We start from the raw sequence: 48,192 nt of genomic DNA on the forward strand, positions 1-48,192 counted from the left end.
TTCTCCTCAAGCTCCGAAAAAGAATGAAGTGAAGATATTAAAATCCGTTTTTGTAGAACGAATTTATGAATTGGAAAAGATCGTACAGAAGTCAGCGAAAATACTTTCGGAACTGACGAATTATACGGCGATTGTACTGGGGCCAAAAGTGAATGAGCATAAGCTGAAAAAAATCCAGATCATTCCTTTAAGTCCTGAAACGGCAATAGCCATCATCATTACAGATACAGGTCATGTGGAAAATCGAATGATTTCCTTACCGCCTTCTTTTGATATAAACGAAATCGAGAAGATGGTGAACATATTGAATTCCCGTTTGGTCGATGTTCCGCTAGTTGATCTAAAGGATAAGATCTATAAGGAAGTGGCAGTTCTATTGAGCCGCCACATTCATAACTATGGATCGATGGTCTCGACCCTTGCGGAGACCCTGACGGACACAAAGCCCGAAAAAATATTTTTTGGCGGGAAAACGAATATGCTGAGGCAGCCGGAGTTCCATGATATTGCTAAAGTAAGTACGCTTTTATCGATGATTGAGCAGGAACAGGGATTTTATGAACTAATTACTCAAAATCCATCGGGCATCCACGTCAAGATCGGCCGTGAAAATCAAAACACAGTGCTCGATGACTGCAGTTTGATTACGGCGACCTACTCAATCGGGCAGGAGCAAGTTGGCACATTGGCCATATTGGGTCCAACGAGAATGGAATATTCGAGAGTGATCAGTTTGCTTTCGTTCTTCTCGAAAGATTTAACGGCCCTGATGACAAAACTGTATCAAAAATAGTAGCAAAGGTAATATTGTTAAGGTGGCGGAGAAGCATATTCCGCGGCCTGGCATATTACTTTAGCATAAATTGTATAACCCTTTTAGGGAGGTGAGATTGTGACAGAAAATAAAAACGAAGAACAAACATTGGAAAATGAAACAATCGAGGAAAGTTCTGCAGAAGCAGTTTTCGCTGAAGAAGAAATTCCAGCGGAAGAAAACCAAGGTCCGGTTGAAAAAGATGAACTTCAATTGGCTCATGAAAAGATTGCTGAACTTGAGGCGAAAATCGAGGAAATGGATAACCGTTATCTTCGTCTGCAGGCCGATTTTGATAATTCAAGACGCCGTGCCAAGCTTGATATGGAGGCGGCTCAAAAATATAGAGTTCAAAGCATTGCTAGTGATTTAGTGGAGGCTCTTGATAATTTTGAAAGAGCTACAAAAATCGAAGCGGAAAATGAACAGACGAAATCCTTGCTATCAGGCATGGAAATGGTCTATAAAGCGATTACTGATGCATTGTCTAAAGAAGGCATCGAACCGATCAGTTCGGTTGGCGAAGAGTTCGATCCGCGTTTGCATCAAGCGGTCATGCAAGTTCAGGATGAAAACTTCGGTTCGAACATCGTCGTCGAGGAATTCCAAAAAGGATACCTTCTTAAAGACCGTGTGATTCGACCTGCAATGGTGAAAGTGAACGAATAGATTTTTACATATAAATAATTGGGAGGTAGTGAAACTATGAGCAAGATTATTGGTATTGACTTAGGTACAACAAACTCTTGTGTATCTGTACTTGAAGGCGGGGAACCAAAAGTAATCCCGAATCCAGAAGGAAACCGTACAACTCCATCCGTAGTGGCATTCAAAAATGGAGAAAGGCAAGTAGGGGAAGTGGCAAAACGCCAAGCGATTACAAACCCTAATACGATCATCTCCATTAAACGCCATATGGGTACTGACCATAAAGAAGTAATTGAAGGAAAAGAATACTCACCTCAAGAAGTTTCTGCAATCATCCTTCAATACTTGAAATCATACGCTGAAGAGTATCTTGGCGAAAAAGTGACTAAAGCGGTTATCACTGTACCTGCTTACTTCAATGATGCAGAACGCCAAGCAACTAAGGATGCTGGGCAAATTGCAGGCCTTGAAGTGGAACGTATCATCAACGAACCGACAGCTGCAGCACTTGCATACGGTTTGGATAAAACGGAAGAAGATCAAACGATCCTTGTATTCGACCTTGGCGGCGGTACATTTGACGTGTCGATCATGGAACTTGGAGATGGCGTTTTCGAAGTTAAGTCCACAGCTGGTGACAACCGTCTAGGTGGGGATGATTTCGACCAAGTCATCATTGATTACCTGGTTGAAGCATTCAAGAAAGAAAACGGAATCGACCTTTCAAAAGATAAAATGGCGGTTCAACGTTTGAAAGATGCAGCTGAAAAAGCGAAAAAAGATCTTTCCGGCGTAACGTCAACTCAAATTTCTTTACCATTCATCACTGCTGGAGAAGCAGGCCCGCTTCACTTGGACGTAACAATGACTAGAGCTAAATTCGATGAGCTTTCTACAGGTCTTGTGGAACGCACTATGGGACCAACTCGTCAAGCATTGAAAGATGCTGGTCTTTCAGCATCTGAAATCGACAAAGTAATCCTTGTTGGTGGATCTACACGTATTCCTGCGGTTGTTGAAGCAATCAAAAAGGAAATCGGTCAAGAACCAAGCAAAGGTGTAAACCCTGATGAAGTGGTGGCAATGGGTGCAGCAATTCAAGGTGGCGTATTAACAGGGGATGTTAAAGACGTTGTCCTTCTTGATGTAACTCCACTTTCACTTGGAATTGAAACGATGGGCGGAGTATTCACGAAACTGATTGACCGTAATACTACGATTCCGACAAGTAAATCACAAGTGTTCTCGACAGCGGCTGATAATCAAACGGCAGTTGATATCCATGTCCTTCAAGGTGAGCGTCCAATGTCTGCGGATAACAAAACTCTTGGCCGTTTCCAATTGAGTGACATTCCACCGGCACCGCGTGGAGTTCCGCAAGTTGAAGTGACATTCGATATTGATAAAAACGGTATCGTGAACGTTCGTGCGAAAGATCTTGGCACGAACAAAGAACAAGCGATCACTATCAAATCGTCTTCAGGACTTTCTGATGAAGAGATCGAACGCATGGTACGTGAAGCAGAAGAAAATGCCGATAGCGATAAACAACGTAAAGAAGAAGTTGAACTTCGTAACGAAGCTGATCAATTAGTTTTCCAAACGGAAAAAACGCTGAAAGATCTAGAAGGTAAAGTGGACGAAGCGGAAGTAACAAAAGCGAATGAAGCGAAGGATGAACTGAAAGCTGCAATCGAGAAAAATGAGCTTGAAGAAATCCGCGTGAAAAAAGATGCGCTTAACGAAATCGTTCAAGCTTTGACAATGAAGCTTTATGAAGAAGCGGCAAAAGCTCAGCAAGCTGGAGAAGCCGGTGCTGGCGAATCAGCTCAAGACGATAATGTGGTTGATGCTGAATACACTGAAGTTAACGAAGAAGAGAAAAAATAAAAAGTGGCCCAATCGGGGCACTGAAATATTGGGCAGTTAGTTTCTGCCTGCCATTGTAAAAAAGTCAAAGTCAGGTTATCTTGACTTTGGCTTTTTTTACAATGAATGGAATCATTGTCAGGAAGTGTTTCAATCGCTGGTGGGGAATCATGGGATTTTAGAGAAAAAGATGTGCAAATCGGGGCTGGCAGTACCAATTACAAAAATGTGTCAACGCCGTTTGTACTTTTCTAGTTGATTATTATCTTCGTTCAGTGATAATATTACCTTTATGTGAATCGAATCGGGAGTGGATTTTAGATATGAGTAAACGCGATTATTATGAGGTGTTAGGCCTTTCGAAAAGTGCTTCGAAGGATGAAATCAAAAAAGCGTATCGAAAGCTCTCCAAACAATATCACCCTGATATTAATAAAGCGGACGATGCTGCGGATAAATTCAAGGAAATCAAGGAAGCTTACGAAGTATTGAGTGACGAACAGAAAAAGGCCCATTATGACCAATTCGGACATACAGATCCCAATCAAGGCTTTGGCGGTCAGGACTTTGGCGGTTTCGGCGGTTTTGAAGATATTTTCAGTAGCTTCTTTGGCGGCGGCGGTCGCAGGAGAGATCCTAATGCACCGCGTCAAGGGGCGGATTTACAGTATACGATGACGCTTTCTTTTGAAGAGGCTGCATTCGGAAAAGAAACTGAGATTGAAATTCCGCGTGAAGAGAATTGTGATACATGTAAAGGATCCGGTGCCAAACCTGGTACAAAAGTGGAAAACTGTTCACATTGTCATGGAACCGGTCAATTGAATGTTGAACAAAACACAGCGTTCGGAAGGATTGTGAACCGGAGAGCATGTCACCATTGTCAAGGTACAGGAAAAATCATTCCTAATAAATGTTCAACATGCGGCGGCGACGGAAAAGTCCAAAAACGTAAAAAGATCCAAGTCAAGGTGCCAGCAGGAATTGATGATGGCCAGCAGTTGCGTGTAACCGGCCAAGGAGAGCCAGGAATAAATGGCGGTCCGGCGGGAGACCTGTATGTAGTCTTCCATGTACGCAGCCATGAATTCTTTGAGCGGGATGGCGATGATATTTATTGTGAAATGCCGGTTACGTTTGCCCAGGCAGCATTGGGTGATGAAATAGAAGTTCCGACGCTGCATGGAAAAGTGAAGCTGAAGATTCCAGCAGGTACACAAACAAGCACTCGTTTCCGTTTAAAAGGCAAAGGTGTTCCGAATGTAAGAGGGTATGGCCAAGGAGATCAGCATGTGGTCGTATTAGTGGTCACCCCTAAGAAATTAACGGAAAAACAAAAGGACTTGCTTCGTGAGTTCAGTGATATCAGCGGACAAGGCGTAGATGAACAAGATGATGGCTTTTTCTCAAAAGTAAAGCGTGCTTTTAAAGATAGGTGAATAAAAGTAAAAGAACAAATTGGGAGTTGGTAGATTATGAAGTGGTCTGAATTTGCAATCCAAACAACGAATGAAGCGGTTGAACCTGTTTCGAATATTCTTCATGAGGCAGGTGCGAGCGGTGTTGTCATTGAGGATCCTCTAGAATTAGTCAAGGAACGTGAAAATGTTTTTGGCGAAATCTACCACTTAAACCCAGATGATTATCCGGATGAAGGTGTAGTCATTAAGGCTTATCTGCCCGTTAACAGCTTTCTTAACGATACCGTTGATGCTATTAAGGAATCAATAAATAATCTCCTTCTTTTTGATATAGACCTTGGGAAAAATGTTGTTTCAATTAGTGAAGTGAATGAGGAAGAGTGGGCGACGGCTTGGAAAAAATATTATAACCCCGTCAAGATATCCGAACGTTTTACCATCGTGCCAACATGGGAAGACTACACTCCAGTTAGCAGTGACGAATTGATCATTGAACTTGATCCAGGCATGGCTTTCGGAACGGGTACACACCCGACGACGGTCATGTGCATCCAAGCGCTGGAGCGTACAGTACAGCCTGGGGATTTAGTCGTTGATGTAGGAACGGGTTCTGGTGTTCTAAGCATTGCAGCTGCATTATTGGACGCAAAACTGATCCAGTCCCTTGATTTGGATGAAGTGGCAGTACAGTCAGCCATACAAAACGTGGAAATAAATAACGTGCAGGATAAAGTGTCCGTTTCACAAGGCAATTTGCTGGACGGTGTGAATGAACAAGCGGATATCGTCGTGGCTAATATTCTTGCCGAGGTGATCATGCGTTTTACGGATGATGTAGCGAAAGTCGTTAAACCTGGCGGACATTTCATCGCTTCCGGAATCATTCAAACTAAGAAACAAGATGTGAAGGATGCGATTATTGCATCTGGTTTCACCATTGAGGAAACGATCTTGATGGAAGATTGGGTGGCAATAATCGCGAAAAGAAATGATTAATTGAAAAAGTTACTCTGATTATCGGGTATTTTGATAGTCAGAGTACCTTTTTTTAGCTTGAATTTTTGCATGGCTTGCATTCTGGATTCCTGACTGTTGGCCTGTGAGTTTTTTAGACTAGACGAAGTGGGTGGCAGTGTGCAACGGTATTTTCTTAACGATGTAGACATCAATGGAAACACGGTGACGATATCAGGCGATGATTTTCACCATATCGCCAGGGTGATGAGGATGGGACCAGGGGAGCGGATCATTACGGTAAAAAGTAATGGTATGACAGCTGTCGCGGAAATTTCGGAAATTACTGATGATGCTGTTATAGGGACCGTATCCGAATGGAAGAATGAAGAAAAGGAACTTCCTGTAAGGGTTGTGATAGCGAGCGGTCTGCCTAAAGGGGATAAGTTGGAATATATCGTTCAAAAGGGTACTGAACTGGGTGCCGTTGAATTTATCCCTTTTATTGCTGCTCGTTCGGTGGTAAAATGGGACCACAAAAAGGTAGGTAAGAAATTGGAGAGGCTCCAGAAGATTTCAAAAGAGGCGGCTGAGCAATCTCACCGCACGGTTATCCCTGCCATCAAGGAACCGATGACGGCAGATCAGCTAGCTGGTTATGCTTCAGGTTTCGATCATAAATTAATCGCTTTTGAAGAAGTGGCAAAACAGGGGGAAACTTCTGTACTCGCTTCTGTCTTGAAAGATATCACCGCTGGGCAATCCATCTTATTCGTTTTTGGGCCTGAAGGTGGTTTAGCAGATAAGGAAATTGAAAAACTGACTGATGCCGGTTTTATGGCTTGCGGTCTTGGACCAAGAATATTAAGAACTGAAACAGCACCTTTATATGCACTTTCCGCTGTTTCTTATCATGTAGAACTTTTGAGGTGATGAAAAATGGCAACGGTCGCTTTCCATACATTAGGCTGTAAAGTGAATCATTATGAAACAGAGGCCATATGGCAATTATTCAAAACTGGAGGATATGATCGTGTTGAGTTTGAAAATACATCCGATGTATATGTCATCAACACATGCACGGTGACAAACACTGGCGATAAGAAGAGCCGTCAGGTCATCCGTCGTGCCATTCGTAAAAATCCGAATGCCGTCATAGCGGTAACGGGATGTTACGCACAGACTTCACCGGCAGAAATCATGGCCATACCAGGTGTGGATATTGTTGTAGGAACACAGGACAGGGTTAAACTTCTTGATTACATCGAGCAATTCAAGGTTGAGCGTGAGCCAATCAATGCCGTAGGGAATATCATGAAAAACCGTGTCTACGAAGAATTGGATGTACCTGCTTTTACAGACCGTACACGAGCTTCACTTAAGATTCAGGAAGGTTGCAATAATTTCTGCACTTTCTGCATCATCCCTTGGGCCCGTGGCTTGATGCGTTCCCGCGATCCAAAGGAAGTCGTTAACCAAGCTGAACAGCTTGTCGAGGCAGGCTATAAAGAGCTAGTCCTCACCGGAATTCATACTGGCGGCTACGGAGACGATTTGAAAGACTATAATTTGGCGATGCTGCTGCGTGACTTGGAAAAAGTCGATGGATTGAAGCGTATCCGTATTTCATCCATCGAAGCCAGCCAGATTACAGATGAGATCATTGAAGTGCTGACGAATTCGAAAAAAGTTGTACGTCATTTGCATATACCAATCCAATCGGGTTCCGATACAGTTCTAAAACGGATGAGACGTAAATATACGATGGATTTCTTCGGGGATCGGATCGAGAAGTTGAAAATTGCGCTTCCGGGTCTTGCTGTTACCTCTGATGTCATCGTAGGTTTCCCAGGTGAAACAGAAGAAGAATTCATGGAGACATATAACTTTATAGAAAAATATAAATTCTCCGAACTTCATGTTTTCCCTTATTCAAAAAGGACAGGGACTCCGGCTGCCCGTATGGAAGATCAAGTCGATGAAGATGTCAAGAATGAGCGCGTACATCGCCTTATCACGTTGTCGGATCAGCTGGCAAAAGAGTATGCCTCCCGATTCGAGGGGGAAGTTCTTGAAGTCATTCCTGAAACGAAGTTGGAAAATGGCCTTTATGAGGGCTATTCCGATAATTACATGAAAGTCGTCTTCCCGGCTTCGGAAGAAATGGTCGGTGAAATCGTCAAAGTGAAGATTACAAAGTCTGGCTATCCATTTAGTGAAGGTCAGTTCGTGACGGTCGTGAAGGATTTTCCGTTGCAACAAGTATCCAATATTTAATCTAAGACAGCGGTAAATCGCTGTCTTTTTTTTATCCTCTTTTAGATGTGTTATCTTGGCACTTTCGGGTAAAGACTATATATATCGTCAAAGTGGATAAACTATGGTATTATGAGAGGTACGTACAACTAGGTATAAATTGTTTTTGAGGAGGATTTATTAATGTCACAAAATGTAGCAGGTTTAATTGACCACACGTTATTAAAAGCAGATGCAACCAAAGAGCAAATAAAGGTATTATGCGAAGAAGCTAGAGAGTATAACTTTGCTTCCGTATGCGTGAACCCAACTTGGGTGAAATATGCAAGCGAACTTTTGGAAGGTTCAGAAGTGAAAGTTTGTACCGTTATCGGCTTCCCTCTAGGTGCAACCACACCGGAAACCAAAGCTTTTGAAACGAAAGACGCCATCTCCAATGGCGCTCACGAAGTCGATATGGTGATCAATATCGGCGCATTGAAGGACAAGGATGATGAGTTGGTAGAGCGGGATATTCGTGCTGTTGTAGCGGCATCCACTGGTAAGGCTCTGTCAAAAGTGATCATTGAAACTTCTTTATTGACTGATGAAGAAAAAGTCCGTGCATGTGAATTGGCCGTAAAAGCCGGATCGGATTTTGTGAAAACATCAACTGGTTTCTCGACCGGCGGAGCGACTGTTGAAGATATCACGCTTATGAGAAAAACAGTTGGCCCGGATATCGGTGTCAAAGCTTCAGGCGGAGTCCGCAACACGAGCGATGCCCAGAAAGTGATTGAAGCTGGTGCAACAAGAATTGGTGCGAGTGCAGGTGTTTCCATCGTAAAGGGCTTAACGGCTGATTCCGATTATTGATTTTGTAAGGGACCGTATAATAAGTCCTTAAAATAAAACAGGCGGAGAAAAAATGAATTATTTTTCTCCGCCTGTTTTTTATTACTTCCATAAAACGGATTATAAATCGAGTGCCCATGCCTTTGTGCAGTGCATTGCATTGCGCTTATTTCCTTGAAAAAGTAGAAACGTTTCAATTTTGGACTTTTACTTGTCATTTTTGGAACCTATAAATTCAGGAAAAAGTTTATTGTGGATTCAATGGATATTAGGGGTATCAATCAGGGAGTAAACAGACTTATATTAAATGCATGAACAGGGGGGGGGAAATGAAAAAACGGGATTTACTTTCTTTTATATATAATGGCAGTAACGTTTTTCATCTACCTAATATAGGTTTGTGGATTTAGATATTAGCTGCTGTTATATTGAGTGGTTTGAGCTTAATAAACCATAAAGTTAATTATAAAAAGATTAGCTAAAAACCTCCCGGTAATCATTTATCATTTTATATCTGTTACAGCTACACATTATGTCCATCTTCCCCTGAAGCTGCCCATAAGAAAGTCTCTAATGAGTTTTGGACAGCTCCTTATTTCTTTAAGTGTTGCCGATGCACCAAAAGAATGAGGTTGGAGAATTGCCGTGAGCATGGCAAGACGGCCAAAGAAGTCAAGATATTGAAAATCACACTGGCATGGGCGAGCTGTGTCCCCTTGTTTTCGGTGAAAAAGGCAGCGGCGCTTTCCAGAATGTCCACAAAAGGCAGGAATGCGGCAACCCCGATGACGTTTAGCCAAATATGTGCATAAGCTGTGAAGGCAGCTTGTCTGCCAGAACCGATGCTGGCCATGTATCCGGTGATGCAAGTGCCAATATTCGATCCGAGCATGATGATGATTGCGGAGGAGACGGATAACTCCCCGTTCATCAAAAAGCTCATGGCTATCCCGATGGTTGCCGAACTGGAGTGAATGAGTGCGGTCAATAATATCCCGGCTAATAGGGCATAACTCATATGGCCCTCTATGTAATGGATGAGCGTTTGTATCGAAGAATAAGCTGCAATCGGTGTCGAAAGCATTTTAAAACCGCTCATCGCCGCGAAGATGGCCGAGATACCAATCAGGGACATCCCTATGCTTCTCGGTAATGCTTTTGGCATGAAGCAAAGAAAAGCGCCGCTTACGACACCGGGAATGATCCAACAATCCAAGGAAAAGGTCATGAACTCTGCTGTAAAGGTGGATCCGATATTCGTTCCAAGAATAATCCCGATTGTTTGCGGGAACGTTAAGCTTCCTGCGGAAACGAGGCCGACCGTCATGACCATGACCGCCGAGCTGCTCTGCAGGATCCCCGTAAAGATGGTTCCGGCCATGAAGCCTTTCCATGGCTTATCCGTTACCTTCGAGAGAAAATTTTTTAATGCAGCACCGGACATATTGAACAGTCCGATGCGTAAAACTGACATACCCGCCAAAAATATCGCGATGAATAATAAGAATAAAAATAGCTCATGCATGACTGTCACCTCTTAGTAAGCTTATGGCCCATTAAGGGGAGACATGCTATAAATTGGATTTTCATGCAAGTTGAATGATTGTTTAGTGAAAAGTTATGATAATAACATGATGATATTCAAAATAAGTTTGATTTTATTGGTTGACCTGCTAAAGATGATATATTATAATTGTTTAGTACATGTATAACATGTTGACAACTTGAGTTAGTGTGTTGTTTTCGGAGGGAGGGAAAGAGATGTCTAAAACCGTCGTTCGTAAAAACGAATCGCTTGAAGATGCTCTTCGTCGTTTCAAACGTACTGTATCTAAAGCAGGATCGCTTCAGGAAGCTAGGAAGCGTGAATTTTATGAAAAACCAAGCGTAAAACGTAAGAAAAAGTCTGAAGCTGCAAGAAAACGTAAATTCTAAGAGAGGGTGGAAAGATGAGTCTTCTCGAGCGTTTAAATAATGATATGAAACAAGCGATGAAGAACAAGGAAAAGGACAAACTATCTGTTATTCGGATGCTGAAGGCTTCCATTCAAAACGAAGCATTGAAGCAGAGGCAAGATTTAACAGATGATGAAGAATTGACAGTGCTCTCTCGCGAATTAAAACAACGCAAAGACTCCCTCCAGGAGTTTGAAAACGCAGGTCGTTCAGATCTCGTGGATAAAGTCCGCACCGAACTAGTATACGTAGAGGCATATATGCCTGAGCAACTTTCAGAAGAAGACATTTCTAATATCGTTAAACAAACGATTGAAGAAGTCAATGCAACATCCAAAGCAGATATGGGGCGAGTTATGGGAGCTTTAATGCCTAAAGTTAAAGGTAAAGCGGATGGTTCTCTAGTAAACAAATTAGTACAACAACATCTATCTTAAACTCTAAACTTAAAACTCGAAACCTAACCGCAGGCAATTTGCCTGTGGTTTTTGTGTATTTCATGAATTTTATGCGTATATTATTGAAACGATGCCCAAGATAATAGGGGCATTTTTAATTTTATTTGCTTTTTTTGAAACCTTTTTCATATACATACGTAATAACTAAAGAACAGAGTAAAGGGTTGCTTCATTTGCTCCTTATTCGAATTTAGTTGAGTGCTGAATTTACTGGTAGGTTTTCCTCCTGAATATTGGAGGCACTTACCGCGTTTAATGCGGGAAAGGGGGCGTTCCGTTGAAAATTTGGCGTTATTTATCTGTACTCTTATTTGGATTGCTGTTCACCATGTCTTCTTTTGGGGGATCGACGGTATCTGCAAACGAGAAGATCGTTTACCATGTACCAATAGAAGAAACGGTGGAAAAGGGACTCTCGGCATTTTTGGAACGCGCGCTTACCACTGCTGAAGCAGCTGATGCAGACCTTGTCGTTTTCGAGGTGAATACTCCTGGAGGTGCTGTGGATGCAGCAGGGGAAATTGCAAAGTTACTGTCCGATTCACCAATCAAGACAGTTGCCTACGTCAATAACAGGGCCTTATCTGCAGGGGCATACATTTCTCTAAGTGCAGATGAGATCTATATGGTTCCGAGTGCCACCATGGGATCTGCCGCTGTAATTGATTCTACAGGGAACGCTGCAGGTAAGAAAGCGCAATCTTATTGGTTAGCAGCCATGAAGACTGCTGCAGAACAAAATGGACGTGATCCCATTTACGCCCAGGCGATGGCGGATGTTGACATCGATCTACCCGAATATGGAGCGGAAAAAGGAAAGTTGCTGACATTTACAGCCGAACAGGCAAAAAAGGCTGGATATAGTGAAGGCACCGTCTCTGGGAAAGCGGAGCTGTATAGTATACTTGGAGTTGAGGATGCTGATATTCGGTCAATCGAAGAAAGCTTTCCTGAGAAACTTGCCCGCTTTTTGACCAACCCGATCGTCGTACCCATTTTATTAACGATAGCGGGAATCGGGATTGTGATGGAATTGTTTTCACCCGGTTTTGGAATTCCGGGGGTCATTGGAATCACCAGTCTTGTTTTATTCTTCTATGGTCATCTTGTCGCCGGTATCACCGGATACGAATCGTTAGCGATGTTCATCATTGGGGTCATTCTCGTACTCATTGAATTTTTTATCCCAGGGGGGATTATCGGGCTGCTCGGATTTACAGCGATAGTGGGGAGTCTATTCCTCGCGACAGGAGATCCGGTCCATATGACGATATCCTTGCTAATTGCGGTCACCGTATCCATTTTGGTATTCATCCTACTTGTAAAGGTGTTTGGAAAACAGATGAAATTTTTCAGGAAAATGATATTAACCGATGCAACAAAAACGGAACAAGGGTATGTCAGCAATCCGAATCGTTTGGATTTATTAGGTGTTGAAGGGAAGGCCCTTACAGATTTGAGGCCTTCAGGAACTGCTTTGGTCAAAGAAGAAAGAGTGGATGTCGTGACCGAAGGAAGCTTTATTTCCAAAGGTTCATCAATCGTTATCGTGAAAGTAGAAGGATCAAGGGTAGTCGTCCGGGAAATACCGGATTCAAATTAAAATTAAAAGATACAGGAAGGATGAATCATTAAGTGATAACTTCAGGAACGATATTTATTGTACTGGCAGTGATTGCTGCTATCATCGTATTGGCAGTATTTTTCACATTCGTACCAGTAATGCTATGGATTTCCGCTTTAGCGGCAGGAGTCAAAATCAGCATATTTACATTAGTTGGAATGAGGCTTCGCCGTGTTATACCAAGCAGGGTCGTCAATCCACTTATCAAGGCCCATAAGGCTGGAATCAATGTTTCAACGAATCAATTGGAGAGCCATTACCTTGCAGGCGGTAATGTCGATCGAGTGGTGAATGCATTAATTGCTGCAGAGCGAGCCAATATCACGTTACCTTTCGAACGGGGTGCAGCTATTGACCTTGCCGGCCGTGATGTATTGGAAGCCGTTCAAATGAGTGTTAACCCGAAAGTGATTGAAACCCCGTTCATCTCTGGTGTGGCGATGAATGGTATTGAAGTGAAAGCGAAGGCAAGGATTACGGTGCGAGCCAATATTGAACGCTTGGTCGGTGGTGCCGGTGAAGAGACGATCATTGCCCGTGTAGGCGAAGGGATCGTATCGACGATCGGTGCTTCGAAAATGCATACGGATGTACTGGAACACCCCGATTTGATTTCACGAACGGTTTTATCAAAAGGGTTGGATTCAGGAACGGCTTTCGAAATTCTTTCCATTGATATCGCTGAAGTGGATATCGGTAAAAATATCGGGGCCATATTACAGACTGACCAAGCCGAAGCCGATAAAAAGATAGCCCAGGCAAAGGCCGAGGAACGCCGTGCGATGGCTGTTGCACTTGAACAGGAAATGGTTGCCCGTGTTCAGGAAATGAGAGCGAAGGTTGTTCAATCCGAAGCCGAAGTTCCGTTGGCCATGGCTGATGCACTGAAAAGCGGAAACCTTGGAGTGATGGATTATATGAATATCCAAAATATCACGGCTGACACTGATATGCGCGATTCCATCAGTAAAATATCCGAAAATCCAAAAGATAACAACAATAACCATAATAATAATTAGGTCAGGGAAGGAAGGTCTTTAAATGGGAGGTTTTATTGATTTCTTTCTCGAGAACCCATTCCTTATCATTGTCTTGATCGGTGTTTTAACGTCCATGTTAGGAAAGAAAAAGCAGACTCAAGATCCTGGCACGCCTCCGAAAAAGAAATGGCAGGAGGTCATGCGGGAGCTTCAAGGTGAAATGCCGCAAGGAAATCAGCAGCAAAAGCATGCACCTCCTCCCGTAAGGAAAGTCGAACAGCAGGCAGCACAGGCTGTTGAAGTGATCGATGAGACGAAGAACGAAGCGAACAAAAGGATTACCGAGCTTAGACGGCTTCAGCAGAAGTACGATCAAGAGCGTTTATATCAAAAAGCGAAAGCAGATCAACTTACATCAACGATTTCTGATAAAAACAGTCCGGTCTATCGCAAAGGACCGTCTTTTGGCAAAAAACAGCTGATTGATGGCATCATCATGTCAGAAGTGCTGGGACCGCCAAGGGCGAAGAGAAGTCTTCATAGATCCAGAAGGTGATTCGGAGACTGGGCTTTTTTAAGCCTGTCATTAAAAGCCTGAAAAAATAGACTTTTATTCCCTTATAATTTTGTGCTAGAACCCTCTTTCATTTCATACATTGAGATGAAAGGGGGTTCTTTTTTATGGCACGCAATTGGGGAAAAAAAGTGAAACAGCTTATGACCAAAACAATGGACCTTCCGCAAGATGTCATGATGGACCTGCCGCGAATTACAATGATCGGACAATTACATATTTATATTGAAAACCATCGTGGCTTATTGGCTTTTACAGACAGCGAAGTGCGATTGATGCTGAAAAATGGGCAGTTGCTGATAAAGGGAAATGCCTTTGTCATAAAGACGATTTTGCCGGAAGAAATCATGCTCGAAGGCAAAATTGATAAGGTTTATTTTATCAATGAATGATCCCGGGAGGTCTCCATGAAAAACCAATGGACAAACTATTATACAGGCTATGTAAAGGTGAAGGCTTATGGCAAAGGTGCAGAACGGCTGATCAATATGCTGACGAGAAGGGGGCTTCATATCTGGGAAGTGAAGCGTGTCGGAAGTGAATCCCTGATTTTCCATATGGATATCAGGGAAATCCCAAAACTCCGTCAGGTCATGCGTAAGAGCGATTGTAAAGTAAAGTTCATGCAGGGAAAGGGTTTCCCTTTCCTATTGAAGAGAGTCATGAAAAACAGCGGGTTTTTAGCGGGGATGATCGCTTTCCTGCTATGCATATTCGTACTTTCCAATATGGTATGGGGCATCGAGGTTCAAGATGCCAAACCGGCAACCGAGCATGCCATCCGGAAAGAATTGGACAAGATGGGCGTGAAGATCGGTAAAGTGCAATTCTTTGTTGATGATGTGGATACGATTCAGCGTAAGCTGTCGGACCGGATCGGTGCATTGACATGGGTAGGGGTAGAGCTGAAGGGAACGACATACCATTTTCGGGTTGTAGAAAAACGGCAGCCTAAAGAGGTCGAGAAAACATCTCCGCAGAATTTGGTAGCTTCTAAAAAAGCGATCATCACTGATATGTTCGTTGAAAAAGGACAATCTATTGTTAATGTGAATGATTATGTAGGAAAGGGACAGCTTCTTGTTTCAGGATGGATTGGAAAAGGGGATAAACAGGAAATTGTATCCGCACAAGGAGTAATAAAAGGGAAAACGTGGTATAAAGCGAAAGTGGAAGTACCGTTAAAAACCAAGTTTTCTGTTTTTAACGGAGATGAAGCAAGCAGGCACTTTTTAAAAATGGGGGGCTTTTCCCTTCCGGTATGGGGCTTCAAGGATCCGAAATATGAAAAACAGGAAAAAGAAACGACAATGAGGCCGTTTCACTTTCTTCAATGGGAACTGCCCATTTCCTATAAACAAGTGACCTTTAGGAGCAAGGAAGATATTGTACGAAGTTATACGGAGAAAGAAGCCGTGGAGGAAGGCAGGAAAATGGCTAAAGCTGAATTGAAAAAGCATTTGGAAGAGGAAGATGAAATCGTCGAAGAAAAAATTTTGCACGAAAGCATGGAGAATGGTAAAGTAAAATTATCTATACATTACCAAGTTATTGAAGATATAGCGATTGGACAGCCAATCATTCAAGGAGACTAACGAATGGCAGATGATGTGAAAGTAATTAAGCTAGAAATAGAATCACCTAATGAAGCGATCGCTTTATTGGGCAATGGAGATTCAAATGTAAAAGTGCTCGAAGAGGAGCTGGGCATTTCCGTCATAACCCGAGGTGAAGCGGTGAGTGTTGCCGGGGATATCGAGCGGGTAACGATGGGGGAGGAAATCCTCAAGGCATTATTGACAGTGGTCAGAAAAGGAATTGCAATCAGTTCCAGAGATGTGCTTTATGCAATTGAATTGGCAAGAAAAGGCACATTGGAGTATTTCGGCGAATTATATGATGAGGAAATCGCAAAAACGGCTAAGGGGAAATCCATTAAAGTCAAAACAATCGGGCAGAGATACTATATCCAGGCAATAAAGAAACAAGACCTTGTATTTGGAATTGGGCCTGCCGGAACCGGGAAGACCTATCTAGCTGTAGTGATGGCCATCAATGCATTGAAAAATGGACATGTTAAACGGATCATCCTGACACGGCCTGCCGTCGAAGCGGGGGAAAGCCTTGGTTTTCTGCCTGGTGATCTGAAGGAAAAGGTAGATCCTTATCTACGTCCGCTGTATGACGCTCTCCATGACCTTCTAGGGATGGAACAGACGCAGAGGATGATAGAGCGCGGAACGATCGAAATAGCTCCTCTGGCTTATATGAGGGGCCGTACGCTTGAAGATGCCTTTGTCATATTGGATGAAGCCCAGAATACGACGGAAGCCCAAATGAAGATGTTCTTGACCAGGCTTGGTTTCGGATCGAAAATGGTCATTACGGGAGATCGGACCCAAATTGACCTTCCAAAAGGCATGAAGTCAGGTCTTGTCAGGGTAGAAGAGATCTTGAAGAATGTTAAAGGCCTTTCCTTTGTTTATTTTGAACAAAGTGATGTTGTAAGACATCCGCTTGTCGCCAAAATCATTACTGCTTACGAGCAGGCGAAGTCATAAGAAGAAATCCGCCATTTCAATCGGCGGATTTTTCTTGATGTGTCTAAATTACAAACTTTATGGTAAAAAAGTGGATATGGAATGAAGGAAGCTTTACATTTATCAATACGAAGGTGAAAATTCACATAAAAACTGTTATGATTTTACATATCTAGAATAATAAACATCATTTTTATTAGGAGGACCTTCCTTGAATCGTATCCAGAAATTTTTCACTCAAATAAAAGGGCTGTTGGTCCATCGCTTTTTTCAAGTGCTATTGTTCATCATTCTTGGTTTGTTTGCTTATGTGTTAATGTTCTCCAATGTTAAGCCGGAAAGGGTCCAGGTAGAGCTGTTTAAGCCTGCTGAACAAACGATCCGTTCAACCAAGACTGTGGAAGATACCTATAAGACGGAACAGGAAAAAGAAGAGATTTCAAAACAGGTGGCGGATGTTTATTCTCTAAAAAAAGAATATGCAAAAAATAAAGTCGATCTGATTTCATCCATTTTCGATTCAGCGATAGAGGTGAATAAAGAAACGCAAACCGATGAAGATCATAAAGAAGATGAGGAAAAAGAGGATAAAAAAGAGACAATAAAGACGGATGCTCAAAAAGTTTCCATATTAAAAGAAAAATTGACCGATGAAGTGAATAAAAATATCGAGGAATCCGTTTTCCTTGCATTAGTGCAGGCTGATGAAGATGAGTTGAAAATAGCGAAGGATTCAACCATTACAGCCGTGAATAATGTGATGAGCTCCCGAATCGCAGCAAGTGACGTCGAAAATGCCAAGAAAAAGGTTGTAGAGGAATTGGGCTATATGAGCATCAGCGGCGATATGAAAAAAGCCTCCACTTCCCTTGCGCGTACGGCAATCATTCAGAATGTATTTTTCGATAAGGACAAAACCGAGGAACAGCGTAGGAAAGCGGTTGAAAGCGTAGAGCCGATCAGGATCCTTCAAGGTCAGATCATCGTTGAAGAAAATCAATTAGTGGACAGGGATGTTTATAGGCAGCTTGAATTGGCGGGCTTCTTAAATACGGAGTCTACCATTTACCCGTATATCGGCCTGCTGTTATTCATAGTCCTGACTTTTGCCGCTTTTTATTACTTTTTCTACTATTCCATTTCCAAAAAGGATAACAAGTACAATCAGTTATTGATCTTCAGTCTTGTCTTCATCCTTTCAATGGCTACCATGAAAACAGTCAGCATTCTCGCAGACCTGAAAAACTCGAACTTGGAATACATTTTCCCGGGTGCCATGGCGGCGATGCTCATCAAGATATTATTGAATGATAGGTTAGCGGTAGCGATGATCATATTATTAGGTTCGTATGGTACGATTATATTCAATGGTGATACACCTGGAAATCTGGATTTCTCGATGGGGCTTTATATCATTTTCGGGGGATTGACGGCAATCATCATTTTATCCAGGCCAAATTTCAAATCAAAGGTGCTGGTAGCAGGGCTGCTATTGGCTTTAATCAATATGGCATTTGTTTTTTCGCTCATCTTCATTATGGACAGCCAATATACTAGAATGGAGTACTTGTATTATGCTGCTGCTGCGATGGGTTCTGGAGTGGGTGCAGCCGTTTTGACAATGGGCCTGTTGCCGTTTTTCGAGGCTGGTTTCGGGATTTTATCATCGATTAAGCTTATCGAGCTAGCGAATCCCAATCATCCATTACTTCGAAGGATCTTGATAGAGGCTCCAGGGACATATCATCATAGCGTGATGGTCGCCAATTTGGCGGAATCGGCTTGTGAAGCCATCGGGTCGAATGGATTGCTGGCAAGGGTCGGCAGTTATTATCATGATATCGGTAAAACGAAGCGGCCGCATTTCTTCATCGAAAATCAGATGAATGAAGAGAACCCGCATGATCGGCTGCAGCCGGAAACGAGCAGGGATATCATCATTGCCCATGCCGTAGACGGCGGGGAGATGCTTCGCAGTCACAAATTCCCGAAAGAGATTGTGGATATTGCAGAGCAGCATCATGGGACCACTTTATTGAAATTTTTCTACCATAAGGCAAAAAAACAGGATGAGTCCACACTCGAAGCGGACTACCGGTATCCCGGGCCGAGGGCGGTAATGAAGGAAGTAGCCGTCATCGGCATAGCCGATAGTGTGGAAGCTGCAGTGAGATCGATGAAGCACCCAACGCCGGAGAAGATTGAAGAACTGGTAAGTTTCATCATTCAGGACAGGATTTCTGATGGTCAATTTGATGAATGTGACATTACTATGAGAGAATTGAGTATCGTGAAGCATTCCTTATGTGAATCGCTTAATGGTATCTTCCACTCCAGGATTGAATATCCGGAGTCGGATAAATTAGGACAGAAGGTGAAAGAATGATTTTAGCTATCGATTTAATGGATGAAACGAACGAAGTATCGGAGGAAGCTCAGCACCTTGTTGAAAGCATTCTGCAATTTGCGGCAAGAAAAGAAAACATTGAAAAAGACACCGAGCTGTCTGTTACATTTGTTGACAATGATAGGATTCGGGAAATCAATAAAGAATATCGTAATAAAGATTCAGCTACAGATGTCATTTCTTTTGCACTTGAAGAAATGGGAGAAGATGAAGTGGAAATTGTCGGGGCCGAAATGCCCCGCATGTTAGGGGATATCATCATTTCCATTGAACGCACGAAGGAACAGGCTGAAGAATATGGTCATTCATTTGACCGGGAACTTGGATTTTTAGCTCTGCATGGTTTTCTTCACTTATTAGGATTTGACCATATGAATGAAGAAGATGAAAAAGTGATGTTCACAAAACAAAAGGAGATCTTGGAAGAATATGGACTTTCAAGAGAAGGGTAAAAAAAGGTATCCTTTATTAAAAAGTTTCTCTTTTGCCTGTCAGGGAATTTTGGAGGCTGTTCGGACTGAACGCAATATCAAGATTCATTTCGTGTTAACGGTCATCGTCGTATTCTTTGGTTGGTACTTCTCATTGAATGGGATGGAGTGGCTTTTCATTTTAGCGGCCATAGCCGGCACGATTACCTTGGAGCTCGTTAATTCAGCGATTGAAAGGGTAGTGGACCTGGTAACGGATCAAATCCATCCGCTTGCCAAGCAGGCAAAAGATATTGCAGCCGGAGCTGTATTCATATATGCTATATTTTCTATAATAGTTGGATTGATTATATTTTTGCCCAAGTTTGGCCTGTAGGTTGCCGAAATGGTACTCAATTTGAAAGGAAGATGTGAATTGAATACAAAGGAATTGATTGAGGAAGCTAAAAAAGCAAGGGATAAAGCTTATGTGCCTTACTCCAAATTTAAGGTGGGGGCAGCCCTTTTAACCGCTGATGGAAAGGTCTATCATGGTTGTAATATAGAAAATGCAGCATACAGCATGTGTAATTGCGCCGAAAGGACAGCTTTATTCAGTGCTTATGCCCATGACGATAAAAAGTTCGTTAAACTTGCAGTCGTGGCAGATACCGACGGTCCCGTTGCTCCATGCGGGGCATGCAGGCAGGTTATTTCAGAACTGTGCGAAAAGGATATGCCGGTTGTTTTGACCAACTTAAATGGGGATATAAAAGAATTAACAGTACAGGAATTGCTTCCAGGAGCTTTTTCACCGGAGGATTTGAATGGATAAATTATTTAATGATACACAAGTAAAAGATTACAAATCAGGTTTCATTTCGATTATTGGACGACCTAATGTTGGGAAGAGTACATTTCTGAATCGGGTCATCGGCCAAAAGATCGCCATTATGAGCGATAAACCGCAAACTACAAGAAATAAGGTCCAAGGTGTACTTACGCAAAACGATTCACAAATGATTTTCATCGATACACCTGGCATTCATAAACCAAAGCATAAGCTTGGTGATTTCATGATGAAAGTGGCCACGAATACATTGAAGGAAGTCGATTTGATTCTCTTCATGATCAATGCGACTGAAGGATACGGACGCGGTGACGAGTTTATCATTGAAAAACTTCAATCCGTAAAAACGCCTGTTTTCCTGGTTGTAAACAAAATCGATGCGATGCATCCGGATGATTTACTTCCGATCATTGAAAAATACCAACAGCTTTACCCTTTTGCGGCAGTCGTTCCGATTTCTGCGCTTGAAGGAAATAACGTTGATACACTGCTTGAGCAAATCAAGGAACATCTGCCTGAAGGTCCCCAGTTTTATCCTGCTGACCAAGTGACCGACCACCCGGAACGTTTTATCATTTCCGAATTGGTCCGCGAGAAGGTTCTGCACCTTACACGGGAAGAAATTCCGCATTCGGTGGCTGTTGTCATCGATTCGATTAAAAAAATGGATAACAGCGACACCATTAATGTCATGGCGACGATCGTTGTCGAACGTGATTCACAAAAAGGCATTGTCATCGGAAAGCAAGGGAAAATGCTTAAAGAAGTCGGTAGCCGTGCCAGAGTGGATATCGAAAACTTATTGGGCTCAAAGGTTTTCCTGGAACTGTGGGTGAAGGTGCAGAAAGATTGGCGTAACAAAGCAAGCCAGCTTCGTGATTATGGCTTCAATGAGAGCGAGTATTAATTAACAAAATTTACGCGTCATGAAAGTTCGGAAAACGGTCAAGCTAATCATATGGTCGGATATTCATATTGCTAGTTAAAAATGAAAGGTGGGCTTTATATGTTGGATTTTACCTGGGAATTATTCTCTGAAACAGGTAATGTGGACACCTATTTGCTGTTTAAGGAGATAGAAGTCGAAAGACAGGAAAGACACTTGGTATTGAACGATGAGCTAGCAGAAATTGATTTTCCTGTTTCATAGGTTAGCCTTGGCAAGCATGGGTGGTGTCTTGGTATGCTCCAAAAATGTGAGGGCATTGTCATAAGGCGAACTGCATATGGAGAAAATAACAAAATCATTACTATATATACCCGTGAGCTAGGAAAAATCGGCGTTATGGCTAGAGGGGCCAGTAAACCTAACAGCAGGCTTTCTGCCGTCACACAGCTTTTTTGCTCCGGGTATTTTCTTGTAACTACATCAACCGGACTCGGAAGTCTTCAGCAAGGCGAAATGGTCGATTCACTCCGTTTCATAAGGGAGGATCTTTTTGCCACTGCTTATGCTTCTTATATTGTTGAATTGCTTGATAAAAGTGTCGAGGATAAGAAACCGAATCCATATTTGTATGAGTTGCTTTCGCAAACCTTGCATTACATAAACGAAGAATATGACGCAGAGGTATTGAAATTCATTTTTGAAATGAAGATGCTGCCCGTCAATGGGATTAACCCAGTGCTGAATCAATGTGCTGTATGTGGTGAAACGGAAGGGGAATTCTCCTTCTCGCTTCGGGAAGCGGGCTTTATCTGTCACCGCTGCCTGGGGAAAGACCCTTATCATTATAAAATTTCAGCTGCAGCCGTCAAATTGCTGCGAATCTTTTATTATTTCGATTTATCAAGGCTCGGAAACATTTCCGTCAAGCCTGAAACGAAAAAAGAACTGCGAAAGATCATCGATGTTTATTATGAGGAATATTCTGGTCTGAACTTGAAATCAAAAAAGTTCCTGAATCAGATTGATACGATGAAAGATATGTTTTAGGATCTGACCTATTGACATTCCTTGTTAGTTTGTATAAAATTCTAAACATCAAAATAAGAAGATTGCGTTGATGGAAAAGAGTATCTGTCATTCTCCATAAAAAGCGAACCCGGGACGGTGGAAGCCGGGATATGGATTTACAGGGAAGGGCGTTTCCGGAGCATGTTGCTTTGAAAAGAGGCCGTTTTATAAACGGCAATTAGGGTGGAACCGCGGGTATACTCTCGTCCCTATGCATTTCGCATAGGGACGGGAGTTTTTTGTTTGCCCAAATGTGATGGGTTCCGACCTGATTTTAAAAAGAGCCGTTTTAAATAACCTGGAGGTGTACGATGAATATTCAAAATATGATTTTAACGTTACAAAAGCATTGGTCTGAACAAGGCTGCATATTGATGAATGCTTATGATGTCGAGAAAGGGGCAGGAACGATGAGCCCATACACGTTCCTGAGAGCCATAGGACCGGAGCCTTGGAGCGTTGCTTACGTGGAGCCATCACGCCGTCCTGCTGACGGTCGTTATGGTGAGAACCCTAACCGACTGTATCAGCACCATCAGTTCCAAGTGATCATGAAGCCGTCGCCTGACAATATCCAAGAATTATATTTGGATTCTTTACGCGCTTTAGGGATAAATCCGCTTGAGCATGATATTCGCTTTGTGGAGGACAACTGGGAAAACCCATCACTAGGGTGTGCCGGTCTCGGTTGGGAAGTGTGGCTTGATGGAATGGAAATAACGCAATTTACATATTTCCAACAAGTGGGCGGTCTTGAGTGCAAGCCGGTTTCCGTGGAAATTACATACGGGATCGAACGTCTCGCTTCATACATTCAAGATAAGGAAAACGTATTTGACCTGGAATGGACAGATGGATTCACAGTTCGGGATATATTTGGACAGCCGGAATACGAACATTCGAAATATACGTTCGAAACCTCCGACCTTGATATGCTGTTTCAGCTTTTCACGATGTATGAAAAGGAAGCGCATCGCCAAATGGAAGAAGGTCTTGTACATCCCGCATATGATTATGTTTTGAAATGTTCACATACATTTAACCTTTTGGATGCCAAAGGTGCCATCTCGGTGACGGAAAGAACGGGTTATATTGCCCGGTGCCGTAACCTAGCGCGCAAGGTTGCCAAGACCTTCTATGAAGAGCGGGAAAAATTAGGCTTCCCGATTCTGAAAGTGAAAGGGGAGAATACAAATGAGCAAGCGTGATTTGTTATTGGAGATTGGATTGGAAGAGCTGCCTGCCCGTTTTGTGACAGCATCAATGAAACAGTTGTCAGATAAGGTGCAGCAATGGCTAAAGGAAAAAGCGATTGAATTCGGAACGGTTGAAGCTTTTTCCACACCAAGACGTTTGGCCGTACTGGTGAAAGACGTGGAAGAGTCCCAAAAGGATATCGAAGAAGAAGCAAAAGGCCCGGCTAAGAAAATCGCTTTGGACAGCGAAGGCAACTGGTCTAAAGCGGCATTGGGATTCGTCAGGGGTCAAGGAATGACTTCAGAGGACATTTATTTTAAAGAACTCAAGGGTGTGGAATATGTCCATGTGAATAAATTCATAAAAGGACAGCAGACCGTTCAGCTTTTATCTGAGCTTGCTGAAATCATCAGCGGCATGACGTTTCCGAAAAATATGCGTTGGGCCAATCAGGAGCTCCGCTTCGTCCGTCCGATTAAATGGCTGATTGCCTTATTCGGCAATGACATTGTGCCATTCAGCATTGCTGATGTGGAAACGGGCCGTGAAACAAAAGGACACCGTTTCTTGGGCGATAGCGCTAGCATCGAACTGCCGGAACTGTACGAAGATACGCTAAAAGAACAATTTGTTATGGCGAATCCAGATAAACGCCGGCAAGTTATATTGGATCAGATTAAAGAGCTTGAACAGGAGAAAGGCTGGATCATCCCAGTCGATGAAGATCTGCTTGAAGAAGTCAATAATTTGGTGGAGTATCCAACGGTGTTATTTGGAAATTTTGAAGAAGAATTCCTTGAGCTCCCAGCTGAGGTGCTTATCACATCGATGAAGGAACATCAACGTTATTTCCCTGTTAAAGATCAGGACGGGAAACTGCTTGCTCACTTTGTAACCGTGCGTAACGGCGATGACCGCCATTTGGATAAGGTTTCTAAAGGTAATGAAAAAGTATTGCGTGCCCGCCTATCTGATGCGGCATTCTTCTATAAAGAGGATCAGAAAAAAGAGATTTCGGATGCTTTGAAAAAGCTTGACAGCATCGTTTATCATGAAGAAATCGGTACATTAGCCGAGAAAACTGCCCGGGTAACTGCTCTGACGGGTGACCTTGCGGATGCTTTGAATTTAAAGGCGGAAAAAGAAATGGCGCTTCGGACAGCGGCAATTGCCAAGTTCGATTTGGTGAGTCAAATGGTTTATGAATTCCCTGAATTGCAAGGGTATATGGGTGAAAAATATGCGCTCTTAAAAGGTGAAGCCAAAGAAGTGGCCGCGGCTATCAATGAACATTATATGCCAAGACATGCGGATGACAATGTACCGCCTTCAGTCATTGGTGCGGTTGTGAGTTTAGCTGAAAAAATTGATACTTTGTCTTCATTCTTCGCTATTGGCGTCATTCCGACCGGTTCCCAGGATCCTTACGCATTAAGAAGGCAGGCGAGCGGTGTCGTCCAAATCCTAGCGGAGAAGAAATGGAATATTTCACTAGAGGAGCTTATTGTTTTAGGTCTTAAAGGACTGGAATCAAAAGGCATCTTAAATCGTGATCTTGAAGAAGTTAAAGCGGATATGTTCACATTCTTTAAAGCGCGTGTCAAACACCTGCTTCAAGAACAGCAAATCCGTTACGATTTGATTGATGCAGTTCTGTTCAATGAGATCGGTTATATCCACTCTATCGTGGAACGTGCACATGTCTTGGATGCTAAAAAGGACGAAGCAGGGTTTAAAGAAAGCCTGGAAGCATTAAGTCGGGTCATGAACATTGCCGTTAAATGTGACAATAAGGTGACAGTTGATCCTTCTGCCTTTGAAAATGATCAAGAAAATGCGTTATATGTAAAATATAAAAAAGTGGCAATCCGTTATATGGAATCTAGAGATGAGAATGAGCGGTTTGAACAGCTTGTTTCGCTTCAATCGGAAATAGAGTCGTATTTCGAGAATACAATGGTCATGGCAGATGATGAAGCAATCCGTAATAACCGTTTATCCTTAATGAAGGAAATCAGTGATTTGGTTGCTGGTTTTGCTGCCATGAATAAAATCATCCTTACATGATCGAAGGGATGTATGGAAATCGGAAACACTTTAAATAGGGTTTCCGATTTCTTAAAAAGATAATGGTCAATAAATAGGACAAAAATGCCCTTATTAAATAATTTAGTATATAATTATTAAATGAATAACTTTTGTTACTTTACTCTGCGAAAGCAGTGGGGTGGTGATTATAATCCAATTGAATAAGCGTCAGGAGCAAATTTTACAAATTGTAAAAGAAAACGGACCGATTACTGGAGAACATATTGCGGATAGATTGAACCTTACCAGGGCGACACTTCGTCCAGATTTAGCCATTTTAACGATGGCAGGTTTTCTTGATGCCAGGCCGCGAGTGGGGTATTTTTATACAGGCAGGTCAGGTACACAGCTTTTGACCGATAGCCTTAACCATCTTTATGTACGAGACTACCAATCGATACCCGTCGTTGTTGACGAGGGCATTTCCGTATATGATGCAATCGTCATGATGTTTTTGGAAGATGTCGGAACAATGTTCGTGGTCGATAAGCATGCATTGCTTGTTGGTGTCTTATCAAGGAAAGACTTGTTGCGTGCGAGTATTGGGAAACAAGAGCTTAACTCCATTCCAGTCAATATCATCATGACTAGGATGCCCAATATTACAATGTGTTCAAAAGAAGACCTTTTGATTGATGTGGCCAAGAAATTGATTGATAAACAAATCGACTCATTACCGGTCGTCAAAGACACAGAAAAAGGCTATGAAGTAATTGGAAGAATTACAAAAACCAATATTACGAAAGCATTCGTAGCTTTGGCTGATGAAGGCTATTAGGGGGCTTGCAAAAGGAATGACGGAGAATATGAACGGTTCTATTATATATGTTGTATCGGATTCGGTAGGGGAAACAGCGGAATTGGTTACAAAAGCCGCTGCAAGCCAGTTCTCGGGATCTGCATTTTCCATAAAGAGAATTCCGTATATTGAAGATGAACAAAACGTGGATGAAGTGATATCACTGGCTAAGTTGGATGGGGCAATCATTGCTTATACTCTTGTGAAGCCAGCTATTAGAGCGTATATGAAAGCACAGGTCGAGAAAGAAAACCTGTCTGCTTATGACATTTTAGGGCCGCTCATGGACATCCTTGAGGAAAGGGCGCCAAAAGGGCCGCTTAATGAACCTGGTCTTGTAAGAAAGCTGGATGATGACTATTTCAAGCGTGTGGAAGCCATTGAATTTGCTGTAAAATATGATGATGGACGTGACCCTCGGGGCATATTACGTGCTGATATCGTCCTTGTCGGTGTTTCACGCACTTCAAAAACGCCGTTATCACAGTATTTAGCCCACAAACGCTATAAGGTGGCTAACGTACCTTTAGTGCCTGAAGTGGAACCTCCAGAAGAGCTGTTCCTGGTACCTCCTGAAAAATGCATTGGATTAAAAATCAGTCCGGAAAAGCTGAACCATATTCGTAAAGAACGATTAAAGTCGCTTGGGCTTAATGATCATGCGATTTATGCAAATGTGGAGCGTATAAAAGAAGAATTGACATACTTTGATACAATCATATCAAGGTTGAACTGTCCTATTATTGATGTAACCAATAAAGCTGTTGAAGAAACAGCCAATTTGATAATCAATATCCTTCAAAACAAAAACCGTTAATCCTTATAATTAAGGCAAATCAAAATGTGAGCTAGGCACTTTATTGTGTCAGCTCACATTTTAATGCCAAGGTTCAATAGGGAATAAAAAGAATAAGTTCAAAATAATTACATAAAATTTCTCCTTGTTTCCAACTGTAAATCCTTTGATTTGCATGAAAACAAATTCGGAATTTAAATGTTGGCATCTTCTAATCAAATAGACTATAATAAAAAATTGTGAGAAAAAAGTAATCTTAAGGTTTAGACTTAATTAATAAGGAATAAACTAAAGGTTAATGAGATGTCAAGGTTTTTATCATAAAAATAATTCGACATGTTCCGTATAATTCAGGAGGGGCTGGTCTTTTCCAAGGAAAAAAGATCCGCTTTCCTTAAATGAACAGGTATTCCTTGAAGAATTATGTGTGCTCTTTTAGAGGAAACCCTCTGGATCAATGCTGAAAATTCACCATATCTTCATAAAGTTTAGGGGAGAAAAAGGATTATGCAGAAAGATGTAGAATTAGAAGGTATGAATAATAAACCCACGATACACGTCGATGCCGATGCATGCCCGGTGAAAGACGAAATCCTTCATTGTGCAAGTTTGCACGATGTTGAAGTCTGTTTTGTTGCATCATATAAAAATATGATGAATAACCCTGAAGGTAAATGGGTATATGTCGATGCAGACAAAGAAGCGGCAGATCTTTTTATAGTAAACTCAGTAAAAAAGGGTGATATTGTCGTTACTGCAGATATTGGTTTAGCTGGGACCCTGCTTCCTAAAAACGTTTATGTCCTTTCGCCAAGGGGAAAAGAATACACTGACGAGAATATTTTCATGCTCTTGGATATGCGCTATCAGTCGGCGAAACTCCGCAGGCAGGGTAAGCATACAAAAGGGCCGAAAGCATTCACGAAGGAAGATCGTGCATGTTTCACAAATAAACTTTTGAAAACATTGTCGAACTTTGCAGGGAATTAGAAAACAGTATCGAATTAAAAACTATCACCAATATTGCAAGGTGGAAAAATGATAAATGGCCGTATAGAAGATGAGAAAATTAATCAAATTCGCGAAGCTGTTGACATTGTTGATTTAATTGGGGAGTATGTCCAGTTAAAGAAGCAGGGGCGCAATTACTTTGGCCTATGTCCTTTTCATGGTGAAAACTCGCCCTCGTTTTCCGTTTCAACGGAAAAACAAATCTTTCACTGTTTTGGTTGCGGGGCAGGGGGAAATATCTTTACCTTCTTAATGGATATAGAAGGCTACAGCTTTGTGGAATCAGCAAAAGTTTTAGCCGAAAAAGGAAATGTTCCTTTGGATGTTGAAATCAATAAGGATTCCAAGCGTTCTAACATGCCGGCAGGCTCGCAGCAAATGGTCGAGGCACATGACCTGCTGAGGAAGTTTTATCATCATCTCCTCGTTAATACGAAAGAGGGGCAGGATGCTCTCGAATATTTACTTAAACGCGGGTTTACTGAAGAGACTATAGAAAAGTTCCAAATTGGCTACTCTTTGGATTCATGGGATTTCGTGTCCAAGTTTCTTTTAAAACGCGGGTTTCCAGCGGAATACATGGAGCAGGCAGGGCTTATTATTTACAGGGAAAAAGACGAGTCATATTTTGACCGTTTCAGAAATAGAGTCATGTTTCCAATTATGGATCATCAAGGAAATACGATTGCATTTTCAGGAAGAGCGATGGGGGACGATGAGCCCAAATATTTGAATAGTCCTGAAACGCCAATCTTTAATAAAAGTAAAACTTTATATAATTTCCATCATGCAAGACCACACATACGAAAGAAAGAACAAGCAGTAATTTTTGAAGGCTTTGCCGATTGCATTTCAGCTGTTGGCGCAGGTGTGGAGAATGCGGTCGCTACAATGGGTACTGCCCTGACGGACCAGCATATCCAGCTTTTAAAAAGAAATACTGACCAGATACTTATATGCTACGATTCGGACTCAGCGGGATTAAATGCTGCCAATCGTGCAGTTAATATGCTACAGGACCATGAGTTTTCCGTGAAAGTCGCTCTCATGCCTGATAACTTGGACCCCGATGACTACATAAAGGAATTCGGTGAAAAAAGCTTTGTTTCTGAAGTAATAGGGGCCAGTTTAACCTACATGGCATTCAAAATGCATTATTTGCGTCGAGGGAAAAATGTAAATAATGAAGGAGATCGAATTCAATATATCGAAGAAGTCCTTAAAGAAGTTTCACGATTGCCCAATGCAGTGGAGAGGGATCATTATCTTCGGCAGCTATCCTCTGAATTTTCCCTATCATTGGATGCGCTGGAACAGCAGCAGCGTCAGGTGTTCTTTACGGAACGCAAGAAGGGGACACTGCCGCAGCCAGCAGCCCAAAAGAAAATGTCCCTGCAATATGAGCATAAGTTAAAGCCTGCTCACCATAATGCTGAAATGAAGTTGATCGCCCATATGCTAAAAAGCAGGGATATGACCTTCAAAATTCAGCAATTGCTTGGACAAACGGTTTTTCATGTAGATGAACATCAGGCAATCATCACCTATTTATATGCGTTCTATGAAGATGGACACGAACCGGATACAAGCTTTTTCCTTACTTATTTACCGGATCCAAACTTGAGAAGGATCGTTTCGGAAATAGAAATGATGTCAGTGAATGAGGAAGTTACCGATAAAGAACTGACCGATTGCATAAATCAAGTGTTGAAATATGAAAAATTGTTAAAGATAAAAGAAAAACAAGTTGAAGAAAAAGATGCAGTTAGGCGAAGTGATTATGTCACTGCTGCAAAAATTGCCATGGAAATCATTAAATTGCGTAAAATGTTGTAGTCGTTTAGGTGTAAGTCCTGGAAGGAGGGGAACTAATGGCTGAAAAACCAGCACGTTCCAAACAAGTTGATAATGAATTTAGCCTTGAACAGGTGAAAGAAAAATTACTAGAGCTAGGTAAAAAACGAGGCTCTTTGACTTTAGAAAAAATCGCTGAAATGATTGGCGGTTTTGAATTGGATTCCGATCAAATGGATGAGTTCTATGAGGTGTTAGCAGAAAACGGCGTCGAAATACTCACTGATGGTGAGGAGGACGAGGATGAAGATGATCCGGATGAGAAGAAGCTTGCAAAAGAAGAAGAGTTTGACTTAAATGATTTAAGTGTTCCTCCTGGCGTTAAAATCAATGACCCAGTACGCATGTACTTAAAGGAAATTGGTCGGGTAGACCTTTTATCGGCAGAAGAGGAAATCTCTCTGGCGACGAGAATCGAAGATGGGGATGAAGAAGCGAAACGCCGTTTGGCAGAAGCTAACCTTCGTCTTGTTGTCAGTATCGCCAAGCGCTATGTCGGACGCGGAATGCTTTTCCTTGATTTGATTCAGGAAGGTAATATGGGACTTATCAAAGCAGTCGAGAAATTTGATTACCGCAAGGGATTCAAATTCAGTACGTATGCAACATGGTGGATTCGCCAAGCGATAACCCGTGCGATTGCCGACCAAGCAAGGACGATCCGGATACCGGTGCATATGGTGGAAACCATCAATAAATTGATCCGTGTCCAAAGACAGCTTCTTCAGGATTTAGGACGTGAACCTTCTCCGGAAGAAATTGCGGAGGATATGGACTTAACACCTGAAAAAGTTCGTGAAATCTTGAAAATAGCTCAGGAACCGGTTTCATTGGAAACGCCAATAGGAGAAGAAGACGATTCACATTTAGGTGATTTCATTGAAGATCAGGATGCAACTTCTCCATCGGAGCATGCAGCATATGAACTATTGAAAGAACAGCTTGAAGATGTATTGGATACTCTTACTGACCGTGAAGAGAACGTCTTGAGACTCCGCTTTGGACTTGATGATGGCCGCACCCGCACTCTTGAAGAGGTAGGGAAAGTATTTGGGGTCACCCGCGAGCGTATCCGTCAAATCGAAGCGAAGGCGCTTCGTAAACTGAGACATCCAAGCCGCAGCAAACGCTTGAAAGATTTCCTGGAATAGAATATATGCCCTTCACAGAGCCCTCTTTGAATGCCCAGCGTTCGGGAGCGGCTCTTTTTTTAGTTCCGATGTAAAAATATCCTATAAAAACAATAATTACCAATACACTGTAAAAAAATTTGAAAGCTAAGTCATAAAAAGAAATGATCATCATGAGGATGTGAGATTCATGGATGAGATGAGAAAGAAAATCATCATTCAAGAAATAAACTCCTGGAAGGAAAGTCGTATGCTTCCGGAGCAATATTGTAATTATTTGCTTGCATTATACTGTCAAGGCGAACTGCCGCCACCCAATTCGGCTAAATTCTGGAGCGTAAAAAACGACATCTTTTCCGGGTTGTTGATTGGGGCCCTTTTTGCATTTATTGTATTTTTGAATTATTTTACTGAAATACCCATAAGAATGCAAATGCTTATGACAACAATTTCAATTCTTGTCTTTGGGCTGGGAGCCCGCCACTTTGCCGGCAGGAAAATCATTTTTCAAATGGCCTTGATGGGAATGGCGCTATCTTTGCTTTTATTAACAGTCAGTTTTGCCGAATTCATGGCACCTGGTCAAGTGAGTATCCTTTATATTTTCCTGTTCATTAATTGCGGACTTTGGGTTTTAATGGGCAAAAAACTGAAGCTGCTCCATTTTTCCATAGGGGGAGGCCTGGGAGCAATGGTCACTCTTTACTTTTTTTTTAGGACATTCTAGCGGTTTTAATTAGTGATTTTAGGGTATTATGAAATATATGTAAGAAAAAGTAAAACTGTTTGGAAATATACATAAGTTTTTGACAATTTTAAGAAATTATATAATATCTTCTATTTTTGGGCTTTTACTTGAAACTCTTTTCAAGTAAAATAATATATAGCTGTTTGTATATAATATTAAATATGGTAAGTTTAGGTTCTACATAGGGGAGGAAATACTATGAATCGCAATCCAGTAATGCCTTTTATTATTATCATGGTTTTTGGTATTGGACTTATGTTTTTACTTTCGTTTAAAGGTTTGGGTGATGCCAAAGATCTTGCTAAGGAAAAAGAGGGCGGCGAAAAGACAGAAGAAACAGAAAGTGCCTCAGCATCACCTGAGGACATCTATAAGCAAAACTGTATCTCATGTCATGGTGACGCCTATCAAGGCGGCGTCGGGCCTGCCCTAAAAGGTGTTGGCGATCGTCTATCGGTGGACGAGGTCAAAGAAGTGATCACAAATGGACGAGGTGCAATGCCACCAGGTTTAGTCGAAGAACAGAACATTGACGCCATGGCCGAATATATTCATGGACTGAAATAATTCATGAAACTGACTCAAGAAATCGTTGGAAAGCGAACTTTTTGAGTCAGTTTTTCATTTATTCAGAAAAGGAAGATTCCAGATGGAAAGTTTCTTCTGCCCACTGATAGAAAGAGTCCTTTCTCCTTTCTGTAATTTTTCGATTGAACTTGGTATAATCGAATGGGAAACTAATTATAGTAAGAAATTATTTGAATTAAGAGAGTTGATAAATATGAATCATGAAAAACTATCGATGAGATTAGAACGTGTTGCCATACATATACCAAAAGGAAGCATCCTTGCAGATATAGGTTCCGATCATGCTTATTTGCCGTGCTATGCTGTAACTAACGGCTTGTGTGACAGCGCAATAGCCGGCGAGGTTGTAGAAGGGCCATATCAGTCAGCACGCAAGCAAGTTGCAATGACGGGGCTTGGGGACAAGATAGAGGTCCGTAAAGGAGACGGGCTTGAAGTATTGAAGCCTGATGAAGCGACTTGCATTACGATTGCAGGCATGGGAGGGACTTTAATATCAAGTATATTGGAAAGCGGAAAAGGGAAACTTGGCAGGGCAGAAAGGCTTATCCTTCAGCCAAATGTCGGTGCAGCGAATGTTCGCAGCTGGCTAATGGAAAACGGCTGGGAACTTATTGGAGAGGAAATCCTTGAAGAAGATGGGAAAATCTATGAAATCTTAATTGCCGAAAAAGGGGACCCGCTCCGCCCTTATCTGATAAACAAGCAAGCAGGCCTCACGTTCGGTCCATACTTAAGAGAGCAATTCAGTGACATTTTCATAAAAAAATGGCAGCTAGAGAAAAAACATTTGGAGAGAATCATCGAACAATTGGATGAAAGCGGAAGAAGCGGACTGGAAACGAAGCGCAATGAATTAAAATCCCAAATTTCCGTAATTGAGGAGGTGCTTAAAGGGTGAAGACAGTGAATGGTCACAAAATCATTGAAACGTTTGAACAATTCTCCCCAAAGCATTATGCGATGGAGGGAGATCCGATCGGGCTGCATGTCGGTCAGCTCAATAAGCCGGTTACTAAAGTGCTGATTGCCCTTGATGTGCTGGAAGAGGTTGTAGACGAAGCGATAGAACATGGCGCGGAATTGATCATCGCCCATCATCCGCTTATTTACCGACCATTGAAAAGGATCGATACAAACACTGCTGGAGGCCGCATCATCGAAAAGCTGATCAAACATGATATCGCTGTTTATGCTGCGCATACCAATTTGGATGTCGCTAGGGGCGGAGTAAATGATTTACTTGCCGAAGCGCTGCAATTGCAGGACACAGAAGTATTGATCCCAACTACCGAGACAGCTCTAAAGAAATTGGTCGTATATGTTCCAAAGACCGACGCACAAAAGGTGAGGGAAGCCCTAGGTAAGGCAGGGGCAGGAGCGATCGGGAATTACAGCAATTGTTCGTTTTCCGGGGAAGGTACCGGACGCTTCTTGCCAGGTGATGGCAGTGAGCCGGTAATTGGCTCCCAAGGAAAGCTTGAAGAAGTAGCTGAAATGCGGGTCGAAACGATATTCCCGGAAAATATCGAAAAGAAAGTGCTAACTGCGATGATCAAAGCCCATCCATATGAGGAAGTTGCTCATGATATATATAAACTGGAGAATAAAGGGGAGTCTCTTGGCTTAGGGAAGATCGGTGTACTTCCTGAAGAAATGACACTTGAACAATTTTCCGAACATGTGAAGCGGACACTTGATGTTGAAAAGGTGCGTGTCGTTGGAGATTTGCAAAGCCCGATCAAAAAAGTGGCAGTGTTGGGCGGAGACGGCAATAAATACTTTACAACAGCGAAGTTCAAGGGAGCTGATGTATACGTTACGGGTGACATGTATTACCATACAGCGCATGACGCGATGATGCTTGGATTGAATATCGTGGATCCAGGCCACAATGTTGAAAAGGTAATGAAAAAAGGGGTGGCACGAATCCTTGAAAAAATGTGCCGCGAAAAGAGCTACGATGTGGAATTCATTCCATCCCGGCTGAATACAGACCCTTTCCAATTCATTTAAATAACACGAAAAAGGCAGCCATTAGTGGCTGCCTTTTTTTTTTGTGAAATCATTTCTTCACTTTAATCTTAGGTAAAATTTTATGCAATGGCGTTTTCTTTTCGGTATTCCAAGTCGATTCATCACTTGCTTCATATTGCTCTAGAAATGCGATAACTTCCTTCGTGATCGGAGTTGGTGTGGAAGCCCCTGAAGTGACGGCAACCGTTTCTGCATCTTTTAGCCATTCAAGATTCAGCTCGGAAATGTCAGCGATCCGATAAGCGCTCGTGCCGGCAATCTCTTGGGAAACTTGTGCAAGGCGGTTTGAATTATTACTCTTGGGGTCTCCGACTACGATTAAAACATCAGCTTCACCAGCTTGCTCGGCAACCGCTTCTTGGCGAACCTGTGTCGCTAAACAAATTTCCTTATGGACTTCGGCATGTGGGAACTTTTCCTTGACCTTATCCATGATATCCAATACATCCCATTGGCTCATCGTTGTTTGATTGGTAACAATGATCTTATCACTATTCAAAGTCAAGGCTTCCACATCTTCATCCTTTTGAACCAGGTGAACTACATCAGGAGCTACTCCGACAGCACCCTCTGGTTCCGGATGGCCTTTTTTGCCAATATAAATGATTTGATAGCCTTCCGCTTGTTTTTCCCGAATTAAGTCATGTGTTGCGGTAACATCGGGACATGTAGCATCAAGCGTAACAAGACCTTTTTTCTCAGCGATCTTCCTGATTTCAGGTGAAACGCCGTGAGCAGTAAAGATGACGGTTCCGCTGTCCACCTGTTCGATGATATCGTTGCGGTTGCTGCCGTCCAGCGTGATGATGCCTTCTTCTTCAAACGCATCCGTCACATGTTTGTTATGCACAATCATTCCTAAAATGTAAATGGGACGTGGCAAGGTTTTATCTAAAGCCGCATTACGGGCGATGACCATGGCATCGACAACGCCATAACAATAGCCGCGCGGGGAAATTTTAATCACTTTCATCTATGTGTCCTCCTTCAAGGCAAGAAACTCTCACTTTTTATACCTTTCTATTATATAAGACCATAGATGATATTACAAAACATCATATTTACATAAAATCAGTTATTGGTAAATTTTTTGCAGCCTTTAGATATAAAGCTTTGGACCGGATGACCTTTCCCTTTTGGTTTCGGTATGGACTTGGGCGATAGGGTTAGCTTCTTTAGCTTTTTCTTTTTTCTTCGAATCCGTTTGTACCACACTGTTTTTTTGTACCTCAACATTTGGCTCGCTTTCAACGGAAACTCCCTGATCCTCGTTATCACCGGCTGATGAAATGCTCCGGAAAACTTTCCACATGGAAGGCAGGTTTTTAATCACTGGTCCGTATTGTTCCACCATAGGTGTGAATTGTTCCGCCGCTTGCAATACTTTTTGCGTGTTGGAAAGCATGTTATTAAGGGACTCTGGGTTTTTTAATGTTTCTAGTATACCGCCTCCGCTGCTTCTTGAAGAACTTTGATTAGAGGTACCGGCTGGCGCAAACAAATTTGGCGCAGCTGCTTTTTGTTTTGACTTACCGAGTATTTTTGACAATAACCCTTCTTTCTTTGCTGGCGGCATCTCCTGCCGCTGCGGTTGGTTGAAGGGACCGCGGAAACCTTGAGGTCCCTGTGGCATCTGCCCTCTGTTTTGTACCATCGGCCGCTGCATCTGCTGATAAGGGTGGGGGATTTGCGGTGACTGTCTCAATGGAGCAGGGTGCTGCTGCATCCTTCGGCCATTGTGTGGCTGAAAACCGGGTCCGGGTTGACGATTTCTATTTGGGAACATAGGTTTCACCTCCTCAGATTTTATATGCTGGTGTAATCTTCTATATAAATTATGCAACTCGACAAAAAAGGTTTGAGGAAAGAGTGACTGGGCAGTTGTGAAGTAACCGGAAAGAAGGTAAGATGGTAACGGTAGTCTTTTCGCTCCATGTCTGCGGGGGATACGCTATGACCAGGACAGGGGCTTTTCGTTTGCAAGAGTCCATTTTAAGAGAAAACCTCAGCGCTTGCGCTTTTGTTAAGTAAATGGGTCACATTGAAAAAAGTAGATGGCCTGCCCCAATATGGGTCAATCCCTATTTTCTTCACGAGCAACCCAGGCGCTTGCGCTTTTTGTGTAATCCAGCTTCAGCGCCTAGCTCGTTGTGAAAAAGATGATCGCCCTCATAAGGCAAAAAGCGCCTTATGGGTCAATCCCTATTTTCTTCACGAGCAACCCAGGCGCTTGCGCTTTTTGTGTGAAATTTATTATAATAACAGGACATGTCTAATGACTGACAGGATAAAGGAGTTTTTTGATGAAACAAAATCAATTTGAACGATTTAATTTGAAAAGCTACATTCTAGATGCGGTTCGTACTTTAGGGTTCGATAAGCCGACGGAAATTCAAGAGCGCGTGCTTCCGTCGCTTTTAAAGGGAAGTAGCTTAATTGGACAGTCGCAGACAGGAACAGGGAAGACACATTCCTATTTGCTGCCGATCATGAACAGGCTTGATGCCGGTAAGAATGAGGTTCAAGCGATTATTTCCGCACCAACCCGTGAGTTAGCGAACCAAATCTACAAAGAAGCTTTGAAAATTGCTGACCATTTCCCTGAGGATGAGCAGATTCAAGTCCGTTGTTTCATCGGTGGTACTGATAAACAGCGAATGATAGATAAATTGAAGACACAGCCGCAATTGGTAATCGGTACACCGGGCCGGATCAAGGACTTGGTTGAAGCTCAGGCATTACAGGTTTATACAGCAAAAATGCTTGTAGTAGATGAAGCGGACCTTATGCTAGACATGGGCTTCATTGAAGATGTCGATATATTTGCATCACGTATGGCTGAAAAAATTCAAATGCTTGTCTTTTCGGCAACCATCCCAGAAAAATTGAAGCCGTTTTTAAATAAATATATGGAGAATCCAAAGTATGTTCAAGTGAATCCCAAGCAGGCGACCGCTTCGAAAATTGAACATGTTCTCGTACCGATTCGTCACCGTAACAGAGAGCAGTTACTTCATGATATCATCGTTCGTTATAATCCATATTTGGCGATTATTTTCACAAACACAAAAAAAATGGCGGATCATGTGGCTAACTCCTTGATTGAAAAAGGGTTGAATGTCGGCCGTATTCATGGTGATTTATCGCCTCGTGAGCGTAAAAAAATGATGAAGCAAATCAATGATCTGGAGTATCAATTCATCGTTGCGACAGATCTGGCTTCCCGTGGAATCGATATTGAAGGTGTAAGTCATATCATTAACTATGAATTGCCTTCAGATTTGGATTTTTATATCCATAGAACGGGAAGGACGGCACGTGCCGGATATTCAGGCATTGCCACTACCATTTACGATACATCCGATGAAGATTCACTGAACCGCCTTGAAAAAATGGGCATTGAATTCCGTGATGCGGATATCCAAAACGGTGATTGGGTTGATATCGATGAACGTAATAAAAGGAAAAACCGTAAAAAACAAAAATCTGATATCGATGTTAAAGCGAGCAGGCACGTCAAGAAGCCAACTAAAGTCAAGCCAGGATACAAGAAGAAAATTCAACGAGATGTGGAAAACTTTAAAAAACGTGAACGTCGTATACAGAGAAAGAAATAGGGGAGAAATCAGATGCTGAAGATCGGATCGCATGTTTCAATGAGCGGGAAAGGTATGCTACTTGCTGCGAGTCAAGAAGCGGCTTCGTATGGCTCCAACACATTCATGATCTATACAGGGGCCCCTCAAAACACAAGACGTAAAAAAATCGAGGATTTAAATATCGAAGCCGGAAGACTGCATATGGAGGAGAATGGAATCAGCGATATCGTAGTCCATGCCCCGTATATCATTAATATAGGAAATACAACGAATCCAGCCACATACGAGCTTGGAGTCAACTTCTTACGCAGCGAAATCGATCGGACCGAAGCCATTGGCGCAAGGCAGATCGTACTTCATCCAGGTGCGCATGTTGGTGCAGGCAGTGAACTGGGTATCAAGAGAATCATCGAAGGTTTGAATGAGGTGCTGACTGCCGACGATAAAGTTCAGATTGCCCTTGAAACGATGGCAGGCAAAGGGTCTGAATGTGGCAGGTCTTTCGAAGAGCTGGCGATGATCATTGATGGTGTTACCCATAATGAAAAACTATCGGTTTGCTTCGATACTTGCCATACTCACGATGCCGGATATAATATCATCGAGGATTTTGATGGCGTACTTAATGAATTTGATAAATTGGTCGGTGTTGACCGCATCAAGGTCCTTCACATAAACGATAGCAAAAATGAACGCGGCATGCGCAAGGACCGCCATGAAAACATTGGATTTGGTCATATTGGTTTTAAGGCGTTGAATGCTATTGTTCACCATGCGCAATTAAGCAGTGTTCCGAAAATCCTGGAAACACCTTATGTAGGGGAAGACAAAAAAGACAAAAAGGCACCATATAAATTTGAAATTGATATGTTCAAGAATAATCAATTTGATGAAGATCTATTGGATAAGATCAGATTTCAACAATAATCATAATAGGGACGATTCATCGAAAAAGATGAATCGTCCTTTCATTTGCATAAGTATGCTCAAATAAGGCTGGGAGCTGGCTTAAGATCTCTAAAAAGTGGAAGTAAGGTTGTTGAAGAGGGATTCTATTTCCCTGGCTGTGCTTGCTCCGGCAACTTTTGTAATTTGACCAAGCACATTCTGTCTTTGACGTATATCAAAAATGTTAATATTTTTACCTGCTAGAAGTGCAGTGATATCCTGTGCTTGTTTTTGAGTGAGTGCAACCTTATGCTGTTTAGCAAGGGAAAGCAGTTCATCGGGGCGAATACTGTTGATTTTATGATTGACCATCATTTCAAATAATTTCAAACGATCTCCTCCTTTGTTAAAACATATGAAGGAGGAAGACGTATGTGAACATGAAACTTTGTTTGATTACGGTAAGTTTGGTTCAGCTCACACTTTTTTGTGGTTCAGAGCGTACCGGCACTTGTTCAGAGGACCGGTTTCTTTACATCTTGGCTTCTTTGATTTATACTAACGATTGTTAATCGTAATGATTCTTAAAAAAATAGGTGATCTCTTTGGATAATGTAGTTAACCCCATAGTTAAATTTGAAGATATATCTTACAAATATACAAAAGATCTAGTGCTGGAACATGTTTCTCTTGAAATCCCTAGAGGGGCCTTCTTAGCAATCGTTGGGCCGAATGGATCCGGTAAGTCAACGCTTTTGAAGTTGCTGCTTGGTCTGTTCAAGCTCCAAAAGGGAAAAATTGAAATATTCGGGGAAGACATACGACGCTTTAAAGATTGGCAAAAGGTCGGTTTCGTTTCCCAAAAGGCCAACTCCTTCAACTCTGGGTTTCCTGCCACAGTTTTTGAAGTGGTTCAGAGTGGTTTGACCAAAAAAATCGGCTTGTTTAAGTTTGCAGGCAAAGAGGATAAGCAAAAGGTGAAGAAGGCTCTGGAATCCGTGGATATGCTTGAATATCAGAACCGCAATATCGGGGAATTGTCCGGAGGCCAGCAGCAGCGGGTGTTCATTGCCCGGTCACTGGTCAGCGAACCGGAATTGATGATATTGGATGAGCCTACGGTTGGCGTTGATTCAAAAAACGTCCACCAATTTTATGAAATGCTTGAGATGTTGAATGAAAAATTAGGTATAACCCTTATTTTAGTAACTCATGATGTTGGTACTGTGACCGATAAAGTCACACATGTCGCCTGTTTAAATAAAAAGCTTCATTTTCACGGGGATGCCTGTGAATATAATGAGCTGGATGAAGGTGAGCTCTCGTCCATTTATGGACATGGGGTCCAATTTTTAAATCATGATCATTAATATGTTTTGGAGGATAGCCCAATGATATCGGGGATATTGCAATTTGAATTTTTGCAGAACGCATTTTTGACCGGAATCATCATCGGAGCGATTGCGCCATTAGTGGGCGTTTTTGTCGTGGTAAGGCGGATGTCGATGATTTCCGATGCGCTAAGTCATGTAGCGCTTGCTGGGATAGCGTTTAGTTTATTGCTGCAGAAGAGCTTTCTATCTTTAGCAGGATTGAATCCACTTTATATAGGAATGGCCTTTTCTGTAGGTGGTTCATTATTCATTGAAAAATTAAGAGGGGTGTACAAGCATTATCAAGAGCTTGCAATCCCGATCATAATGTCAGGCGGCATGGGTCTCAGTGTCATTTTCATATCCATTGCAGATGGTTTCAATACGGATTTATACGGTTATTTATTCGGCAGTGTCAGTGCCGTCAGCCGTGCGGACTTATATGTCATTTTGGCAGTGGGGATAGTCGTAGCCTTGATGCTCACCCTATTGTATAAAGAACTATTTCTGTTATCTTTTGATGAAGAGCATGCGAAAGCGTCCGGAATACCTTATAAAGCGATTCATTTTATTTTTATTGTAATGGTCGCATTGGTCATTGCCGCTTCCATGAAAATCATTGGCATATTACTTGTTTCTTCGCTCATGACGCTCCCGGTAGCTGCTAGTCTCCGCTTTGCAAAGGGTTTTAAGCAGATGATTGGATATTCGGTCTTATTCGGTGAAGTGTCTGTCATAGGCGGATTATTCTTATCATATAACCTTGACCTTGCTCCTGGCGGGACCATTGTAATAATAGCTGTACTAATTCTCATCTTGTCAATTTTGTTTGATAAGTGGAAAAATCGATAGATGGGGTGATGTAATGAACGTAACTACTGCCATGCAACTATTAAAAGATAAAGGTTTTAAGCATACAGGAAAGAGGGAAGAAATGCTGCAGCTTTTCTCTTCCAGCGATAAATATTTAACGGCCAAAGATGTATTGGAGAATATGAAACAGGATTATCCAGGTTTAAGCTTCGATACGATTTACAGAAATCTTTCCTTATTTGTAGAACTGGGCATCTTTGAAGCGACCGAGTTGGAAGGGGAAAAGCGTTTTCGTTTTACATGCGGTCATTCTTCCCACCATCACCACTTCATCTGTTTAAATTGTGGAAAAACGAAAGAAATCGAACTGTGCCCGATGCAGGAACTTCAGGAAAGCTTGAAGGACTACGATGTTTCGGGTCATAAATTTGAAATTTACGGACGCTGTCCCGCATGTAGCGTATCTTTGGATGCATAAAAACCATTGACCTCCAGTCAATGGTTTTTTCTTGTCTCATTTTATAGTTGCCGGTTGCCCTGACATCCAATTATTCACCCATGCAGAGGCTTCTTGCCAATTGTTGACCCGAATCACCCTTTCAGGCACGGGATCTTGGTTGTAAGGAGTATTAAATAAAATCACGGGTATTTTACACTCTTCCGAAATCGCCACTGCATTATCGTGCTTGTCCTCTAAAAAGAGATCGACTTCGAATTTTTTGGCTGCAGCCACTTTATCGTGTGAGCCTACAAGCTCAATATGATCATATAGGACTTCATTCGACGTGAACCAATTTTTGGTTACATCAAATAAACGGTTACTTCTGGCACTTATGAAATAAAGGTTAGCGTGTTCAGTCCATTTTTCCAATACATCTTTCGCACCTTCAGCCAATAATGATTCCGAATAGATGAGTGGCTCGCTCTCAATGAACCATTTAGTGAAATCCTCTCTTGGAACATTCACGAAAGGGAATAAGTCATATTCGGTAATGTCCTCATAAGCTAAATTCAGCTGGAAAGCTTTATTTAAAAAGGGGACCATGGAATCAGGTCTTGTAACAGTCCCGTCTATATCGATGCCAAAACGTTTTTTCATGATGAATCTCTCCCTCATTTTCAATACTTGTAATAGTGTAACATATCCCATCATAGCTTTGGTAAATACCCGTATTTATTTCCAAGATATGAAACCATTTTCACGATGGGATCCGCAATTTTTACATACACTATAAATGCTTCACAAATGAAAGTGAGGGATGCACGAATGGAAAAAGATCAATACTCCAGTATTGACGACGAAATGCAATTGGCGAAAGAGGGCAGTGAACCAACCGTTGTGGATGATCAGCATCATGAGCGGTATTATAATGAAGATACACCTGAAGATGACAGACGATATGAAAGTCGTGGGACCATAACCAATATGGATAACCGGTATCAGGAAGAAACGTCTGCCGAAATTTCAACACCGCCTCAGAGAATCAGGTCATATAAAAATGATGGACGTGCAGAGGATAATGGTTCTGGGGATGTGGCATCAAGAGGGAAAGCGATTGGTGTCATAGCTTTGATCATCTCCATTATATCTTTATTCACGATGCCCTTCATTTTAGGGATTGTGGGTATCATTGTAGGGATAGTGGCCAGAAGCCGGGGATCGAACTTAGGTACTTGGGCCATCGTCATTGGTGCAATCTCCATCATCGTTGGCATATTCATCCTGCCATTCTTTTAAACACCATTAAAACCCTTTGATGTCATTTTCCGAAATGCATCAAAGGGTTTTTTCAAATGGTATAAAACAAAAAATCCCGATAATGAAACATCGGGATTCTTTGTTTTATTTATTTAGTAAAGCTGCAGCAGCAGCTTCGGCTCTTTGTTTTTCATAGTACTCTTCAGCGATTTTGTCAATTTCTTTTTTAAGTTCCTCGACCATCGTCTCTTCAGGCACTTTACGAACAATTTGACCTTTTCTAAACAGTAAACCTTCACCTCGGGCCCCGGCAATGCCGATATCAGCCTCACGGGCTTCTCCAGGGCCGTTTACCGCACAACCAAGCACTGATACCTTGATTGGCGCTTTGACCGTCTGGATGTACTCTTCAACTTCATTGGCGATGGAAATCAAATCAATCTCGATTCGTCCGCAAGTAGGGCAGGAAATTAAAGTGGCCATGTTGGAAGCAAGGCCAAATACTTTTAGAAGCTCCCTTGCCACCTTCACCTCTTCGACAGGATCGGCACTTAAGGAAACACGCATCGTGCTTCCGATGCCCTGACTTAGGATGGCACCTAGTCCGGCAGCGCTTTTTACGGTTCCTGAAAATAGCGTACCTGATTCCGTGATCCCAAGATGTAAAGGATAATCGAATGCTTTCGAAGCTTTTTCATATGCCTCGATGGCTAAATTCACATCGGAAGCCTTCATGGAAACGATAATGTCATGAAAGTCCAGATCTTCCAGGATCTTAATATGGTGTAAAGCACTTTCTACCATTCCATCAGCAGTCGGGAAGCCATATTTCTCGATGATTTTCTTCTCTAGAGAACCAGCATTGACCCCGATGCGAATTGGTATTCCTTTAGCCTTCGCAGCTTTCACTACTGCTTCAACCTTTTCACGGCGACCGATGTTACCAGGATTAATCCTGATTTTATCAGCTCCGCCCTCGATTGCCTTCAGAGCAAGTTTATAATCGAAATGAATATCGACTACAAGAGGGATGTTTATCCGTTTTTTTATCTCAGAGATTGCATCAGCTGCCCTTTCATCCGGACAGGCGACACGTACGATTTGACATCCAGCTTCTTCAAGGCGAAGAATCTCTGCAACCGTTGCTTCAACATCATGTGTTTTTGTCGTTGTCATGCTTTGTACGATAACTTCATTATTGCCGCCAATCGTTAAGTTTCCGACTTTAATTGGCCGCGTCTTGGTGCGATGTATGATTTCACTCAAGTGGAATTCTCTCCTTTAGGAAAAAATCAGTTTTGATTTTTAATTTGTTTCTCTGAAATATTGTATCAATGTACATACCGCTTGACAAGAAAATAGGACGCATAATGTTTTTTCATCACGAGACATCCCCTAATTTCTGGATAAAATCAATGCTGGGAAATCCCCTTAATGGTTCTTGTGAAGGGGGAGATTCCTATTATGGGGGTTATTTGTAAACGGGAATCTTATATGTTTTGCCAATCTGCATATCCTCGGGCTTCAATCCTTCATTCAAACTTTGAAAGTCAGTGATGATCGTTTCGATTGGCTGATTGGATCCGCCTTTTTCCGTTTCGACGATGGAAAGTAAGGTATCACCCGGTTTCATGGTAATTTCTTTATAGGCGGCAGATGGTGCGGATGCAGGCTTGCTGGCCGGGACGGCCTGTTCGCCTGTAGAGGCCGGTGGATGGGAAGCCGGCAGGGTACCCGTAGTCATATCAAAATAAATAATAAATAAAGTGAAACAGAATGAGATAAAAAGCAGTAGCCGTTTCAATTTTCCATCCTCCCAAGCTTGTCTTTAATTCATCTATACTTGGAGGGGGCAAAAAATATGCCTAAAAATGGGCAATTCTTCAAATGGAATATGAGAGTGGCCATTCAAATTTTTCTATTTCATCTGAGTAACATCCTTATTATTTGAATGAGTGTTAAGAAAGGAGCGAATTTCCTTTGGGGTCAGACCACTCTTTTTTGCCTCCATTATGAGTAACAACCACTGCACATCAATATGATTCTCCTTCACATCTATCACCTCTTAATTACTATTTCAATCATAAGTATAGGAATAACTTAGTGAGTATTTTGTCGAATTAAGTAGATTAAAAAAATGATGACTGTAGTCATATGCTGCAAAGGCATGGATTACCCGATTTTATTTAAGCAAAAAGAGCCGGACCCGGTGGTCGAATTAAATGGGGTTCTATCTGAATTTTAAAAAAGTTGATTGGAACAGGTGGGCGAGACTGCGAATTTTTACAAAGCCTTAAAAGACTGTAGGGAAGCTCGATTCTCATCGAGCTTCCCTACAGTCTGAGTCCAATCTTATTAATGTCAATTTCCGATCTTATTGGCTGATGTTTCTTTAATCGATAAGAATAACATCATCAATGTCACAAACCAGCTAATGATGGAAGCGAACGGTACCATTGCTTGAAAAGCATCCATGATGGCGAAGAATACCGTGGCAAGCGTTATGCTGTAAGCACCGATTCTCCATAGATGCCTATAGGAAAGAGGACGGCCAAGAGCATTTTTGAAAAAAAGACCGAAAGCGGCAAGGATTGTCACTTTAATGAAGATACCGCTAGCAGTAAACAGGTATAATATAAGTAGAAGCAATGGAAGGATAATAGGCAGCACAGATTCAACTGAATCAAGCCAAGTGGATATTTCCTTATTATCTCCCTCCAGAACTGAATATGGAGAGGATTGCACATTGCCTCCGGATACGAAAACCAGATCAGACTTTAAAAGCGCGACAGCTTCATCAGCTTTAGTGGCTACATCTTCCGGGGTCAAAGCTCCCGTGCCATCTACAAAAATTTGATATCCGTTTTTATTCAGGCTAAACGGCTCATCTTGTTCAGTTGTCAACGTGCCATTTTTGATTTCAAATGCCGGTAAGTCTTCGGATACTGTTTCGTGCATCGCATCTATCCCGTTAACTATCATTGTCCCGAAATAAAAAGCTGAAGGGAGAAAGGCGATGAGACTTATAAAGAAAACGAATAATATCGTTTTCCCGATACCTTGGTTTTGAAAGGAAGCGATATCTTTAGGAGAATACAAGCTTACCCATAGTTGTTTGAATATGTTCAATGTTTTCAGCACCTAACTATATAAGATTCCTAACCAATTTTAACTATATGGGAAAAATAAAACAACCTGTATTCTGCTTCATTGGTTTCAACCATCAGTAATGAGGTAATTATGGAGAGATAAAGTCAAATTATATAAAATGAGAAAGGGGTGTGTTAATGATGGATACACTATTTTGGATAATAATTACCCTCATGTTCATAATGGGGTTTGTCGGTCTGATTTTTCCAATCATCCCAAGTGTTTTATTCATTTTCGGCGGAATATTGCTATATGGACTATTTTATTCTTTTGAACCATTTGGCTGGTTTTTCTGGACGGTCCAAATTTTATTCGTCATCCTTTTATTCGCAGCTGATTACATTGCGAACATGGTCGGGGTCAAAAAGTATGGAGGCACGAAAGCGGGAATTTGGGGCAGTACGATTGGGCTTCTGGTCGGGCCATTCGTGATCCCGTTCCTCGGAATACTAATAGGACCATTCATCGGGGCATTCCTGGCAGAAATCCTAGTACATAAAAAAGACCCGGTCACTGCTTCGAAAATCGGCCTTGGTTCCGTTGTAGGCTTTATAAGCAGCGTCATCACAAAAGGAATCATCCAAGTTTTGATGATTGGATATTTTTTATTCGTGGTATTCTCATAGGAAATATAATCGAAAAATGAAAAATTGAGGCATAAGGTTTGAAACGGTTACAAAAATTTGATACTCTATTTCTAGCGAGCTTTATGTATCTTTCGAGAACTGAAGCCCTCAAAAAATAAAAGCTTACATAGGGAGGAATTTTATTATGGCTTTTGAACTTCCACAATTACCGTATGCATATGATGCATTAGAACCACACATCGACAAAGAAACAATGAACATTCACCACACTAAACATCACAACACATATGTGACAAACCTGAACAATGCCCTAGAAGGTAACCAAGAACTTCTAAGCAAAAGCGTTGAAGAAATCGTCGCTAACCTTGACGCAGTACCTGAAGCTGTTCGTACAGCTGTACGCAACAATGGTGGCGGACATGCTAACCACACTTTATTCTGGGAAATCCTTTCACCTAACGGCGGCGGACAACCGACTGGTGAATTAGCGGATGCTATCACTTCAAAATTCGGAAGCTTTGACAGCTTTAAAGAAGAGTTCGCTAAAGCGGCTACTACTCGTTTTGGATCTGGCTGGGCTTGGCTTGCAGTCAACAATGGCGAGTTGGAAGTAACAAGTACACCAAACCAAGACAATCCATTATCAGAAGGTAAAACACCGCTTCTTGGATTGGACGTTTGGGAACATGCATACTACCTAAACTACCAAAACCGTCGTCCTGAATACATCAATTCTTTCTGGAATGTTGTAAACTGGGATGAGGTTGCAAAACGTTACAGCGCTGCAAAATAATTTGTAATTAAAAAAGACAGGGTTCCTTTTCTGAAAAGGAATCCTGTCTTTTTTTTTGTTTCTCTAATCCGAACGGGAACATTGAAGAAAAACTATATTAAGGCAACTCGTATGCTGTTTCGCCAAAAGAAGTGAAAGAAATTCACGAGAAAAAGCTGCGAATAAAGATGGAAATTTACGAGAAACGCACAAATTCACGAGTAAAAGCTCAAAACTCACGAGTAAAAGCTCAAAACTCACGAGTAAAAGCCCGAAATTCACGAGTAAAACGCACAAATTCACGAGTAAACTCTCCAATTCCTGAGTGAAATCTCGAAACTCACGAGTAAAAGGATCGAATTCACGAGTAAACACTCCAAATTCATGATCAACCCCTTCGTCTTCGCCAATCGAAGAGTTTTCTTTATACTGTTTTTGATTTAAAGGGAAAAGCTTTTAAGGAAAAAAGTATAAGTGCAACTACTTCTCTGTCATCGCCATCCTGGCTCGC

General features: G+C 42.0%; 51 protein-coding genes and 1 other annotated feature (1 of these 52 cut by a window edge). Of the genes, 42 read left to right on the forward strand and 9 right to left on the reverse strand.

Annotated features, from left to right (window positions below):
* The 8 genes from hrcA to deoC all read left to right on the forward strand — a co-directional run.
* A protein-coding gene (hrcA, locus tag ACQKMF_RS04640; RefSeq protein ID WP_402938488.1) for a heat-inducible transcriptional repressor HrcA crosses the window boundary here: on the forward strand, window positions 1–793 show its 3' portion. 236 nt of this gene lie to the left of the window's left edge; only the last 793 of its 1,029 coding nucleotides appear in the window; its start codon lies beyond the left edge, outside the window; it ends in the stop codon at window positions 791–793.
* A gap of 99 nt (window positions 794–892) precedes the next feature.
* Entirely contained in the window at window positions 893–1,483 is a 591-nt protein-coding gene (gene grpE / locus ACQKMF_RS04645) for a nucleotide exchange factor GrpE (protein WP_101222613.1), read from the forward strand.
* Between the two features lie 36 nt (window positions 1,484–1,519).
* The gene (dnaK, locus tag ACQKMF_RS04650; protein WP_101222612.1) at window positions 1,520–3,352 is read left to right on the forward strand and encodes a molecular chaperone DnaK; all 1,833 of its coding nucleotides are present in this window, start codon (window positions 1,520–1,522) and stop codon (window positions 3,350–3,352) included.
* Window positions 3,353–3,654: 302 nt separating this feature from the next.
* Complete coding sequence (gene dnaJ, locus ACQKMF_RS04655) at window positions 3,655–4,770, forward strand: molecular chaperone DnaJ (RefSeq protein ID WP_101222611.1); 1,116 nt, start codon at window positions 3,655–3,657, stop codon at window positions 4,768–4,770.
* 36 nt (window positions 4,771–4,806) lie between these two features.
* Window positions 4,807–5,748 carry a 50S ribosomal protein L11 methyltransferase gene (prmA, locus tag ACQKMF_RS04660; protein WP_427571989.1) on the forward strand — a complete coding sequence of 314 codons (942 nt, stop codon included), beginning with the start codon at window positions 4,807–4,809 and terminating at the stop codon, window positions 5,746–5,748.
* A gap of 138 nt (window positions 5,749–5,886) precedes the next feature.
* Window positions 5,887–6,639, forward strand: coding sequence for a 16S rRNA (uracil(1498)-N(3))-methyltransferase (locus ACQKMF_RS04665; protein WP_402938483.1), 753 nt, complete (start codon window positions 5,887–5,889; stop codon window positions 6,637–6,639).
* A 6-nt stretch (window positions 6,640–6,645) separates the two neighbouring features.
* Window positions 6,646–7,983, forward strand: a complete 1,338-nt coding sequence (gene mtaB / locus ACQKMF_RS04670) for a tRNA (N(6)-L-threonylcarbamoyladenosine(37)-C(2))-methylthiotransferase MtaB (protein ID WP_402938480.1) — start codon at window positions 6,646–6,648, stop codon at window positions 7,981–7,983.
* Window positions 7,984–8,145: 162 nt separating this feature from the next.
* The gene (gene deoC, locus ACQKMF_RS04675; RefSeq protein ID WP_230177031.1) at window positions 8,146–8,817 is read left to right on the forward strand and encodes a deoxyribose-phosphate aldolase; all 672 of its coding nucleotides are present in this window, start codon (window positions 8,146–8,148) and stop codon (window positions 8,815–8,817) included.
* A 571-nt stretch (window positions 8,818–9,388) separates the two neighbouring features.
* On the opposite strand, the gene ACQKMF_RS04680 is transcribed toward deoC, so the two are convergent.
* Window positions 9,389–10,321 carry a Na/Pi symporter gene (locus tag ACQKMF_RS04680; protein WP_427571992.1) on the reverse strand — a complete coding sequence of 311 codons (933 nt, stop codon included), beginning with the start codon at window positions 10,319–10,321 and terminating at the stop codon, window positions 9,389–9,391.
* Window positions 10,322–10,557: 236 nt separating this feature from the next.
* Between ACQKMF_RS04680 and rpsU the strand changes: the two genes are divergently transcribed.
* From rpsU to ACQKMF_RS04810, 26 genes are all read left to right on the forward strand, one after another.
* Window positions 10,558–10,731, forward strand: coding sequence for a 30S ribosomal protein S21 (gene rpsU / locus ACQKMF_RS04685; RefSeq protein WP_028391853.1), 174 nt, complete (start codon window positions 10,558–10,560; stop codon window positions 10,729–10,731).
* A gap of 14 nt (window positions 10,732–10,745) precedes the next feature.
* A complete protein-coding gene (locus tag ACQKMF_RS04690; protein WP_101222605.1) occupies window positions 10,746–11,189 on the forward strand; it encodes a GatB/YqeY domain-containing protein in 444 nt (147 codons plus the stop codon).
* 304 nt (window positions 11,190–11,493) lie between these two features.
* Complete coding sequence (locus tag ACQKMF_RS04695) at window positions 11,494–12,813, forward strand: NfeD family protein (RefSeq protein ID WP_397315433.1); 1,320 nt, start codon at window positions 11,494–11,496, stop codon at window positions 12,811–12,813.
* 50 nt (window positions 12,814–12,863) lie between these two features.
* The gene (gene floA, locus ACQKMF_RS04700) at window positions 12,864–13,853 is read left to right on the forward strand and encodes a flotillin-like protein FloA (RefSeq protein ID WP_402899859.1); all 990 of its coding nucleotides are present in this window, start codon (window positions 12,864–12,866) and stop codon (window positions 13,851–13,853) included.
* A 22-nt stretch (window positions 13,854–13,875) separates the two neighbouring features.
* Window positions 13,876–14,370 (forward strand): hypothetical protein, encoded by a 495-nt coding sequence (locus tag ACQKMF_RS04705; protein WP_260358109.1) that lies wholly within the window; start codon window positions 13,876–13,878, stop codon window positions 14,368–14,370.
* A 125-nt stretch (window positions 14,371–14,495) separates the two neighbouring features.
* Complete coding sequence (gene yqfC, locus ACQKMF_RS04710; RefSeq protein WP_034308511.1) at window positions 14,496–14,780, forward strand: sporulation protein YqfC; 285 nt, start codon at window positions 14,496–14,498, stop codon at window positions 14,778–14,780.
* A 15-nt stretch (window positions 14,781–14,795) separates the two neighbouring features.
* Window positions 14,796–15,983, forward strand: coding sequence for a sporulation protein YqfD (gene yqfD, locus ACQKMF_RS04715; protein ID WP_427571995.1), 1,188 nt, complete (start codon window positions 14,796–14,798; stop codon window positions 15,981–15,983).
* A 3-nt stretch (window positions 15,984–15,986) separates the two neighbouring features.
* A complete protein-coding gene (locus ACQKMF_RS04720; RefSeq protein WP_034308506.1) occupies window positions 15,987–16,949 on the forward strand; it encodes a PhoH family protein in 963 nt (320 codons plus the stop codon).
* 190 nt (window positions 16,950–17,139) lie between these two features.
* On the forward strand, window positions 17,140–19,314 hold the full coding sequence (locus tag ACQKMF_RS04725; protein ID WP_402938468.1) for an HD family phosphohydrolase: 2,175 nt from the start codon (window positions 17,140–17,142) through the stop codon (window positions 19,312–19,314).
* Window positions 19,311–19,787 (forward strand): rRNA maturation RNase YbeY, encoded by a 477-nt coding sequence (gene ybeY, locus ACQKMF_RS04730; RefSeq protein WP_427571998.1) that lies wholly within the window; start codon window positions 19,311–19,313, stop codon window positions 19,785–19,787. The genes ACQKMF_RS04725 and ybeY overlap by 4 nt, the downstream gene beginning before the upstream one ends.
* Window positions 19,765–20,142 carry a diacylglycerol kinase family protein gene (locus ACQKMF_RS04735; protein ID WP_137019114.1) on the forward strand — a complete coding sequence of 126 codons (378 nt, stop codon included), beginning with the start codon at window positions 19,765–19,767 and terminating at the stop codon, window positions 20,140–20,142. The genes ybeY and ACQKMF_RS04735 overlap by 23 nt, the downstream gene beginning before the upstream one ends.
* 39 nt (window positions 20,143–20,181) lie before the next feature.
* Entirely contained in the window at window positions 20,182–20,580 is a 399-nt protein-coding gene (locus ACQKMF_RS04740; protein WP_101222598.1) for a cytidine deaminase, read from the forward strand.
* Window positions 20,573–21,502 carry a GTPase Era gene (gene era / locus ACQKMF_RS04745; protein ID WP_101222597.1) on the forward strand — a complete coding sequence of 310 codons (930 nt, stop codon included), beginning with the start codon at window positions 20,573–20,575 and terminating at the stop codon, window positions 21,500–21,502. The genes ACQKMF_RS04740 and era overlap by 8 nt, the downstream gene beginning before the upstream one ends.
* A gap of 99 nt (window positions 21,503–21,601) precedes the next feature.
* Window positions 21,602–21,745, forward strand: a complete 144-nt coding sequence (locus ACQKMF_RS04750) for a YqzL family protein (protein WP_101222596.1) — start codon at window positions 21,602–21,604, stop codon at window positions 21,743–21,745.
* A gap of 33 nt (window positions 21,746–21,778) precedes the next feature.
* Window positions 21,779–22,531, forward strand: a complete 753-nt coding sequence (gene recO / locus ACQKMF_RS04755; protein WP_427572002.1) for a DNA repair protein RecO — start codon at window positions 21,779–21,781, stop codon at window positions 22,529–22,531.
* 58 nt (window positions 22,532–22,589) lie between these two features.
* Window positions 22,590–22,766: a binding site (T-box leader), on the forward strand.
* Window positions 22,767–22,863: 97 nt separating this feature from the next.
* Window positions 22,864–23,760, forward strand: a complete 897-nt coding sequence (glyQ, locus tag ACQKMF_RS04760) for a glycine--tRNA ligase subunit alpha (protein ID WP_034308488.1) — start codon at window positions 22,864–22,866, stop codon at window positions 23,758–23,760.
* The gene (gene glyS, locus ACQKMF_RS04765) at window positions 23,747–25,816 is read left to right on the forward strand and encodes a glycine--tRNA ligase subunit beta (protein ID WP_260358103.1); all 2,070 of its coding nucleotides are present in this window, start codon (window positions 23,747–23,749) and stop codon (window positions 25,814–25,816) included. The genes glyQ and glyS overlap by 14 nt, the downstream gene beginning before the upstream one ends.
* A 160-nt stretch (window positions 25,817–25,976) precedes the next feature.
* A complete protein-coding gene (locus ACQKMF_RS04770; RefSeq protein ID WP_034308483.1) occupies window positions 25,977–26,615 on the forward strand; it encodes a helix-turn-helix transcriptional regulator in 639 nt (212 codons plus the stop codon).
* A 28-nt stretch (window positions 26,616–26,643) separates the two neighbouring features.
* Window positions 26,644–27,453, forward strand: a complete 810-nt coding sequence (locus ACQKMF_RS04775) for a pyruvate, water dikinase regulatory protein (RefSeq protein WP_101223470.1) — start codon at window positions 26,644–26,646, stop codon at window positions 27,451–27,453.
* 513 nt (window positions 27,454–27,966) lie between these two features.
* On the forward strand, window positions 27,967–28,422 hold the full coding sequence (locus ACQKMF_RS04780; RefSeq protein ID WP_427572413.1) for a YaiI/YqxD family protein: 456 nt from the start codon (window positions 27,967–27,969) through the stop codon (window positions 28,420–28,422).
* A gap of 51 nt (window positions 28,423–28,473) precedes the next feature.
* Window positions 28,474–30,279: a DNA primase gene (gene dnaG / locus ACQKMF_RS04785; protein WP_427572415.1), complete on the forward strand. Its 1,806-nt coding sequence runs from the start codon at window positions 28,474–28,476 to the stop codon at window positions 30,277–30,279.
* A 35-nt stretch (window positions 30,280–30,314) separates the two neighbouring features.
* Window positions 30,315–31,448, forward strand: coding sequence for an RNA polymerase sigma factor RpoD (rpoD, locus tag ACQKMF_RS04790; RefSeq protein WP_034308477.1), 1,134 nt, complete (start codon window positions 30,315–30,317; stop codon window positions 31,446–31,448).
* Window positions 31,449–31,617: 169 nt separating this feature from the next.
* The gene (locus tag ACQKMF_RS04795) at window positions 31,618–32,154 is read left to right on the forward strand and encodes a hypothetical protein (RefSeq protein ID WP_427572004.1); all 537 of its coding nucleotides are present in this window, start codon (window positions 31,618–31,620) and stop codon (window positions 32,152–32,154) included.
* A 219-nt stretch (window positions 32,155–32,373) separates the two neighbouring features.
* Window positions 32,374–32,742 (forward strand): cytochrome c550, encoded by a 369-nt coding sequence (cccA, locus tag ACQKMF_RS04800; RefSeq protein ID WP_101222591.1) that lies wholly within the window; start codon window positions 32,374–32,376, stop codon window positions 32,740–32,742.
* 214 nt (window positions 32,743–32,956) lie between these two features.
* Window positions 32,957–33,664 (forward strand): tRNA (adenine(22)-N(1))-methyltransferase, encoded by a 708-nt coding sequence (locus ACQKMF_RS04805; protein ID WP_101223467.1) that lies wholly within the window; start codon window positions 32,957–32,959, stop codon window positions 33,662–33,664.
* Complete coding sequence (locus tag ACQKMF_RS04810) at window positions 33,661–34,779, forward strand: Nif3-like dinuclear metal center hexameric protein (RefSeq protein WP_427572007.1); 1,119 nt, start codon at window positions 33,661–33,663, stop codon at window positions 34,777–34,779. Before ACQKMF_RS04805 ends, ACQKMF_RS04810 begins: the two co-directional genes overlap by 4 nt.
* Before the next feature lie 49 nt (window positions 34,780–34,828).
* Here the strand turns inward: ACQKMF_RS04810 and ACQKMF_RS04815 are convergent, their stop codons facing one another.
* Entirely contained in the window at window positions 34,829–35,773 is a 945-nt protein-coding gene (locus tag ACQKMF_RS04815) for a 4-hydroxy-3-methylbut-2-enyl diphosphate reductase (protein WP_101222589.1), read from the reverse strand.
* 126 nt (window positions 35,774–35,899) lie between these two features.
* On the reverse strand, window positions 35,900–36,586 hold the full coding sequence (gene vrrA, locus ACQKMF_RS04820; RefSeq protein WP_427572010.1) for a VrrA/YqfQ family protein: 687 nt from the start codon (window positions 36,584–36,586) through the stop codon (window positions 35,900–35,902).
* A gap of 517 nt (window positions 36,587–37,103) precedes the next feature.
* Between vrrA and ACQKMF_RS04825 the strand changes: the two genes are divergently transcribed.
* Both ACQKMF_RS04825 and ACQKMF_RS04830 read left to right on the forward strand, forming a co-directional pair.
* On the forward strand, window positions 37,104–38,417 hold the full coding sequence (locus tag ACQKMF_RS04825; RefSeq protein WP_260358094.1) for a DEAD/DEAH box helicase: 1,314 nt from the start codon (window positions 37,104–37,106) through the stop codon (window positions 38,415–38,417).
* 12 nt (window positions 38,418–38,429) lie between these two features.
* Window positions 38,430–39,326, forward strand: coding sequence for a deoxyribonuclease IV (locus ACQKMF_RS04830; RefSeq protein WP_427572012.1), 897 nt, complete (start codon window positions 38,430–38,432; stop codon window positions 39,324–39,326).
* 90 nt (window positions 39,327–39,416) lie between these two features.
* On the opposite strand, the gene ACQKMF_RS04835 is transcribed toward ACQKMF_RS04830, so the two are convergent.
* Window positions 39,417–39,677, reverse strand: a complete 261-nt coding sequence (locus ACQKMF_RS04835) for a DUF2624 family protein (protein WP_063233031.1) — start codon at window positions 39,675–39,677, stop codon at window positions 39,417–39,419.
* A 215-nt stretch (window positions 39,678–39,892) separates the two neighbouring features.
* Between ACQKMF_RS04835 and ACQKMF_RS04840 the strand changes: the two genes are divergently transcribed.
* From ACQKMF_RS04840 to ACQKMF_RS04850, 3 genes are read left to right on the forward strand one after another with little or no spacing between them, the layout of a single operon-like run.
* Complete coding sequence (locus ACQKMF_RS04840) at window positions 39,893–40,657, forward strand: metal ABC transporter ATP-binding protein (protein WP_101222585.1); 765 nt, start codon at window positions 39,893–39,895, stop codon at window positions 40,655–40,657.
* A gap of 21 nt (window positions 40,658–40,678) precedes the next feature.
* Window positions 40,679–41,512, forward strand: coding sequence for a metal ABC transporter permease (locus ACQKMF_RS04845; RefSeq protein WP_063233033.1), 834 nt, complete (start codon window positions 40,679–40,681; stop codon window positions 41,510–41,512).
* A gap of 13 nt (window positions 41,513–41,525) precedes the next feature.
* Window positions 41,526–41,951 carry a Fur family transcriptional regulator gene (locus ACQKMF_RS04850; protein WP_101222584.1) on the forward strand — a complete coding sequence of 142 codons (426 nt, stop codon included), beginning with the start codon at window positions 41,526–41,528 and terminating at the stop codon, window positions 41,949–41,951.
* Window positions 41,952–41,987: 36 nt separating this feature from the next.
* Here ACQKMF_RS04850 and ACQKMF_RS04855 read toward each other — a convergent pair whose 3' ends face one another.
* The gene (locus tag ACQKMF_RS04855; RefSeq protein ID WP_427572015.1) at window positions 41,988–42,572 is read right to left on the reverse strand and encodes a 5' nucleotidase, NT5C type; all 585 of its coding nucleotides are present in this window, start codon (window positions 42,570–42,572) and stop codon (window positions 41,988–41,990) included.
* 168 nt (window positions 42,573–42,740) lie between these two features.
* Between ACQKMF_RS04855 and ACQKMF_RS04860 the strand changes: the two genes are divergently transcribed.
* Window positions 42,741–43,211, forward strand: coding sequence for a DUF4190 domain-containing protein (locus tag ACQKMF_RS04860; RefSeq protein ID WP_230177021.1), 471 nt, complete (start codon window positions 42,741–42,743; stop codon window positions 43,209–43,211).
* 105 nt (window positions 43,212–43,316) lie between these two features.
* Here ACQKMF_RS04860 and ispG read toward each other — a convergent pair whose 3' ends face one another.
* The 4 genes from ispG to ACQKMF_RS04880 form a co-directional block, all read right to left on the reverse strand.
* On the reverse strand, window positions 43,317–44,429 hold the full coding sequence (gene ispG / locus ACQKMF_RS04865) for a flavodoxin-dependent (E)-4-hydroxy-3-methylbut-2-enyl-diphosphate synthase (RefSeq protein ID WP_185116202.1): 1,113 nt from the start codon (window positions 44,427–44,429) through the stop codon (window positions 43,317–43,319).
* A 214-nt stretch (window positions 44,430–44,643) separates the two neighbouring features.
* Window positions 44,644–44,976 carry a hypothetical protein gene (locus tag ACQKMF_RS04870; RefSeq protein ID WP_230177020.1) on the reverse strand — a complete coding sequence of 111 codons (333 nt, stop codon included), beginning with the start codon at window positions 44,974–44,976 and terminating at the stop codon, window positions 44,644–44,646.
* A gap of 114 nt (window positions 44,977–45,090) precedes the next feature.
* Entirely contained in the window at window positions 45,091–45,234 is a 144-nt protein-coding gene (locus tag ACQKMF_RS04875; protein WP_427572018.1) for an anti-repressor SinI family protein, read from the reverse strand.
* A gap of 299 nt (window positions 45,235–45,533) precedes the next feature.
* A complete protein-coding gene (locus ACQKMF_RS04880) occupies window positions 45,534–46,301 on the reverse strand; it encodes a DUF1189 domain-containing protein (RefSeq protein WP_157831004.1) in 768 nt (255 codons plus the stop codon).
* A 161-nt stretch (window positions 46,302–46,462) separates the two neighbouring features.
* On the opposite strand from ACQKMF_RS04880, the gene ACQKMF_RS04885 reads away from it, so the two are divergent.
* Both ACQKMF_RS04885 and sodA read left to right on the forward strand, forming a co-directional pair.
* Window positions 46,463–46,948 (forward strand): DUF456 domain-containing protein, encoded by a 486-nt coding sequence (locus ACQKMF_RS04885; RefSeq protein WP_101222580.1) that lies wholly within the window; start codon window positions 46,463–46,465, stop codon window positions 46,946–46,948.
* Window positions 46,949–47,093: 145 nt separating this feature from the next.
* Window positions 47,094–47,702 carry a superoxide dismutase SodA gene (gene sodA, locus ACQKMF_RS04890; RefSeq protein WP_034308436.1) on the forward strand — a complete coding sequence of 203 codons (609 nt, stop codon included), beginning with the start codon at window positions 47,094–47,096 and terminating at the stop codon, window positions 47,700–47,702.
* Window positions 47,703–48,192: the final 490 nt, after the last annotated feature.

The sequence above is a fragment of the Peribacillus sp. NPDC101480 genome, from assembly GCF_050277335.1.
GTDB lineage: Bacteria > Bacillota > Bacilli > Bacillales > DSM-1321 > Peribacillus.

Bases quoted from the DNA above. Each gene is read 5' to 3' on its own strand.
- ybeY (WP_427571998.1), top strand. From the start codon at position 19,311: ATGATTTTAGCTATCGATTTAATGGATGAAACGAACGAAGTATCGGAG.
- recO (WP_427572002.1), top strand. From the start codon at position 21,779: ATGCTCCAAAAATGTGAGGGCATTGTCATAAGGCGAACTGCATATGGA.
- cccA (WP_101222591.1), top strand. From the start codon at position 32,374: ATGAATCGCAATCCAGTAATGCCTTTTATTATTATCATGGTTTTTGGT.
- ACQKMF_RS04805 (WP_101223467.1), top strand. From the start codon at position 32,957: ATGAATCATGAAAAACTATCGATGAGATTAGAACGTGTTGCCATACAT.
- ACQKMF_RS04830 (WP_427572012.1), top strand. From the start codon at position 38,430: ATGCTGAAGATCGGATCGCATGTTTCAATGAGCGGGAAAGGTATGCTA.
- dnaK (WP_101222612.1), top strand. From the start codon at position 1,520: ATGAGCAAGATTATTGGTATTGACTTAGGTACAACAAACTCTTGTGTA.
- ACQKMF_RS04885 (WP_101222580.1), top strand. From the start codon at position 46,463: ATGGATACACTATTTTGGATAATAATTACCCTCATGTTCATAATGGGG.
- mtaB (WP_402938480.1), top strand. From the start codon at position 6,646: ATGGCAACGGTCGCTTTCCATACATTAGGCTGTAAAGTGAATCATTAT.
- ACQKMF_RS04780 (WP_427572413.1), top strand. From the start codon at position 27,967: ATGAATAATAAACCCACGATACACGTCGATGCCGATGCATGCCCGGTG.
- rpoD (WP_034308477.1), top strand. From the start codon at position 30,315: ATGGCTGAAAAACCAGCACGTTCCAAACAAGTTGATAATGAATTTAGC.
- rpsU (WP_028391853.1), top strand. From the start codon at position 10,558: ATGTCTAAAACCGTCGTTCGTAAAAACGAATCGCTTGAAGATGCTCTT.
- ACQKMF_RS04750 (WP_101222596.1), top strand. From the start codon at position 21,602: ATGTTGGATTTTACCTGGGAATTATTCTCTGAAACAGGTAATGTGGAC.
- ACQKMF_RS04705 (WP_260358109.1), top strand. From the start codon at position 13,876: ATGGGAGGTTTTATTGATTTCTTTCTCGAGAACCCATTCCTTATCATT.
- ACQKMF_RS04775 (WP_101223470.1), top strand. From the start codon at position 26,644: ATGAACGGTTCTATTATATATGTTGTATCGGATTCGGTAGGGGAAACA.
- ACQKMF_RS04815 (WP_101222589.1), bottom strand. From the start codon at position 35,773: ATGAAAGTGATTAAAATTTCCCCGCGCGGCTATTGTTATGGCGTTGTC.
- ACQKMF_RS04845 (WP_063233033.1), top strand. From the start codon at position 40,679: ATGATATCGGGGATATTGCAATTTGAATTTTTGCAGAACGCATTTTTG.
- ACQKMF_RS04850 (WP_101222584.1), top strand. From the start codon at position 41,526: ATGAACGTAACTACTGCCATGCAACTATTAAAAGATAAAGGTTTTAAG.
- glyS (WP_260358103.1), top strand. From the start codon at position 23,747: ATGAGCAAGCGTGATTTGTTATTGGAGATTGGATTGGAAGAGCTGCCT.
- ACQKMF_RS04680 (WP_427571992.1), bottom strand. From the start codon at position 10,321: ATGCATGAGCTATTTTTATTCTTATTATTCATCGCGATATTTTTGGCG.
- vrrA (WP_427572010.1), bottom strand. From the start codon at position 36,586: ATGTTCCCAAATAGAAATCGTCAACCCGGACCCGGTTTTCAGCCACAC.
- deoC (WP_230177031.1), top strand. From the start codon at position 8,146: ATGTCACAAAATGTAGCAGGTTTAATTGACCACACGTTATTAAAAGCA.
- ACQKMF_RS04795 (WP_427572004.1), top strand. From the start codon at position 31,618: ATGGATGAGATGAGAAAGAAAATCATCATTCAAGAAATAAACTCCTGG.
- ACQKMF_RS04735 (WP_137019114.1), top strand. From the start codon at position 19,765: ATGGACTTTCAAGAGAAGGGTAAAAAAAGGTATCCTTTATTAAAAAGT.
- prmA (WP_427571989.1), top strand. From the start codon at position 4,807: ATGAAGTGGTCTGAATTTGCAATCCAAACAACGAATGAAGCGGTTGAA.
- glyQ (WP_034308488.1), top strand. From the start codon at position 22,864: ATGAATATTCAAAATATGATTTTAACGTTACAAAAGCATTGGTCTGAA.
- sodA (WP_034308436.1), top strand. From the start codon at position 47,094: ATGGCTTTTGAACTTCCACAATTACCGTATGCATATGATGCATTAGAA.
- ACQKMF_RS04720 (WP_034308506.1), top strand. From the start codon at position 15,987: ATGGCAGATGATGTGAAAGTAATTAAGCTAGAAATAGAATCACCTAAT.
- ACQKMF_RS04690 (WP_101222605.1), top strand. From the start codon at position 10,746: ATGAGTCTTCTCGAGCGTTTAAATAATGATATGAAACAAGCGATGAAG.
- era (WP_101222597.1), top strand. From the start codon at position 20,573: ATGGATAAATTATTTAATGATACACAAGTAAAAGATTACAAATCAGGT.
- ACQKMF_RS04825 (WP_260358094.1), top strand. From the start codon at position 37,104: ATGAAACAAAATCAATTTGAACGATTTAATTTGAAAAGCTACATTCTA.
- ACQKMF_RS04855 (WP_427572015.1), bottom strand. From the start codon at position 42,572: ATGAAAAAACGTTTTGGCATCGATATAGACGGGACTGTTACAAGACCT.
- ACQKMF_RS04860 (WP_230177021.1), top strand. From the start codon at position 42,741: ATGGAAAAAGATCAATACTCCAGTATTGACGACGAAATGCAATTGGCG.
- yqfC (WP_034308511.1), top strand. From the start codon at position 14,496: ATGGCACGCAATTGGGGAAAAAAAGTGAAACAGCTTATGACCAAAACA.
- yqfD (WP_427571995.1), top strand. From the start codon at position 14,796: ATGAAAAACCAATGGACAAACTATTATACAGGCTATGTAAAGGTGAAG.
- dnaJ (WP_101222611.1), top strand. From the start codon at position 3,655: ATGAGTAAACGCGATTATTATGAGGTGTTAGGCCTTTCGAAAAGTGCT.